Origin of the sequence: Cupriavidus basilensis (assembly GCF_029335485.1) — a bacterium.
GTDB lineage: Bacteria > Pseudomonadota > Gammaproteobacteria > Burkholderiales > Burkholderiaceae > Cupriavidus > Cupriavidus basilensis_E.
On record NZ_JARJLM010000482.1, the window covers coordinates 1 to 41557 of the forward strand.

Annotated in this window: 36 protein-coding genes and 1 tRNA gene; 21 read left to right on the plus strand and 16 right to left on the minus strand. The window is 67.2% G+C overall.

The features are described 5' to 3' along the window. The first annotated feature begins 30 nt into the window (after nt 1-30). The 8 genes from P3W85_RS29465 to P3W85_RS29500 all read left to right on the plus strand — a co-directional run bounded on the left by P3W85_RS29465 (nt 31) and on the right by P3W85_RS29500 (nt 7445). Complete coding sequence (locus tag P3W85_RS29465) at nt 31-876, plus strand: 3',5'-nucleoside bisphosphate phosphatase (RefSeq protein WP_276267358.1); 846 nt, start codon at nt 31-33, stop codon at nt 874-876. Nucleotides 877-1017: 141 nt separating this feature from the next. Beyond that, nucleotides 1018-1641, plus strand: coding sequence for an L-threonylcarbamoyladenylate synthase (locus P3W85_RS29470; RefSeq protein WP_017231135.1), 624 nt, complete (start codon nt 1018-1020; stop codon nt 1639-1641). Nucleotides 1642-1717: 76 nt separating this feature from the next. Further along, nucleotides 1718-2383 carry a site-2 protease family protein gene (locus P3W85_RS29475; RefSeq protein WP_017231136.1) on the plus strand — a complete coding sequence of 222 codons (666 nt, stop codon included), beginning with the start codon at nt 1718-1720 and terminating at the stop codon, nt 2381-2383. A 99-nt stretch (nt 2384-2482) separates the two neighbouring features. Next, nucleotides 2483-3685: a tryptophan--tRNA ligase gene (locus tag P3W85_RS29480; RefSeq protein ID WP_017231137.1), complete on the plus strand. Its 1203-nt coding sequence runs from the start codon at nt 2483-2485 to the stop codon at nt 3683-3685. Next, nucleotides 3682-4281 carry a class I SAM-dependent methyltransferase gene (locus P3W85_RS29485; protein ID WP_276267359.1) on the plus strand — a complete coding sequence of 200 codons (600 nt, stop codon included), beginning with the start codon at nt 3682-3684 and terminating at the stop codon, nt 4279-4281. Before P3W85_RS29480 ends, P3W85_RS29485 begins: the two co-directional genes overlap by 4 nt. Before the next feature lie 150 nt (nt 4282-4431). After that, on the plus strand, nt 4432-5316 hold the full coding sequence (gene dapA, locus P3W85_RS29490; RefSeq protein WP_017225376.1) for a 4-hydroxy-tetrahydrodipicolinate synthase: 885 nt from the start codon (nt 4432-4434) through the stop codon (nt 5314-5316). A gap of 46 nt (nt 5317-5362) precedes the next feature. Then, nucleotides 5363-6577: an outer membrane protein assembly factor BamC gene (gene bamC, locus P3W85_RS29495; RefSeq protein ID WP_035808148.1), complete on the plus strand. Its 1215-nt coding sequence runs from the start codon at nt 5363-5365 to the stop codon at nt 6575-6577. Nucleotides 6578-6656: 79 nt separating this feature from the next. Then, entirely contained in the window at nt 6657-7445 is a 789-nt protein-coding gene (locus tag P3W85_RS29500; RefSeq protein WP_017225374.1) for an MBL fold metallo-hydrolase, read from the plus strand. 149 nt (nt 7446-7594) lie between these two features. Here the strand turns inward: P3W85_RS29500 and P3W85_RS45630 are convergent, their stop codons facing one another. Both P3W85_RS45630 and P3W85_RS29510 read right to left on the minus strand, forming a co-directional pair. After that, the gene (locus tag P3W85_RS45630; RefSeq protein WP_035808146.1) at nt 7595-7831 is read right to left on the minus strand and encodes a hypothetical protein; all 237 of its coding nucleotides are present in this window, start codon (nt 7829-7831) and stop codon (nt 7595-7597) included. Between the two features lie 198 nt (nt 7832-8029). Then, nucleotides 8030-9238 (minus strand): cupin domain-containing protein, encoded by a 1209-nt coding sequence (locus P3W85_RS29510; RefSeq protein ID WP_276267360.1) that lies wholly within the window; start codon nt 9236-9238, stop codon nt 8030-8032. A gap of 11 nt (nt 9239-9249) precedes the next feature. Here P3W85_RS29510 and P3W85_RS29515 point away from each other — a divergent pair, with 11 nt between their 5' ends. Further along, nucleotides 9250-9783 (plus strand): FKBP-type peptidyl-prolyl cis-trans isomerase, encoded by a 534-nt coding sequence (locus tag P3W85_RS29515; RefSeq protein ID WP_017225371.1) that lies wholly within the window; start codon nt 9250-9252, stop codon nt 9781-9783. A gap of 112 nt (nt 9784-9895) precedes the next feature. On the opposite strand, the gene P3W85_RS29520 is transcribed toward P3W85_RS29515, so the two are convergent. The 6 genes from P3W85_RS29520 to P3W85_RS29545 form a co-directional block, all read right to left on the minus strand. Next, a complete protein-coding gene (locus P3W85_RS29520) occupies nt 9896-10960 on the minus strand; it encodes a hypothetical protein (RefSeq protein ID WP_276267361.1) in 1065 nt (354 codons plus the stop codon). 35 nt (nt 10961-10995) lie between these two features. Next, nucleotides 10996-13683, minus strand: coding sequence for a DNA mismatch repair protein MutS (mutS, locus tag P3W85_RS29525; RefSeq protein WP_430869644.1), 2688 nt, complete (start codon nt 13681-13683; stop codon nt 10996-10998). A 328-nt stretch (nt 13684-14011) separates the two neighbouring features. Beyond that, nucleotides 14012-15028 carry a potassium-transporting ATPase subunit C gene (locus P3W85_RS29530; RefSeq protein WP_276267362.1) on the minus strand — a complete coding sequence of 339 codons (1017 nt, stop codon included), beginning with the start codon at nt 15026-15028 and terminating at the stop codon, nt 14012-14014. A 31-nt stretch (nt 15029-15059) separates the two neighbouring features. Beyond that, nucleotides 15060-17204: a potassium-transporting ATPase subunit KdpB gene (gene kdpB, locus P3W85_RS29535; protein WP_430869645.1), complete on the minus strand. Its 2145-nt coding sequence runs from the start codon at nt 17202-17204 to the stop codon at nt 15060-15062. 47 nt (nt 17205-17251) lie between these two features. After that, nucleotides 17252-19069: a potassium-transporting ATPase subunit KdpA gene (kdpA, locus tag P3W85_RS29540; protein WP_276267363.1), complete on the minus strand. Its 1818-nt coding sequence runs from the start codon at nt 19067-19069 to the stop codon at nt 17252-17254. Nucleotides 19070-19101: 32 nt separating this feature from the next. Next, a complete protein-coding gene (locus P3W85_RS29545; protein WP_017227730.1) occupies nt 19102-19197 on the minus strand; it encodes a potassium-transporting ATPase subunit F in 96 nt (31 codons plus the stop codon). A 470-nt stretch (nt 19198-19667) separates the two neighbouring features. Here P3W85_RS29545 and P3W85_RS29550 point away from each other — a divergent pair, with 470 nt between their 5' ends. Beyond that, nucleotides 19668-20093 carry a universal stress protein gene (locus P3W85_RS29550; protein ID WP_017227728.1) on the plus strand — a complete coding sequence of 142 codons (426 nt, stop codon included), beginning with the start codon at nt 19668-19670 and terminating at the stop codon, nt 20091-20093. Between the two features lie 18 nt (nt 20094-20111). Here P3W85_RS29550 and P3W85_RS29555 read toward each other — a convergent pair whose 3' ends face one another. Both P3W85_RS29555 and P3W85_RS29560 read right to left on the minus strand, forming a co-directional pair. Continuing rightward, entirely contained in the window at nt 20112-22079 is a 1968-nt protein-coding gene (locus P3W85_RS29555; protein WP_017227727.1) for an APC family permease, read from the minus strand. A gap of 224 nt (nt 22080-22303) precedes the next feature. Continuing rightward, complete coding sequence (locus P3W85_RS29560) at nt 22304-23779, minus strand: PLP-dependent aminotransferase family protein (RefSeq protein WP_276267364.1); 1476 nt, start codon at nt 23777-23779, stop codon at nt 22304-22306. A 39-nt stretch (nt 23780-23818) separates the two neighbouring features. On the opposite strand from P3W85_RS29560, the gene P3W85_RS29565 reads away from it, so the two are divergent. Continuing rightward, nucleotides 23819-24613: a pyridoxamine 5'-phosphate oxidase family protein gene (locus tag P3W85_RS29565; protein ID WP_430869646.1), complete on the plus strand. Its 795-nt coding sequence runs from the start codon at nt 23819-23821 to the stop codon at nt 24611-24613. Then, on the plus strand, nt 24600-25514 hold the full coding sequence (locus P3W85_RS29570; protein WP_276267366.1) for a DMT family transporter: 915 nt from the start codon (nt 24600-24602) through the stop codon (nt 25512-25514). The genes P3W85_RS29565 and P3W85_RS29570 overlap by 14 nt, the downstream gene beginning before the upstream one ends. Nucleotides 25515-25553: 39 nt before the next feature. Here P3W85_RS29570 and P3W85_RS29575 read toward each other — a convergent pair whose 3' ends face one another. Beyond that, the gene (locus P3W85_RS29575) at nt 25554-26390 is read right to left on the minus strand and encodes an inositol monophosphatase family protein (RefSeq protein ID WP_276267367.1); all 837 of its coding nucleotides are present in this window, start codon (nt 26388-26390) and stop codon (nt 25554-25556) included. Nucleotides 26391-26527: 137 nt separating this feature from the next. Between P3W85_RS29575 and P3W85_RS29580 the strand changes: the two genes are divergently transcribed. The 3 genes from P3W85_RS29580 (at nt 26528) to cysE (ending at nt 29591) form a co-directional block, all read left to right on the plus strand. Beyond that, the gene (locus tag P3W85_RS29580; RefSeq protein ID WP_276267368.1) at nt 26528-27514 is read left to right on the plus strand and encodes an RNA methyltransferase; all 987 of its coding nucleotides are present in this window, start codon (nt 26528-26530) and stop codon (nt 27512-27514) included. Between the two features lie 4 nt (nt 27515-27518). Next, nucleotides 27519-28634 (plus strand): PrpF domain-containing protein, encoded by a 1116-nt coding sequence (locus tag P3W85_RS29585; protein ID WP_276267369.1) that lies wholly within the window; start codon nt 27519-27521, stop codon nt 28632-28634. Nucleotides 28635-28847: 213 nt separating this feature from the next. Continuing rightward, nucleotides 28848-29591: a serine O-acetyltransferase gene (gene cysE, locus P3W85_RS29590; RefSeq protein WP_017225835.1), complete on the plus strand. Its 744-nt coding sequence runs from the start codon at nt 28848-28850 to the stop codon at nt 29589-29591. A gap of 138 nt (nt 29592-29729) precedes the next feature. Here the strand turns inward: cysE and P3W85_RS29595 are convergent, their stop codons facing one another. The 4 genes from P3W85_RS29595 to P3W85_RS29610 form a co-directional block, all read right to left on the minus strand. Further along, entirely contained in the window at nt 29730-30527 is a 798-nt protein-coding gene (locus P3W85_RS29595; RefSeq protein ID WP_276267370.1) for a UDP-2,3-diacylglucosamine diphosphatase, read from the minus strand. Nucleotides 30528-30614: 87 nt separating this feature from the next. Beyond that, entirely contained in the window at nt 30615-31115 is a 501-nt protein-coding gene (locus P3W85_RS29600) for a peptidylprolyl isomerase (RefSeq protein WP_017225603.1), read from the minus strand. A gap of 21 nt (nt 31116-31136) precedes the next feature. After that, the gene (locus P3W85_RS29605; protein ID WP_017225604.1) at nt 31137-31721 is read right to left on the minus strand and encodes a peptidylprolyl isomerase; all 585 of its coding nucleotides are present in this window, start codon (nt 31719-31721) and stop codon (nt 31137-31139) included. 79 nt (nt 31722-31800) lie between these two features. Next, nucleotides 31801-32496, minus strand: a complete 696-nt coding sequence (locus P3W85_RS29610) for a tetratricopeptide repeat protein (protein WP_276267371.1) — start codon at nt 32494-32496, stop codon at nt 31801-31803. A 434-nt stretch (nt 32497-32930) separates the two neighbouring features. Between P3W85_RS29610 and cysS the strand changes: the two genes are divergently transcribed. The 6 genes from cysS to P3W85_RS29640 all read left to right on the plus strand — a co-directional run bounded on the left by cysS (nt 32931) and on the right by P3W85_RS29640 (nt 39380). Next, nucleotides 32931-34319 carry a cysteine--tRNA ligase gene (gene cysS, locus P3W85_RS29615; protein ID WP_276267372.1) on the plus strand — a complete coding sequence of 463 codons (1389 nt, stop codon included), beginning with the start codon at nt 32931-32933 and terminating at the stop codon, nt 34317-34319. Next, nucleotides 34304-35209: a DNA-3-methyladenine glycosylase family protein gene (locus tag P3W85_RS29620; protein WP_276267373.1), complete on the plus strand. Its 906-nt coding sequence runs from the start codon at nt 34304-34306 to the stop codon at nt 35207-35209. Before cysS ends, P3W85_RS29620 begins: the two co-directional genes overlap by 16 nt. A 125-nt stretch (nt 35210-35334) precedes the next feature. Then, nucleotides 35335-36306 carry an acetyl-CoA carboxylase carboxyltransferase subunit alpha gene (locus tag P3W85_RS29625; protein ID WP_017226263.1) on the plus strand — a complete coding sequence of 324 codons (972 nt, stop codon included), beginning with the start codon at nt 35335-35337 and terminating at the stop codon, nt 36304-36306. Further along, nucleotides 36272-37720 carry a tRNA lysidine(34) synthetase TilS gene (gene tilS, locus P3W85_RS29630; protein ID WP_430869647.1) on the plus strand — a complete coding sequence of 483 codons (1449 nt, stop codon included), beginning with the start codon at nt 36272-36274 and terminating at the stop codon, nt 37718-37720. Before P3W85_RS29625 ends, tilS begins: the two co-directional genes overlap by 35 nt. A gap of 165 nt (nt 37721-37885) precedes the next feature. Beyond that, nucleotides 37886-39136 carry an aspartate kinase gene (locus P3W85_RS29635; RefSeq protein WP_035818946.1) on the plus strand — a complete coding sequence of 417 codons (1251 nt, stop codon included), beginning with the start codon at nt 37886-37888 and terminating at the stop codon, nt 39134-39136. Between the two features lie 150 nt (nt 39137-39286). Beyond that, a tRNA-Ser gene (locus tag P3W85_RS29640) sits at nt 39287-39380 on the plus strand. A 1001-nt stretch (nt 39381-40381) separates the two neighbouring features. Here the strand turns inward: P3W85_RS29640 and P3W85_RS29645 are convergent. Further along, nucleotides 40382-41557, minus strand: a 1176-nt coding sequence (locus P3W85_RS29645; protein WP_276267374.1) for a type VI immunity family protein, incomplete at its 5' end; no start/stop codon positions are given.

The window sequence follows — 41557 nt, forward strand, 5'->3', positions numbered from 1 at the left end:
GCGGAAGTGGCGCGAGAGTAGAATAGCCGCATGCAAAACCCACACGCAATCAACGCAGATCTGCATTGTCACTCCACGGTATCCGATGGCATGTTGCCGCCGCGCGACGTGGCGGCGCGCGCGCATGCCGGCGGCGTGGCTTTCTGGGCGCTGACCGACCACGACGAGGTCGGCGGCCAGGCAGAGGCATGCGCCGCCGCCGAGGCGCTCGGCATGCGCTATGTGCCCGGGGTGGAAATATCCGTGACGTGGGCAGGCCAGACCGTGCACATCGTCGGCCTGCAGATCGATCCCGCCTGTCCGGCCCTGGTCCAGGGGCTGGCGGCCACGCGTTCCGGCCGCGCCGCGCGGGCGCAGGATATCGGCGAAGCGCTGGCGGCGGTCGGTATCGAGGGCGCCTATGAGGGCGCGCTGCGCTATGTCGGCAATCCCGACCTGATCTCCCGTACCCATTTCGCGCGCTGGCTGGTGGATCAGGGGCGCTGCAAGACCATCGGCGACGTGTTCGGCGAGTATCTCGGCGAGGGCCGTCCGGGCTACGTCGGTCACCGCTGGGCCAGGCTGTCCGACGCCATAGGCTGGATCCGCGCCGCCGGCGGGATTCCGGTGATGGCCCACCCGGGGCGCTACAACTACACCCAGGTCCAGCACGATGCGCTATTCGACGAGTTCAAGCAGCTCGGCGGGGCCGCGGTCGAGGTGGTGACCGGCAGCCACACGCCGGACCAGTACCGCCGCTACGTCGACGTCGCGCATCATTACGGCCTGCTGGGCTCGCGGGGGTCGGATTTCCACGGGCCGGGCGAGGGGCGCGTCGAGCTGGGCTCGCTGCCGCCGCTGCCGTCCTCCGTTACGCCGGTCTGGCATGACTGGTAAGCCGCGGCGGCCATCGGCCGCCTGGCGCCGCACCGGCCCGAACCCGCCATGCGCTCCCTTCGCATCTCTCCTTCGCAGAGCCAGCCCGGATTGCGCGCGGTGCTTGCGCCCGGGTTGCGCCCATTCGCCCCTAGACTGCCCATGTCCCAATATTTCGAAATCCATCCGCTCAACCCGCAAGCGCGCCTGACCAAGCAGGCCGCCCAGATCATCGGGCAGGGCGGATTGATTGCCCTGCCGACCGATTCCAGCTACGCGCTGGCCTGCCGGCTTGACGACAAGGCCGCGGTGGAGCGGCTGCGCCGGATGCGCGGCATCGACGACAAGCACCATCTGACGCTGATGTGCAGCGATCTGTCCGAGCTCGGCAACTTCGCACGGGTCGACAATCGCCAGTACCGCTGGCTCAAGGGCGCCACGCCAGGCCCCTACGTTTTCATTCTCGAAGCCACCAAGGAAGTGCCGCGCCGGCTCTCGCATCCCGCCCGCAAGACCATCGGGGTGCGCGTGCCCGACCATCCCATCCCGCTGGCGCTGCTGGCCGAGGTGGGCGAGCCGCTGATCTCGGCCACGCTGCAGCTGCCCGGCGACGAAGCCCCGCTCAACGAGCCGGAAGTGATTCGTGCCAGGCTTGAAAAGCTGCTGGATCTGGTCATCTGCGGTGGGCCCGCGCCGGCGCAGCCCACTACCGTGATCGACCTCACCAGCGGCGAGCCGGAACTGGTGCGGCAGGGGCGGGGCGACATCGAGCGCTTCGGCCTTTGATGCCCACCTGCCATCGCCCTGCCGCGCCGGCCCGACGGTATCCGCGGCGTTCCGCGTCCCCGGTACAATAGCGCCCATGGATTCCTCACTGATTCAGACCCTCGCGGTCTATGCCTTGCCGGTCCTGTTCGCCATTACGCTGCACGAGGCCGCGCACGGCTATGTGGCCAAGCTGTTCGGCGACAACACCGCCTATGCGATGGGCCGCGTCAGCCTCAACCCGGCGCGCCATATCGATCCCATTGGTACCATCGCGGTGCCGCTGCTGCTCTATTTCATGACCAGCGGCCAGTTCGTGTTCGGCTACGCCAAGCCGGTTCCGGTCGCCTTCGACCACCTGCGCAACCCGCGCTGGCATGGCATGTGGGTGGCGCTGGCGGGCCCGGGCAGCAATGTGCTGCAGGCCTTCCTGTGGGCCCTGATGGCGATCGGCCTGGTGCTGGCCCAGGTGCAGGAGCCGTTTTTCAGCCAGATGGCGCGCGCCGGCGTGCTGGTCAACCTGGTGATGGCCGCCTTCAACCTGTTCCCCGTGCCGCCGCTCGACGGCGGCCGCGTGCTGACCGCGCTGTTGCCGCGGCGGATCGCGTTTGCGGTCTCGCGTATCGAGCCCTATGGCATCTTCGTGGTGCTGGCGCTGGTAGCCGCCGGCGTGATCACCAAGGTGTGGATGCAGCCGGTGATGGCGGCATTGAGCAGCCTGCTGCAATTGATGCTGCAGCCCATCCTGCTGCTGGTGCGGTAAGCAGCATCCCCGGCCGCCGCGCCTGCAGCGATGCCGCAGACCGAACCACGAATACGAGTGCCAAGTACCACGTATCGCTTCCCATAAATACAGACAGACATGTTCCCCGACCGCGTTCTCTCCGGCATGCGTCCCACCGGCGCCTTGCACCTGGGTCACTATCACGGCGTACTGAAAAACTGGGTCCAGCTGCAAGCCGAGTATCCGTGCTTCTTCTTCGTGGCCGACTGGCATGCGCTGACCACGCACTACGAATCGCCGGAAGTGATCGGCGAGTCGGTGTGGGAGATGCTGATCGACTGGCTCGCCGCCGGCGTCGACCCCGAGCGTGCCACGCTGTTCATCCAGAGCCGCGTGCCTGAGCATGCGGAGCTGTTCCTGCTGCTGTCCATGGGCACGCCGCTGGGCTGGCTGGAGCGGGTCCCGACCTACAAGGACCAGATCGAGAAGCTCAAGGACAAGGATCTTTCCACCTACGGCTTCCTCGGCTATCCGCTGCTGCAGGCAGCCGACATCCTGATCTACCGCGCCGGCCGCGTGCCGGTGGGCGAAGACCAGGTGCCGCATGTGGAGATCACGCGCGAGATCGCGCGCCGCTTCAACTATCTCTACGGTCGCCAGCCGGGTTTCGAGGAACGGGCGCAGGAAGCCGCCAGAAGGCTGGGCGGCAAGCGCGGCAAGTCCTTCCTCGAGTTGCGCAAGGCATACCAGGAGCAGGGTACGGAAGCGGCGCTGGAGGAGGGCCGGGCCCTGGTTGCGCAGTCGCAGGGCCTGTCCGGCGACGATCGCGAGCTGCTGCTGGGCTATCTGGCCGGTTCGCGCAAGACCATCCTGGTGGAGCCGCAGGCGCTGCTGACCGCGGCCTCCCGGATGCCGGGGCTGGACGGCCAGAAGATGTCCAAGTCCTACGGCAATACCATCCGCATGCGCGAGGACAGGGCATCGGTAGAGAAGAAGGTGCGCACCATGCCGACCGACCCTGCCCGCGTGCGCCGCACCGACGCCGGCGAGCCGGCGCGTTGCCCGGTGTGGCAACTGCATCAGGTTTATTCGGACGCGCCCACGCGCGAGTGGGCCGAGAAGGGTTGCCGCAGCGCCGGCATCGGCTGCATCGAATGCAAGCAGCCGGTGATCGAGGGCATCCTGCGCGAGCAGCAGCCCATGCTCGAGCGGGCGCAGAAATACATGGATGATCCCGCGTTGCTGCGCGCCATCGTCGCGCACGGATGCGACAAGGCCGGCGCGGCGGCGCGCGAGACCATGCGCGAAGTGCGTGCCGTGATGGGCCTGGGATACCAATGAGCACGCCGGGCACGATGCGTGCGGCGCCCACGCACGCGCCCCTGGGCGCGCCGTCGCCGTGGGTGACTCGCTGGGCACATCTGGTGCGCCCGGGCGGCCGGGTGCTCGACCTGGCCTGCGGCAGTGGCCGCCATGCCGCCTGGTTCGCGGGCCGCGGCCATGCCGTGCTGGGCGTGGATCGCGATGGCGCGGCGCTGGCTACCTTGCCTGCCGGCGTTGCCACCCGCCTGGCCGACCTGGAGCAGGGCGCCTGGCCATTGGCGGGCGAGCCGCCCTTCGATGCCATCGTGGTGACCAATTATCTGCACCGGCCGCTATGGCCGTACCTGCTCGGCGCGCTGGCGCCGGGCGGCGTACTGCTCTATGAAACCTTCTCCGCCGGCAACGAGACCGTGGGCAAGCCTTCGAACCCGGATTTCCTGCTGCGGCCGGGAGAACTGCTGGAGGCGGTGCGCGGCAGCCTGCGCGTGGTAGCCTACGAAGATGGTGTGCTCGAAGTGCCTAAAGCTGCCTTTGTACAGCGGCTTTGCGCTGTGCGGGAGGCCGATGGAAAAACGGGTGGCCAAGCGCCGCCGCGTTATCCTTTGCCTGGCTGAAGTGCGGCGCGGGCGATTTGCCCGCCAGGTCGGCGGGACCTGGGCTTCACGCATTGAACTGCCTTGGGTTTTCCCCGGTCGAAGGTGCGGTCGGCAGGCCCGAGGTATCCGGTACAATCGCGGTATTCGTTTCTCGAATTCTCAAACGTTATGACACAGATTAACGGCAGCATCGTCGCTATCGTGACGCCGATGCAGGAAGATGGCAGCCTGGATTTCCCCGCGCTGCGCGCCCTGGTCGACTGGCACGTGGCCGAGGGCACCGATGGCATCGTGATCGTCGGCACCACCGGCGAATCGCCCACCGTGACGGTGGATGAGCATTGCGAACTGATCCGCGTCGCCGTGGAACAGGCCGACAAGCGCATTCCGATCATCGCCGGCACCGGTGGCAACTCGACCAAGGAAGCGATCGAGCTGACCGCGTTCGCCAGGCAGGTCGGCGCCGACGCATCGCTGCAGGTCGTGCCTTACTACAACAAGCCGACCCAGGAAGGCATGTACCGCCATTTCCGCACCATCGCGGAAGCCGTGGACCTGCCCGTGGTGCTGTACAACGTGCCCGGCCGTACCGTGGCCGATATGCAGCACGACACCATCCTGCGCCTGGCGCAGGTGCCTGGCATCGTTGGCGTCAAGGAAGCGACCGGCAATATCGACCGCGCCGCGCAGCTGATCAAGGATGCGCCGGAAGGCTTCGCCATCTACAGTGGTGACGATCCCACCGCGATTGCCCTGATGCTGCTGGGCGGTCACGGCAATATCTCGGTCACGGCCAACGTGGCGCCGCGCAAGATGCACGAACTGTGCGTGGCTGCCCTGAAGGGCGACGCTATCACCGCGCGTCGCATCCATATGGAACTGGTTGCGCTGAACAAGGCGATGTTCGTCGAGGCCAACCCGATTCCCGTCAAGTGGGCGCTCCAGCAAATGGGCAAGATGCAGGGCGGTATCCGCCTCCCGCTCACCCCGCTGTCAACGGAATACCACGAAGCGGTGCGCAAGGCGCTGTCGGCGGCCGGCCTGCTCGGCTGATCGTCCCGTGCTTTGCCGTCATCCCATCAACTAGGATTGCGTGTCAATGAAACTCAAGCTTAACCGCCGCGGCGTAACGCAAGTTAGCCGTGCCGCCCTGGTCTTGCCCGTGCTTGTGGCGAGCGCGATGTCCGGTTGCAGCAGCATCAACGACGCTATGGCACCCGACAAGATCGACTACAAGTCCGCTGCCAAGCGCACCTCCACGCTGGACGTGCCGCCGGACCTGACCAAGATCGAGGGCGACCGCCGTTACTCGGTGCCCGACCAGAACGGCACCTCGACGCTGTCGACCTATAACCAGTCGACCAAGACGGTGCAGCAGCAGGCCAATTCGGAGAACGTGCTGCCGGTTACGCAGGGCATCCGCATGGAGCGTGATGGCAATCAGCGCTGGCTGGTGATCAGCAATGGCACGTCGGCTGACAAGCTGTGGCAGTCGATGCGCGAATTCTGGCAGGAAAGCGGTTTCCTGCTGGTGCAGGACTCGCCCGAGACCGGCATCATGGAAACCGACTGGGCCGAGAACCGTGCGAAGATCCCGCAGGATTTCATCCGCAATACCATCGGCAAGGTGTTCGACGGCCTGTACTCGACCTCCGAGCGCGACAAGTTCCGCACGCGCCTGGAGCGTGCCCAGAACGGCAGCTTCGAGGTGTTCATCAGCCACCGCGGCGCGCAGGAGCAGCTGACCGGCGTCGACAAGTCGCAGACGGTCTGGACGCCGCGGCCTTCCGATCCCGAGCTGGAAGCGGAATTCCTCTCGCGCTTCGCGCAGCGCCTGGGCGTGCAGAAGGAGCAGGCCGACCGCATGGTCAAGAGCGGTGGCACCGGCGCCACCACGGCTGCCGCAGCACCGGCTGCCGCCGCCACCGCGGCAACGTCCGGCGGCAACACCACGCTGACCCAGGTCAACGGCACCCAGGCCCTGCAACTGTCGGAACCGTTCGACCGCGCCTGGCGTTCGGTCGGGCTGGCGCTGGATCGTGTCAACTTCACGGTGGAAGACCGCGACCGCGCCCAGGGGCTCTACTATGTGCGCTATGTCGACCCGCGCGACACGGTGGACAACCGCGGCTTCTTCTCCAAGCTGTTCACCAAGACCGGCACGGAAGACAGCAAGAAGGCGAAGAAATACCGCGTGGCGCTCAAGGGCGACGGCACCGGCACGACCGTGACGGTGCAGAACGACGCGGGCCAGCCGGAAGGCACGGATGTCGGCAAGCGCATCCTTTCCCTGCTCGACGAGCAACTGCGCTGACCGGAGTGCGGGCCACGCATGACGACCCGCGGCGCAAGGCCGCGGGGTGGCCTGCCGGGCTTCCGGGGGAGGGCGGCGCATGATGCGCTTCGCCTTCCTCGGCAGCGGCAGCGAGGGCAATTCCCTGTTGATCGAATCGCAGGAGGGCGCCACCACCACGCGGGTGCTGCTCGATTGCGGCTTCGGTATTCGCGAAACCGCACGGCGGCTGGAGCGGCTCGGCATCACGCCGGACCAGCTCGACGGCGTGCTGGTCACCCACGAGCATGGCGATCACGTCGGCTCCGCCTATTCCTTTGCGTCCCGGCACGACCTGCCGGTGCATACCAGCCACGGTACCTGGCTCGCGACTTCGCATTTGCGCGGCGCGGACAGCGCCGATGTGCGCGTATGCTGCTCCGACCATCCCTTTGCGATCGGCAGCCTGCAAATCCTGCCGTACACGGTGCCGCACGATGCGCGCGAGCCGCTGCAGTTCGTGGTGAGCGACGGCGATGCCAGGCTGGGCGTGCTGACCGACGCCGGTATGGAGACGCCCTATGTCACTGCCCGGCTGGCCGGCGTGCATGCGCTGGTGCTGGAGTGCAACCACGATCGCGAAATGCTGCGCAACTCCGCCTATCCGCCTTCGCTCAAGCGGCGTATCGGTGGCGATTTCGGCCACCTGGCCAATGAAGTCGCGGCCGGGATCCTGGCGCGTGTGATGCATGAGGGGCTGCAGCGCGTAGTGGCTGCGCACTTGAGCAAGCAGAACAACACGCGGGAACTGGCCACCGGGGCGCTGGCGACGGTGCTCGGCGTGTCGGCCTGCGATATTCTGGTGGCGGACCAGCAGGAAGGGCTGGGCTGGCAGCCGGTCAGGGCCTGAAGCCACCCGGGTCTGCTCCGGGTGGCGGGGTCTTGCCTGGTGCGGGTGCAAGGCTTGGGGCAATGCCTCGGATCGTATGGATCGTCCGGGCCATACAGACGAAAAAAAGCCGACCCGAAGGTCGGCTTTTTTTCATCGGTCGAGACCGATTACTGCTTAGCAGCCGGAGCCGATGCGTCAGCAGCAGCAACCGGAGCCGAAGCGTCAGCAGCCGGAGCCGAAGCCTCAGCAGCGGGAGCAGCAGCAGCCGGAGCCGATGCTTCTGCCGGAGCAGCAGCAGCCGGAGCCGAAGCTTCCGGTGCCGGAGCAGCGGCTTCTTCCTTCTTGCCGCAAGCGGCGAGAGCAACGGCGGCGAGCAGCGATGCGATCAGGAGAGACTTCTTCATTGTTCGTCCTTTAACTTTAATAACAGAAAACAGGCGATGAATAATTACCGGTAATTATCGCTCTTGAACTGCAAAATAGAGGCTCTCCCGGGTGCCGACAAATGCAGTGGTACACAGTACTAGCCAGCCGACGATTATATCCGCGTTTCCCCGCCTTGTGTAGCGCTGTCTTTTACTGTTTTTGCTTGTTACGGATTATTACAGGGAGGATGGCGCAAATTGCAGCCATCCTTCGAGTGCCCAGTGATGAAAAGTTTCCATCAGATCCGGCAAATCCGCGCAGGCAGCCACCTCCTGGGCGCCCAGGCAGCGTTGATCGGCAAGCCGCCGCAACCAGCGGGCCAGGGCGGCTGGCGGCTCGTAGGCTTCCCCATTGATAAAGAAATGTGTGCGGTCATACAACGCTATCGAGCCCGGCGCCAGCACAATGCCTTGAGAAAGTGCGAGTTTTGTGTATGCCTTCAGCGGAATTTCGGATATTTCTGCAAACTCGACACTCGGCTTCGGCTCGGAAAGATGGGCGCCCAGAAATTCCGAGATCATGCTACCCGACCAACGCAGGGCACTCAGTCGCTCACCCACGGCCTTGACCATCCTGGCTGGCAATTGCGCCGGATGTGCGGTAGCCGCCTCTCCCTGGTCGGCGTAACGGCCGCCCAGATCCTCATTGTCTTCCACCGTTTCCGACAGCCAGGCGAGGAAATGGCCGGCCAGTTCACGATAGGCGGGCGCGCGGAAGCCGATCGAGTACGTCATGCATTCGCCTTCGGCGACGCCGTCGTGGGCGTACTGGGGTGGCAGGTAAAGCATATCGCCGGGCTCCAGCACCCATTCCTCTTCCGCCGTGAAGTCGGCCAGGATCTTCAGCGGCAGGTCCGGGATCAGGTCGAGCTTGGCCTGGGACGAGATGCGCCAGCGGCGCCGGCCCGATACTTGCAGGAGGAATACGTCGTAGGAATCGAAGTGCGGGCCCACGCCGCCCCCATCGGTGGCGTAGCTGACCATCAGGTCGTCGAGACGGGCGTCCGGAACGAAACGGAATTGCCCCATCAAGGCCGCGGCTGCACTATCGTGGAGATTGACGCCCTGTACCAGCAAGGTCCATTGGCGGGCTTTGCGCGAGGGCAGGTTGTCGGCGGCGAAAGGGCCTTGCTCGAGCTTCCAGCGGTTGCGAAAGTGAGACACCAGGCGCGACTCGACGTCATCGCGATCGGCCAGCTCGAAAAGCGACTCGCGCGATACCGGCGGCACGATACCCGGTACAGCTTGTCGAATCAGCAGGGGCTTGCGGTGCCAGATATCGCGCATGAAAGCGGCCGGCGTCATGCCACCCAGGAGGGTGAGCGGCACGTCAGGATCGACGGGGCCGGGGGGCAAGGCCTGCGCGTATAATGCGGAATCGTTCATGGAGTCAAGAATTGAAAATCGCTAAGAACACGGTGGTATCCGTGGTGTACAAGCTGTCGGATGCGCAAGGCAATCTGATCGAGGAGTCGGATGAGCCGATGGTCTACTTGCACGGCGGGTATGATGGCACGTTCCCCAAGATCGAGGAAGCACTGGAAGGCCACGAAGCCGGCTTCGAGACCCAGTTGCAGCTCGAACCCGAGGAAGCCTTCGGCGATTACGACGCCGACATGGTCAAGGTCGAGCCGCGCAACCGTTTCCCCGAGCCGCTGGAAATCGGCATGCAGTTCGAGGGCGTGCCCGAAGACGGCGACGACGAGGATTCGATCATCTACACCGTGACCGACGTGGCCGAAGACAAGGTCGTGCTGGACGGCAACCATCCCCTGGCCGGCATGGCGCTGCGTTTCTGGCTGCAGGTTGCCGAGGTGCGCGAAGCCACGGCCGACGAAGTACAGCACGGCCACGCGCACGGCGCCTCGGGCATCGAAGTGGTCGACGAGGACGAGGACGACGAAGGCGACAGCAGCCGCACGTTGCACTGAGTGCGCGACGCGCGTCAGCCCTCGCGGCCCTTCGCGGCAATCGTTACGCACAAGCCGGCATTGCCGGCTTTTTTATTGGGCGTGCACTACCGGAGCGGGAGTCGCTGGCACGTCATTCCGCCTCTGGGCCGTCCTTCAGCGTCACTTCGAACAGCGAGGGCGATCCCGGGGTGATCGCCAGCTCGGTGTACTGGCCCGGCGCGCCGCCCGGCAGGACGACGCGGGTGAAATTGCGCAGCGTCTTGCCGCTGGCATCCTTGAGCGGCGTGTCGATGCCGAAGCCGCCCGCGCCCGTATGGACCAGCAATACCTGCCCGCGGAAGCGCCCGGCCAGGTCGCGCAACTGCCGCTTGAATTCCAGGTAACCGTCGCGCGGCCGGCGGCGCAGGAAGCCGTCCAGCAGGGAAGGCTTGCCGCGCTGTTCCCAGCCGTTGCCGAACTGCGGATCGGCATGCTCCAGCACCACGATACCCGGCAGGTTTTGCTGCTGCGCCAGCGAGAAGGCGCGTGTCAGCCACTGGCGGTTGGCTTCGCGGCGATCCTCGAACTCGCCATTCCGGCCGCCTTCGGAGCGATAGTGATTGTTGTCGCCCGGCAGGTTCAATCCCACCATCATCACATTGCCCGCGGTCCAGCGTATGTTTTCGCGGAAGCTGCGGAAGGTGGCCTGGTCGGACTGGCGCATCAGCGGCAGCACCCGCTGGCCGAGCGTGGTGTCGGCCGGGAAGAACAGCTCGCGCAGGCGGTTCAGCCGTTCCATCGCGTCGAAGTGGCCGTTGACCGGCCGGTGGCATTCCGCCCAGTCGGTTTCGCCGGGCAGGTAGAACAGCGGCAGCGGCGACTGGTCGAGCAGGCGCTGGCGCGCGGTAAGCAGGGTGTCGCCGCAAGACTCGGTATCGCCCTTGATGCCGCCGAGGTGGACCGCGAAATCGAGCCGGCGCGCCGCCAGGTAGTCCAGCAGGCGGGTGGTGCCGGCTTCGGCGGCCGGCCACTGGGGCTGGTCGGCGAGCAGCGCCACCCGGACGGTCTCGGCAGCCGGCGCACGGACGCGCGCTGCCAGCGCCGTGCCCGACCATGCCGGCAATGCCAGCAGGATGGCCAGCACGGCGGAGCAGGCGAATCCCTTCAACCTGCACACGGACGCGCGCGAGCGAGCGCTGGCGCTTCGTCCGCCCATGCAGCGGTTTCCCTGGCGCATCGGCCCGATCGGCCTCATGCGGTGGTTACGGCATTCCTGGCGAGCGCGTGCAGCCGGTAGAGCGCGTCGAGCGCGTCGCGCGGCGTCAGGCTGTCCGGGTCCAGTTCGGCGACGGCGTCGAGCAGCGCGGCCTGTTGCGGCGAGATGGCGCCGGCGCAATGGCTGGTGGCCGGCTCCGCGTAGTCGTCCTCGTCCAGGGGCGGGGGCGGCGCTGCGAACAGGTCGAGCTGGGGCGTGGGCGTGGCGTCCGCCGACTGCTGCTCCAGCCAGGCCAGGTGCTTGCGCGCCGCGCGGATCACAGGCTGCGGCACGCCGGCCAGTTGCGCCACCTGCAGGCCGTAGCTCTGGCTGGCGGGGCCATCCTGGACCGCGTGCAGGAACACGATGCCATCGCCATGCTCGACCGCCGACAGGTGGACGTTGGCTGCCTGCGTGAATTCCTGCGGCAGTTGCGTCAGCTCGAAGTAGTGGGTGGCGAACAGCGTATGGCTGCGGTTGTGCGCCAGCAGATGGCGGGCGATCGCCCATGCCAGCGCGAGGCCGTCGAAGGTCGAGGTGCCGCGCCCGATCTCGTCCATCAGCACCAGGCTGGCCGGGGTGGCGTTATGCAGGATGGCGGCGGCTTCGGTCATCTCCACCATGAAAGTGGAGCGCCCGCCCGCCAGGTCGTCGGCGGCGCCGATACGGGTGAAGATGCGGTCGATCGGGCCGATCACCGCGCGGCGCGCCGGCACGTAGGCGCCCACGCAGGCCAGCAGCACGATCAGCGCGGTCTGGCGCATGAAAGTCGACTTGCCGCCCATGTTCGGACCGGTGATCAGCAGCAGCTTGCGCGCCTCCGTCAGCTGGCATTCGTTGGCGATGAACGGCACGGATTCCGCGGCGAGCTGGCCTTCCACCACCGGATGGCGCCCCTGCACGATGTCGATCACGTTCTCGTCGACGCGCTCGGGCTGGGTCCAGTCCAGGGTCTGCGCGCGCTCGGCCAGCGCCGCCAGCACGTCGAGCCGGGCCAGCGCGCCCGCCACGCGCTGCAACTCGCCGATATGGGGCAGCAACTGCTGCAGCAGGCCATCGTAGAGCAGCTTCTCGCGCGCCAGCGCGCGGTCCTGCGCGGACAGCGCCTTGTCTTCGAAGGCCTTGAGCTCGGGCGTGATGTAGCGCTCGGCGTTCTTCAGCGTCTGGCGGCGGCGATAGTCGTCGGGTACCTTGTCGGCCTGGCCGTTGGTGACTTCGATATAGAAGCCGTGCACCCGGTTGTATTCCACGCGCAGGTTGGCGATGCCGGTGCGGGTGCGTTCGCGGGCTTCCAGCTCCACCAGGAACTGGCCGCAGTTCTCGGAGATATCACGCAGCTCGTCGAGCGTGGCGTCATAGCCGCGGGCGATCACGCCGCCGTCGCGGATCACGCTGGCCGGCTCCGGCGCCACCGCGCTGACCAGCAGCGCATGGCACTCCCAGGGCACGGCCAGTTCCGTCACGGTCTGGTTCAGCAACGGCGCGGCATCGTCCGGGCGCAGGCAGGCCTGCACGTCGGGCAGGGCGGTCAGCGTATCGCGCAGCGAGGAGAGATCGCGCGGGCGCGCATTCATCAGGGCCAGGCGGGCGGTGATGCGTTCCACGTCGGCCAGGCGGCGCAGCGCCGCGCGCAGGCCATCGGTGCCCTGGCCGAGCAGGGCGCCGATGGCCTGCTGGCGCGCCTGCGGCATGGCGCGGTCGCGCAGCGGATGGTGCAGCCAGTGGCGCAGCAGGCGGCTGCCCATGGTGGTGGCACAGGTATCCAGCAGCGAGAACAGCGTCGGCGACTCGCCGCCGCGCAGGGTCTCGGTCAGTTCCAGGTTGCGCCGGGTGGCGGTGTCCAGTCCGACGAATTCCGATTCACGCTCGACCGTCACGCCCTGCACATGGCGCAGCGACTGTCCCTGGGTGGAGGCGGCGTAGTTGAGCAGCGCGCCGGCGGCGCCCAGCGCCGCGCCCAGTCCGGCGCAGCCGAACGGGTCGAGGCTGGCCACGCCGAGCTGCTCGCGCAGGCGGCGCGTGCCGGCGTCCTGGTCGAAATGCCATTCGGGCAGGCGGGTACGCGCGCAGGCCAGGGCCGGCAGTTCGATGCCGTCGGCGAACAGCAGCTCCGCCGGGCGGATCCGCTCCAGCTCGCGGCCAAGCTGCGCCACCTCGCATTCCATCAGGCGCAGCTCGCCGCTGGCCAGGTTGAGCCAGGCCAGGCCCATCTTGCTGACGCCGCGGCGCGTGGTGTGCTGGTGCACGGCCATCAGGTAGGTATCGGCCTTGTCCGGCAGCAGCGCCGCGTCGGTCAGCGTGCCTGGCGTGACGATGCGCACCACCTTGCGTTCCACCGGCCCCTTGCTGGTGGCCGGGTCGCCGATCTGCTCGCAGATCGCCACCGATTCGCCCAGCTTGACCAGCCGCGCGAGGTATTGGTCCACCGAATGGAAGGGGATGCCGGCCATGCGGATCGGCACGCCGTTGGACGAGCCGCGCGAGGTCAGCGTGATGTCGAGCAGGCGCGAGGCCTTTTCGGCATCGTCGTGGAAAAGCTCGTAGAAATCGCCCATCCGGTAGAACAGCAAGGTGTCCGGATGGTCGGCCTTCAGGCCAAGGTACTGCGCCATCATGGGCGTGTGCTTTTCCGCGTTACCGGCCTTCGGCTCGGTCTTGGCGGACTGTCGGGGTTCTACGGACATGCAATCCTCTCGGGCGGCTCCTGGCGAAACCGCCTGTTTTCGGGTACTCCGGCGTCCTGCGGGGCCTGGCGCGGCAGGCGCCATGGATGTGGCGGGCGCGGATCAAACCGGCATTTTACTGCGAGCTTGGCGCCGGAGGGACGGAAAGGGCTTGCGGGACCGTGGACTGTGCGCTACGGCCGTGCCGGACACGGGGCCGTGAGCCCGGGCAAGGCCGCCGGCGCGCCATGCAAAACGAGAGGGCGGCAGCGCATTTTCGCGTGCGCCTCCCCATTGATGGCGGCCCCGGTATCCGCGGGCCGCCCCGACGTGCATGCGGCGCTAGTGGCTAGGCCGGCGCGCCGTAGCGCTTGCGTAGTTCGAGGTTGATGGCCAGGACATTGACCATGGGCTCTCCGGCCAGGCCGCCAAGTGGCGCCGTTGCCCGCTGCCGCAGCAGGTCTGCGATCTCCTGCCGCACCTGGCCGGCGTCGCGCCTGGTGTCGCGCGCCCAGGCGGCCGCGACGCGGTCGAGCTGGAACAAGGCGTTGGCCAGCGTGATGTCGGGGTCAAGGCCGGAGCCGGAGGCGGTGACCATGTCGGCCGGTACCGGCGCGAGGTCGGCCTGCGGATGTTCCTGGCGCCACATGTCGAAGAAGACCGACTGGATGTCGGCACCTTCCCGCACGGCCTCGACCGTGCTCATGGCCTTGCCATCGGCGCCGGTATGGGAGACATCGGCCGGGAACATGCCGGGCCGCGTCACGGAGAAGGCGACGAAGAAGGGCACGGCCAGGTCGGCCGCCTTGGGTTGCGGCGTGCCCGGGTTGTCCTTGATCCACGCGGCCACCTGTTGCGGGCTGCCTTTGGCCCAGGCGTCGACATACGCGGCATGCGCCGGGCTGGCATTGACCCAGGCCTGTGCCAGGCCACTGTGTGCCTGCGCCCATTGCGCCACCAGGTGGGGCTGCCCCTGGTAGCGGTCGGCCTGGAACCAGCGCTCCACGTCCGGCCCGGCCGCCTGTCCTTGCCGCGGTCCGCCGCCATAGCGCGCGACCGGTGCGATGGCCCGCGCCACGCGGTCGCGCAGCGCGTAGTTGCTGGGCGCCAGCGACGACGAGCCCGAGGCCGAGGCGTCGTATGACACCGCCGAGGGGCGTGGCTGGAAGTATTCGTCCTTGCTGAACGGCTGCGCGATCAGCAGCGAGCCGACCGGCTTGCCATCGGGGCCGGCGACCATGCTGCCGTTGGCCTGGAAGGGGAAGACGGTCTGGCCCACGAGCCATAGCACGGCGGGGTAGATGCCGCAGACCACCACCACCACGCTGACCAGCAGCCACAGGCTTTTGCCGATATGACGAAACATGGCTATCTCCTCGTTCGCGCAGCGGGCCGCCTCAGGCCGCCAGCCGCAGCCCCACCAGCAGCAGGTCGATCAGCTTGATGCCGATGAACGGCACCACCACGCCGCCCAGCCCCCATACCAGCAGATTGCGGCGCAGCAGGGCGTCCGCGCCGAGCGGCCGGTAGGTGACGCCCTTGAGCGCGATCGGGATCAGCATCGGGATGATGAGCGCGTTGAAGATCACCGCCGACAGGATGGCCGAGGTGGGCGAATGCAGTTGCATCACGTCCATCGCCTTGAGCCACGGCAGCGTGCCGGCGAACAGCGCCGGCACGATGGCGAAGTACTTGGCCACGTCGTTGGCGATCGAGAAGGTGGTCAGCGCGCCGCGCGTCATCAGCAACTGCTTGCCGATTTCCACCACCTCGATCAGCTTGGTCGGGTCGCTGTCGAGGTCGACCATATTGCCGGCCTCCTTGGCTGCCTGTGTGCCGGAATTCATGGCCAGGCCGACGTCCGCCTGCGCCAGGGCCGGCGCGTCGTTGGTACCGTCGCCCATCATCGCGACCAGCTTGCCTTCGGCCTGTTCGCGCCGCAGATAGACGAGCTTGGCTTCGGGGGTGGCCTCGGCGATATATTCATCCACCCCGGCCTGGTCGGCGATGGTGGCGGCGGTCAGTGCGTTGTCGCCGGTGACCATCACGGTATGCAGCCCCATCTTGCGCAGATGCAGGATGCGCGCGCGGATGCCTTCCTTGAGCACGTCCTCCAGCACCACCACGCCGACGATGGCGTTGCCGGTGGCCACCGCCAGCGGCGTGGCGCCCTTGCCGCCCACCAGCTTGAGCATGGCTGCCAGCTCCGGCGGCACCGTGCCGCCGAGCCGGCCGACGTGGGCGATGATGGCATCCGGCGCCCCCTTGCGCAGGATCCGCCCGTCCGGCAGGTCGAGGCCGCTCATGCGGGTCTGCGCCGTGAACGGCACGACGATGGCACCACCGGGAGGCGCCATGGCCTTGTCCCCCATGGCGGCGGTGACGATGCTCTTGCCCTCGGGCGTCTGGTCGCCCGCCGACGCCAGCGCGGCCAGTTGCTGCAGGTCTGCCTCGGTATAGGTAAGCATCGGCAGGAACTGGGTGGCGCGCCGGTTGCCCACCGTGATGGTGCCGGTCTTGTCCAGCACCACGGTGTCGATATCGCCAGCCACCTCGACCGCCTTGCCGCTCTTGGCGATGATGTTGGCGCGCAGCGCCCGGTCCATGCCGGCGATGCCGATGGCGGCCAGCAGGGCGCCGATGGTGGTCGGGATCAGGCACACCAGCAGCGCTACCAGGGTCGGGATATCGGTGCCCAGGCTCTTGATTGGCGTGGCCAGCCCGAGGTAGGACGTCATGTACTGCTCGGCGTTCAGCGCCATCGGCCACAGCGGCACCACCACGATCAGGAAGATCAGCGTGAAGGCGGACAGCACCAGGGCCAGGGCGATCTCGTTGGGCGTGCGTTGCCGCACCGCGCCTTCCACCAGGCTGATCATGTGATCGATGAAGGTGTCGCCGGCGCGTGCGGTGATGCGGATGATGATCTGGTCCGAGATCACCATGGTGCCGCCGGTCACACCGGAGCGATCGCCGCCAAATTCCCGGATCACCGGCGCGGATTCGCCGGTGATCGCGGATTCGTCCACCGCCGCTGCCCCTTGCACCACTTCGCCATCGCTGGGGATGATCTCCCAGGCTTTGACGATGACCAGGTCGCCCGGCACCAGCTTGTTCGAGGAAACCGTCTCGACGCTGTCGCCATGGAGGCGACAGGCAAGCGTGTCCTGCCGCGTGCGCCGCATCGACTCCGCCTGCGCCTTGCCGCGCTCCTCAGCGATGGCGGTGGCGAAGTTGGCGAACAGCACCGTGGCCCACAGCCAGGCGTCAAGCGCGAGGAAGTAAGTCAGAGGCGTCTGGCTCACGGCCCTGCCCAGCGCCAGCTGCACCGTGTAGAACAGGGTCAGCAACGCGCCGAGTTCCACCACGAACATCACCGGGTTTTTCCATTGCACGTCGGGCCTCAGCGCCAGCACGGCCTGCCACATGGCGGTACGCACCAGCGGCCAGGGGAAGAGCGCGTGCGGCATCAGGCTGCGCGGGGGCTTCAGCCCGGTGGGCAAACCGCCAACCGCATCGTGGGGTGTCTTGAGGCTGACCATGACAGGGTTCCTTCGATAGCTGCATCACCGGACTTCACGTGCCCTGGCTATCCGCCGAAGGGGATCGGTCCGAGGTACTCGGCCAGCGGCCCCAGCGCGGCCACCGGCAGGAACAGCAGCGCGCCGACGATGACGATCGTGCCCAGCAGCAGCAGGCCGAAGGTCAGGGTGTTGTCGCGCATGGTGCCAAGGGTTGCCGGCGCGCTCTTCTTGCGGCCGAGGAAAACCGCCATGGCGATCGGCGCGATGATGGGCAGGTAGCGGCTGAACAGCATCACCAGCCCGGTCGATACATCCCACTGCACCGCGGACGGCGGCGGGGTGGGGTTGGCGTTGGGCCCGTAGCTGACGGCCAGGCCGTCAAAGGCCGAACCGTTATTGGCCGAGGCCGACGAGAACTGGTAGGTGATCTCGGTGAAGCCATGCGGGCCGGCGTTGGCCTCCGCCTTGGTGCCCCAGTCGGTCGCCGAGAAAATGCCGGTGGGGCCGAGGATCAGGATCGGGTGGATCAGCAGCGCGATCATGGCCAGTTTCATCTCGCGCGCGCCGACCTTGCGCCCGAGGTACTCCGGTGTGCGGCCCACCATCTGCCCGGCCAGGAAGACGCCCACGATCAGGAACAGCAGCAGGTTGATCATGCCCACGCCCTTGCCGCCGAACACGCAGTTGATCCACATGCCGATCAGCGGCGACAGCCCCGCCAGCGGATGCAGGCTGTCGTGCTCCGCGTTGACGGCGCCGCAGGTCACGTCGGTGGTGATGGCCGCGAAGGTGGCGCCGGCGGAGGTGCCGAAGCGCAGTTCCTTGCCTTCCAGGTTGCCCAGGTGCTGGTCCACCGGCAACGCCGGCTGCGCGGGTATCGTCAATACGGCAGGCATGCCCGCCACCGCGCCGCCCGGCATCGGGTAGTTGCGCGCAACCGGATGGGCCGTCAGCGCGGGATTGGGCTGCAGCGTGTCCCAGTAGATGGCCCAGCCGATCAGGCCGACCATCATGGTCAGCATTACGCAGTAGATCACCACCGCATGGCGCAGCCGCCTGAGCATGCGCCCGTACATCAGCACCAGCGCGAAGGGAAACACCATCATGGCAACCGTGGTCAGCACATTGCTCGCCGCCGTGGGGTTCTCGAACGGATGGGCGGCGTTCATGCCGTAGAAGCCACCGCCATTGGTGCCGAGCATCTTGATCGGTATCACTGCCGCGATCGGGCCGACGATGATGGTCTGCGCCTTGGGCTGGCCGTTGTCGGCCATGCCCATTGCGCCGGCTTCCAGCGTGGCCACCGCATGCGCGCTCTGGTAGGTCATGGGGGTGCCCTGCTGGATGAAGATCACCCCGCACACCAGCGCGGCCGGCACGAACATATAGATCACCACCCGCCACATGTCGACGAAGAAGTTGCCGATGGCGGCCTCGCCGCGCAGCGCGCGGATGATGGCGGTCAGCGCGCACAGTCCCACCGCCGCCGACAGGAACATATTCGGCAGGATGAAGAAGATCTGGCTGAAGTTGGAGAGATGCTGGTCGCCCGAGTAATGCTGCAGGTTGGTATTGGTGATGAAGGAGATGACCGTGTTGAAGATCGTCGATGGCGCCAGCATGCCGCGCCCCAGGGGGTTGAGCGGCGCGACCGGCTGCAGGGCGAGCACGGCGTAGCCATAGACGAAGAGCAGGCCGTTGAATACCAGCAGGGCGACCGTGTATTGCTTCCAGTCCTGCGGCCCGCTGTCCAGGCGCGCTTCGAGCCAGCGCAGTCCCGGCAGCGGCCGGTACTTGCCGTCCATGATCCATGCCATGTACCGGCTCAAAGGGATGGAGACGGCGATGGCCAGGGCCAGGATGAGTAGAGGCAGGATCCACATAGGGGCACCCCGGAAAAGTCAGATTCAGGCCGCTAGAACCACTCCGGCCGGATCAGGGCCAGCACCAGGTACACGAAGACAAACAGGGACAAGCCCGCGGCAAGCCAGGTCACGATGGTCACTCCCATGCAATCAAGCGGCTCAAATGCGCTCGCAGCCAAGCAGGAACAATCCGCACAGGCCCATGCCGGCGAGGCCCAGCACGAACAGCAGCGGCAACCAGAGGAATAGATTCACGTCGGTGCTCCCCGCATCACCCCGGGCGCCGTGCCTGGCTGTTCGATGGCCGGCACGGTTGCGGCCCTGCGACTGTCTTAGCTATAGAGGAGCCGGCGGCATCATTGGATAAAGATGCGCGGGAAGGGTGTCAAATCCGTATAAACGCCCGGCGGCGGGGCGCTACGCGAAGCGCCTTGCCCGAGGGCGGACGAGGTGGCGGCGGCCAAGGATTCCGACGCTATCCCTACGGGTTCGCGATGCGCCGGCCGATCTCTTTACACAATCTTTGCACGGCCGGTTCTATACAGATTCCAGGGGGCCGAAAGCGATAGAAACAGCAAGCAAGGGCTCAGGTTCGAGCGTGGAGAAGGAGATTGAAATGCTCAGAGTTCTGGTACCCGTCAACGGCTCCGCGCACGCGCTCGATGCGGTGCGCCACGCCGCCTTCATGTTCCGGGACCACTGTGTCTCGGAGGTGCTATTGCTCAACGTCCAGCCACCGCTGGAATTCGGCCGCGCGTCGGCCTATCACTCGCTGGCGGCGTTGCGCAAGCTGGAGGAGTCGAGCGGCGAGGCGGCGCTGCGCCCCGCGCGCCGCATCCTGGACGATGCCGGCGCCAGGTACGTGGCGCAGATCAAGGTCGGCGACATTGCGGAAACGATCGCACAGACGGCCGCGGCCAACCAGTGCGATGCCATCGTGATGGGCACCGCCGCACGCACCGCGGTCGGGGAACTGCTGGCCGGCCGGCTGGCGCACAGGCTGATCCGCTTGTCGCATGTGCCGGTCACCCTGGTCAGGTAGATCGGGCAGGTTGCGCGATCACGGCACATTCATCGGCAGCAGCACCATCTGCTTGCCTTGCAGGTGCAGCCGCGCCTGCAGCTCGCCGGGCGTCTGGTTATGCAGCCATGAGGTAAGGAAGTTCACGTGCTGGAAGATCAGCTTGCTGGCGAAGCAGACGCTGTTCGGGTACTCGGCCGTTACCGTGTCGACCAGCTTCATGAACTCGCGCACCGGGTTGGTGCCGAACGCCGCGCGGGATTCGGCCGCCAGGCCGTGGCGCTGGCAGTTGGCCACGTAGTATTGCAGCGACTCGCCGATCGCGTGCTGCAGGCGGTGCAGTGTTTCCTGGCCCTCGTAGCTCTGGGCATCGACTTCGCCCACCGCCAGGAAAACCACGTTCTTGAAGTGCCCGGGAAACAGCCGCTCGACCCACAGCAGGGCATGCATGCTGACGCCGCGGTGCTTGCCCACCAGCACGATGGCGGTGGGCAGGTTGCGGTCGAGCGGCCGCACGCGGCCGGTATCGACCAGCGGCGGGCTGCCGGCGAAGAGCGCATCGGCCCGCGCCAGCTCGGCACGCGTGGCGGTGTAGTGCCGCTTGACCAGGACACACAGCCCGATCACCAGGCCGGTCACCAGCACCGTCAGCCAGCCGCCGGCGGTGAATTTCTCCACCAGCGTGATGACCAGCACCGTGGAGGTGACCGACAGGCCGAGCAGGGACAGCCCAAAGCGCACGATCCAGCGGCGCTCGCCGCGATGGCGCCACCAGTAGATGCACAAGCCCAGCAGCGACATGCTGAAGGTCAGGAACACATTGATGCTGTAGAGCACCACCAGCACCGCCACCTGGCCGCGCGTCCACAGCAGGATCAGCAGGCTGGCCACGCCCATCACGATGACGCCGTTCTGCCGCACCAGCCTGGCCGAAAGATCGCGGAAATGACGCGGCACCCAGTAGTCCGCCGCCATATTGGACAGCACCGCCGGGCCGTCGAGAAAGCCGGTCTGCGCGCCCACCAGCAGCAATCCGGCCTCGGAGGCCAGCACCACGGCGAGCAGGGCATGGCGGGACAGTTCGGAGCCCAGGCCGAGATGGCCGATGATACGGTTGAAGACCACCGCGTTCAGGGTTTGCCCTTCCACCGGCGTGGCGTTCCACAGCATGTACAGCAGGATGATGCCGCCGGCGGTGAAGGCCAGCGAACTCGCCATATAGAACATCGTCCACTTGCCGTTCGGCACGCGCGGCTCGGCCAGCATGTTCACGTTGTTCGAGACCGCTTCCAGGCCGGTGTAGGTGCCGCCGCCCAGCGAGAAGGCGCGCATCAGCAGCGCCGCCACCGCGACCGGTCCCATGGCCTGCGACAGGCTGGAAGCCTCCCCGACCGCGCCCGGCACCACTGAGGCAAGATGATCGCCGTGCACGAAGATCCCGTACAGGATCAGCCCCAGGTGCAAGACCACGAAGGCGAGGAAGATCGGCATCAGGACCAGGATGGATTCCTTCATCCCGCGGAAATTGAGCGCCGTCATCATGATCACGACCACCAGTTCCGTCGCCAGTTTGAAGGCTTGCGCTTCCACGGGCAGCAGGCTGAAGAACGCGTCTATGCCGCTGGCCAGCGACGTTGCCACGGTCAGCACATAGTCGACCAGCAACGCCGCGCCCGACACCAGCCCGGGACGCGGCCCGAGCAAGGCCGTGGCCACCCGGTAGCCGCCGCCGCCGGTGGGAAAGAGCTCAATGACCTGGTTATAGCCGACCGCGATGATAAAGACCGTGCTCGCGGTGGCAACGGCAAGGAACAGCGCCAGCGGCGTGTGAGCGCCAAGTGCCAGGAACGCCTCCTCTGGCCCGTAGCATGAGGACGATAACCCGTCGGCCCCGAGGCCGACCCACGCCAGCACCGGCATCACGGCAATCGCATGGCGGGTGCCCGGCGCCAGCGGATCGAGGGGCTTGCCGGCGAGGAGCTTCCACCACTTCGATAGTGCCGCCATCTTCGCCACCCAGGAAACTATTGCGGCGCAGCATCCAAAGCGCAGCGCCCGGCCCCGTGGCCAGCGGCGTTGCGGCGCGCGCCGGCGCAGGGGGATTGGAAGTCCCATGGGAATAATGTAGATGGCAGGCTGGCCGACCGCCAAGGACGGCGTAGATGCCGTGGTGCGCTGCCGGAGCCGGGCGAGGCTGCGCGTGCGCGGCGTGCCACCGCCGCCAGCCCTGCCTATGCTGCCGGTCCTTGCTGCAGCGAGGCGATGACGCTGGCCAGCCGCGCGATCAGCCCGTCGATGGCGCTGGCCGGTACGCCGGCGTAGCCGAAGACGAAGCCGTTGTACTGCTCCAGCGGGGTGCCGGGCAGGCGGTAGGTGCTCAGCGGCCGCACGATCAATCCCTGTTCGCGCGCCGCGCGGCTGACCAGGGTATCGGCAAGCGGCAACGCCAGCCGGGCGGACAGGTGCATGCCGCCGGCGCTGCCCGATACCGTCACGCTGCCGCGCAGGTGGCGTTCCAGCGCCGCTTGCAGGGCGTCGCGGCGCTGGCTGTAGCGCTGGCGCATGCGGCGCAGGTGCCGGGCGAACTGGCCGCTGTCGATGAAGTCGGCCAGTGCGACCTGCTCGGCCACATGGCCGCGCCTGGATAGCTCGCCCAGGGTGCCGGCGACGGCGGTGGCCAGGCAGCGCGGCACCACCATGAAGCCCAGGCGCAGGGCCGGGAACATCGTCTTGCTGAAGGTGCCGAGGTAGATCACGGGCGCGTCTTCGCTGAGCCCTTGCACGGCAGACAGCGGCACGCCGTCGCGGCGGAATTCGCTGTCGTAGTCATCCTCGATGATCCAGGCGCCGGCGGCGCGCGCGTCTTCGATGAGCTTGAGGCGCCGTTCCAGGCTGAGGATGGAGCCCAGCGGATACTGATGGGAAGGGGTGATGTAGATCAGCCGGGGCGGGGCGTCGCGCCATTGCCCGGGGCGCGGCGCCAGGCCGTCGGCGTCCACCGGCACCGGCTCCAGCTTCAGCCCGGCCGACTGGAAGGCGGCGCGCGCGCCGCCGTAGCCGGGGTTTTCCACCCACGCGGTGTCGCCGGCGTCGGCCAGCATGCGCGCGCACAGGTCCAGGCTGGTCTGGGTGCCGTCGGTAATGAAGACCTGGTCCATCTCGCAGCGGACCCCGCGCGACACCTTCAGGTATTCGGCGATGGCATGGCGCAGCGCGGGCTGGCCTTCGATCCTGCCGTAGCCGAGGTGGCGAGGTCCCATCTGGCGCCAGGCGCGTTCCACGCAGCGCCGCCATGCCGCCAGCGGGAAGCCCTCCAGGTCGGGCACACCGGGCACGAAGGGCAGCAGGTCGTGCATGCCATCGCGGTCGCGCTGCAGCCCGCCCACGCGGCGCGACAGCTCGGCGACGCGCCCGGGCTCGCCCGCGCTATGGCCGGCACGTGCCAGGCCCACCCGCGCCACCGTGGTGCCATGCCGGGTAGGCGCGACGAAGCCCTCCGCGGTCAGGCGTTCGTAGGCGTAGATCACGGAGTTGCGGGCCATGCCGAGTTCGGCCGCCAGCGTGCGGGTGGCAGTCAGCTGGCTGCCCTGGGCAATCCTGCCATCGAGGATGGCGCTGCGCAGGCATTCGTACAGCAAGCGCTGCCGGGTGAGCTTGCGCCCGTCGAGCTGCCGCGTGTAGGTCGAGACCAGCAGGCCATAGTCCATTTGGTGGTTCCAGGTTTTGCGTTATTCATGGGTCTAGTCATGGTGCCACGAAAACCCTATCGTAGCTGCATCGCCGGACGCGCAGCGCTGCCACGCTGCGCTGGCGGAACCCGCCGCACAACCGCAACCATGGAGCCCAGGATGAACCACAAGCCGATGCCGCCGAGCGACCGTACCCGTTTGCGCCGCGTTGCCGAGCGCGGCCACTACGATCGCGCCACGCTGCACGCGATCATCGACGCCGCCTATCTTTGCCATCTCGCCTTCACCGACGACAACGGCACCCATTGCATTCCCACCGCGTGCTGGCGCGAGGGCGAGCATCTCTATATCCATGGCTCCAACGGCAGCCGCATGCTGAAGCTGGCCGCCACCGGCAGCCAGGTCTGCGTGTGCGTGACGCACCTGGACGGCCTGGTGATGGCGCGCTCGGCCTTCCATCATTCGATGAACTACCGCTCGGCGGTGATCTACGGCAGCTTCGAAGTCGTCGTCGGCGCGGCCAAGGCGGCAGCGCTGGATGCGTTCCTGGAGCACATCGCCCCGGGACGCTCCGCGCAGGCGCGCCCGGGCGACGCCAATGAACTGGCTGCCACCACGGTGCTGCGCATCGGGCTGGAGGAGGCCTCGGCCAAGATCCGCAGCGGCGGTCCCAAGGACGACGAGGATGATCTTGCACTGCCGGTGTGGGCTGGCGTGCTGCCGCTGGCCTTGTGCGCGCGGCCGCCGGTGCCGGACGGGGAGCAGGCGGGCGAGCCGGCCTATGTGAGCCACTGGAGGGAGGGTGCTCCCGCGCCGGCGGTGCGGGCCGGCTCCGGCCATGGCCAGCGCTGACCTGTCCCGCCGCGAGGCCGCGCTCCTGCTGGGCGTGGTGGTGGTGGCCTGGGGCATCAACTGGCCGGTCGGCAAGGCCTTGCTGCACTACCTCAGTCCATTGTGGGCCACCACGCTGCGCTCGGCGGTCGGTACCGCCGCGCTGCTCGCGATCTGCGTGGCGCGCGGGCGCCTGATCCTGCCGCGCCGCGGCGACATGCCAGTGGTGCTGTGCGTCGGCCTGCTGCATATGACGGCCTTTTCGCTGCTGGTCAGCGTGGGACTGCAAACCGTGCCGGCGGCGCGCTCGGTGGTGCTGGCCTACACCACGCCGCTGTGGGTGGTGCCGGGCGCTTTCCTGCTGCTGCGCGAACCGCTCACGCGCGCCCGCGCGGCAGGCGTGATGCTAGGCCTTGCCGGGCTGGCGCTGATCTTCAATCCGCTGGCATTCGACTGGCACGACCGCGCCGCCTTGCTGGGCAACGGCCTGGTGCTGGCGGCGGCGCTGTGCTGGGCCGCCAGCATCCTTTACGTGCGCGCCCATCGATGGGTGTCGCCGCCGTTCGAGCTGACGTTCTGGCAGGCCTTGCTGGCGACTTGCGTGCTGGGCGTGCTGGCGCTGCGCCAGGAGGGGCCGCCGCAGTTGCGGCCGGAACCGGCATTCTGGCTCCTGCTGCTGTATGGCGGCGTGTTCGGCATCGCGCTGGCTTACTGGGCGCTGACCACGGTCAACCGTGCGCTGCCTGCCATGGCGACGTCGCTGGGGCTGCTCGGCGTGCCGGTGTTCGGCAGCCTGTGTTCGGCGCTGGCGCTGGGCGAGCCGCTGGGGCCGCCGTTGCTGGGCGCGATGGTGCTGATTGTCGGGGGCGTGGCGCTCGGCACCTGGAAGGGCCCGGGAGCGCAGCCGGCCGGGCGGCGCTGAGCCGGAGCGCGGCGGGGGGGGCCGCGCTGCCGGCTGCCTTTAGATGGCGGGCCTAGAGAGGACAGGCTTGGCGTTGTCCAGCGAGAACGGCGACAGCAGGCGCACCATCTGCGCGAACGCCTTGGGGTTGCCGGCCAGCACTTCGCCCTGTTCCAGCTGGCGGGCTTCGCCGGCATAGTTGCCGACCAGGCCGCCGGCCTCGGTCACCAGCAGCATGCCTGCCGCCATATCCCACGGCTTCAGCCCTTGCTCGAAGAAGCCGTCGGTGCGGCCGCAGGCCACATAGGCCAGGTCGAGCGCGGCCGAGCCCGGGCGGCGCAGGCCGGCGCAGCTTTGCGTCATCAGGGCGAACAGTTCCATGTACTGGTCCAGGCCGGCCATGTCGCGGTAGGGGAAGCCGGTGCCGATCAGGCAGTCGGCCAGCTTGTCGCGGCGCGACACGCGGATGCGGCGGTTGTTCAGGAACGCACCGGCGCCCTTGCTGGCAGTGAAGAGTTCGTCACGCGTGGGATCGTAGACCACCGCCTGCGCCGGCACGCCCTTGTGCAACTGGGCGATCGAGACGGCATACTGGGGAAAGCCGTGGATGAAGTTGGTGGTGCCGTCGAGCGGGTCGATCACCCAGACGTATTCGCTGGCGGCTTCTTCGCCCTCGGCCCAGGACTGGCCGGACTCTTCCGCTAGAATGGCGTGTTCCGGGTAGGCCGTGCGGATGATTTCGATGATCGCGGCCTCGGCGGCGCGGTCGACTTCGGTGACGAAATCGTTGTGCTGCTTGCGGGAGACATGGACCCGGTCGACGTCCATCGACGCGCGGTTGATGACGGAACCTGCCTTGCGGGCCGCCTTGACGGCGATATTTAGCATCGGATGCATGAATCTCTCCAGGCCGGCCAGGGGTGCGCGGCCTGGCGCAAAAGGCCGGCGCGCTGCCCCCCGGGGCGGCTGACAACACAACGGATTGTAGAAGAACGGGCGCGTCGCGATCGTGCAAAACGGGCGGCGCACCGAAGATGAAGCCTGAATTGTATATGAACCCGCAGAACCAGACGAGCACGGCTGCCGGCGGCGCCGTTGCCGGCACCACAGATCCCCGCTCCGGAACCGAGCCTATTCCACCAGGCAGAACGCAATCCGGGCTGCCGGCATCCGGTGCAGCGTTGGATGCATTTTCCGGGTCACCCGTTGCATTTGCCGCCGTGCGCTTCGTGCTGGTGGAAACCAGCCATCCGGGCAATGTCGGCGCAGTCGCGCGGGCCATGAAGACCATGGGCTTCGGCACCGTGCCGGGCAGCCTGGTGCTGGTGTCGCCACGCGAACCGGCGGTGCGTACGCATCCCGACGCGGTTGCCATGGCCAGCGGCGCGGACGATGTGCTGGCGGGCGCGGTGATCGTCGAGGATATCGAGAGCGCACTCGCCGGCACCGCCTACGCCGTGGCGCTGACCGCGCGGCAGCGCGAGTTCGGGCCGCCGCGCCTGTTGCCGCGCGACGCGGTCGCGCAGGCCGCCGGCCGCATCGCCGCCCGCCATGCCGCCGATCCCGCTGCCTGCGGCGCCCATATTGCCTTCGTCTTCGGCAACGAGCGCTTCGGCCTGCCCAACGACGCGGTGGATCGCTGCTCGGCGGTTACCCATATTCCGGCCAACCCGGCCTATACCTCGCTGAATCTTGCCCAGGCGGTGCAACTGGTGGCCTACGAGATGCGTCTCGCGCTGCTGGAGGTGAGGGCCACGCCGCTCGCCGAGATCGGCTATGCTGATGAACCGGCCACCGCCGAGCAGGTCGAGGCCATGTTCGGCCACCTGCAGGCGGGGCTGGAGGCGATTGGCTTCCTCGATCCTGCCAGCCCCAAGAAGCTGATGCCGCGCCTGCGCAGGCTGCTGGCGCGCAGCGGACTGGAGCGCGAGGAAGTCAATATCCTGCGCGGCATCGCCAAGCACATGCTGGCGGCCGCGCAAGGATCCGGCGCCCGCGCGCCAACCAAACAGGAGAAGTGAGCAGGTGGAGATTCCGGCCTACTACATGCGCGGCGGCACCAGCAAGGGGGTGTTCTTCCTGGCTGACGACCTGCCGTCCGACCCGGCCGAGCGCGATGCCGTACTGCTGCGCGTGACCGGTTCGCCCGATCCGTGCGGCAGGCACGCCGACGGCATGGGCGGCGCCGGCGCCGGCATGGTGGTGCTGGTGCGCGCCTCGCAACGGCCGGACTGCGACGTGGACTACCTGCTGGGCACGGTGGCGACCGGCGAACCGCGCATCGACTGGTCCGGCAACTGCGCCGACCTGTCGGCTGCGGTGGGTCCGTTCGCGATCTGGCGCGGCTTTGTACCGGCGCGCGACAGCGTCACCACGGTCCGTATCCGGCAGCAGGATAGCGGCCAGGTATTGCTTGCGCATGTGCCCTGCCGCAACGGCCATCCGCTGGAGGACGGCGATTTCGGCGAGGAGGGCGTGCCGTTCCCGGCGGCCGAGATCGTGCTCGATTACCTGGCGCCGGCCATCGCGCCGCCACCCTTGTGTCCCACCGGCAAGGTGGTGGACAGGCTCGACGTGCCTGGCGTCGGCGCCATCGAGGCAACGCTGGTCGCGGCGGGCCATCCCACGGTGTTCGTGCTGGCCGCCGCCGCAGGCCTGGTCGGCACCGAGTTGCCCGAGCGCATCAACGGCGATGCCTTGCTGCTGGCCCGGCTCGAAGCGATTCGCGCGCAAGGGGCGGTGGCCATGGGCCTGGCGCCCGACGCGCACGATCCTCCGTCCGTGCCCGCGATCGCCTTGGTGGCGCCGCGGGCCGGCTATCGCTGCAGCGCCGGCGCCTGGATCGAGGCCGAGCGCATCGACGTGCTGGCCCGCATTCTTTCCACGGGGCGCGCTTGCCACGGCCTCAGCGTGACAGCCGGCATCGCGCTGGCGGTGGCGGCCAGCCTGCCGGGCTCGGTGGTGCAGCGGGCCGCGGCGCATAGCGGCGGCCGGACCCGTATCGGCCATGCATCGGGCACCCTCTCGGTGGGCGCCGTCACGGCCCTGCGCGATGGTGCGTGGGTGATGGAGCGCGCCGTGATCAGCCGCAGCGCGCGCCGCCTGATGAGCGGCCTGGCCCACGTGCCCGAGCGATGTTGATGGGTGGCGCCGGAATCGTCTGTGCCACCGTGGCTCGCGCCCCGGTACCGGCTGCGGCGATGGCGCCTTTTCCGTCAATGTCCATGGCGGCGTCAGGGCAACAAATCTCTTACACTCCCTGATCCCGTTTCTACCGGCCAATGACCATGCCGGCGATCGCGCAAGTCCTGCCAGGGCACGCGGCGCACGGCGTGGCAACACGACACGACCAAGATGTTCTCTCGTCTGAAGGAAGATATCGACGCCATCATGCGGCGCGACCCCGCCGCGCGCAGCCGTCTGGAGGTGCTGACCTGCTATCCCGGCCTGCATGCCGTGGTGTTCCATCGCCTCGCGCACACTTGCTGGAATGGCGGGTTCCACTGGCTGGGCAGATGGATTTCCCACTGGTCCCGTTTTTTCACCGGCATCGAGATCCATCCGGGCGCCAAGGTCGGGCGGCGCGTGTTCATCGACCACGGCATGGGCGTGGTGGTGGGCGAGACCGCGGAAATCGGCGACGACTGCACCATCTACCAGGGCGTGACCCTGGGCGGCACCTCGCTGTACAAGGGGCAGAAGCGCCACCCCACGCTGGGCACCAACGTGGTGGTGAGCGCCGGCGCCAAGGTGCTGGGCGGCTATACCATCGGCGACGGCGCGCGCATCGGCTCCAATGCCGTGGTGCTCAAGCCGGTGCCGGCGGGCGCCACCGCGGTGGGCGTGCCGGCGCGCATCATCCTGCCGGATGCGCCGAGCGCGCAGCAGGGTGCCAAGCAGGAGTTCTCCGCCTACGGCATCACCCCGAATGCGGACGATCCGGTATCGCTGGCGCTTAAGAGCCTGATCGACAACGCGGCGCAACAGCACGAGCGCATCGAGACCGTGCTGGCCGCGCTGGACCGGCTCGGCGAGCACCTCGAGAACACGCCGAACGACCGCTTCGACGCGAGCGAGCTGCGCAAGCTGATGAAGTAGGAAAGGCGGGGCTGCCGCGAACGGCCGGCGGTGAGGCTAGGCCGCCCGTGCGTCTTTGGCAGTGCTGGTGGCGTCGATGATGGTGGTGATTGGCTTGTCGCCGGCGCGTCCGGCGCCAGTCAGCCTGGTCCCGCCTGGTCAGTCCACCCGCACTTGCGGCAATACGCTGAATCCGCTCGCATCCAGCTGCAATACGGCGGCGCGCGGCCGCTTGCCGTCGAGATCCCAGTCGGTCAGTACCCAGCGCACGCCTTCCGGGCTTTCGTGCCGGGCGGGGCGGTGAGTGTGGCCATGCACCAGCACCGGCGCACGGCTGGCGCGCAGCAGCGAGGCCACGGCCTGCGGGGTGGTGTCGCCATAGTCTGGCGGCGCGTCGCGGCGTGCCTGGCTGGCACGGCCGGCCTCGCTGTCGGCACGCAGGCGGCGCGCCACGCGCAGCCGCAGCGCCAGCGGCAGCGACAGGAACACGCGCTGTACCCAGCGCTTGCGGGTCCAGCGGCGAAAGCGCATGTAGCGCTCGTCGTCGGTGCACAGCATGTCGCCGTGGCTTAGCACGACGCGCTGGCCGGCGCATTCGATCACGCTGGGGTCGGGCAGCAGGGTGGCGCCGGCGGCGCGCGCGAAGCGCTGCCCCAGCAGGAAGTCGCGGTTGCCGTGCATCAGGTACACCTGCACGCCGCGTCCCGCGAGCTTGCGCAGCGTGGCCGCGACCTGCGCGGCGAAAGGGCTGTCGGTTTCCTCGTCGCCTACCCAGAATTCAAAAAAATCGCCCAGGATGAACAGGGCGCGCGCATCGTGCGCGGCGCGTTCGAGCGCCTGCTCGAAGGAGGCCAGCGTGCGCGGCATCTCCGGCGTGAGATGCAGGTCGGAAATGAACCACGCCGGCGCCGGCACCGCGAGGGCGCCGGCAGCCGGCGTGGATGGGGTCGCAGTCATGCGTATGGAAAGAGAATCTGGCCTGACTTCATGCCGCGACCCCGCGAAGGCCCGGAGGAACGTGTCCCGGCGAGGATTGCCAGTGGCTTATTCGGCCACCACGGCCTTCTCGATGATCACGTCCTCGAGCGGCACGTCCTGGTGGAAGCCTGCGCTGCCGGTGCGCACGCCCTTGATCTTCTCGACCACGTCGGTGCCGTCGGTCACCTTGCCGAACACGGCGTAGCCGAAGCCTTGCGGGGTCGGCGAGGTGAAGTTGAGGAAGTCGTTGTCGACGGTGTTGATGAAGAACTGCGCGGTGGCCGAGTGCGGTGCGTTGGTACGCGCCATGGCAACCGTGTAGCGATCGTTCTTGAGGCCGTTGCCGGCTTCGTTCTCGATCGGGGCATCGGTGCCTTTCTGCTTCATGCCGGGTTCGAAACCGCCGCCCTGGATCATGAAGTTCTTGATCACGCGATGAAAGATGGTGTTGTCGTAGTGGCCCTTGCGCACATACGACAGGAAGTTTTCCACCGACTTGGGCGCTTTTTCGGCGTCGAGTTCAATGGTGATGACACCCTGGTTGGTGTGGAGTTCTACCTTGGACATTTGCTTTCCTTTGTTCGGTGGTTATTTGACGACGGTGGCCGACTCGATCACGATCGGCGTAGCGGGCACATTGTGCATCGGGCCATACGAGGTGGTAGGCGCGCTCTTGATCTTTTCGACAGTATCCATGCCTTCTACCACCTTGCCGAAAACGGCGTAACCGTTGCCGTCCGGCTGCGGATAGTCGAGGCTGGAATTATCCGCCACATTGATGAAGAACTGGGCGGTGGCGGAGTTGGGATCGCTGGTGCGTGCCATGGCGACCGTGCCGGCCTTGTTCTTCAGCCCGTTCTGGGATTCCAGCGGGATCGGCGAGCGCGTGGGCTTTTGCTTCATGTCGCGGTCGAAGCCGCCGCCTTGCACCATGAAGCCGTTAATGACGCGATGGAAGATGGTGCCGCCATAGAAGCCGCTCTTGACGTACTCCATGAAGTTCGCCACGGTCTTGGGCGCCGCGTCGGGATAGACCTCCAGCGTGAACTTGCCGGCACTGGTGACGAATTGCACCCGTTCGGCTTTCGCCTGCTGTGCCTGCGCGGCCAGCGGCGAGAGCGCCAGGGTGCCGGCAATCATGCCGGCAAGGACGAGGCGACGCGAAAAGATCATGCTTGACTCCATGGATCGGGGTAACTATTTGGAAACAGCGGGGCGGGGCGGATGACCGGCCCCGCCAGCCAGGCAAGGTTTACCGCGCGGGCGCGGCAGCCGGAGCGCTGGCTGCCGCGGCAGGCTTGCGGGCGGCGCCGGCCGGCTGGCTTGCCACGGCCGGTTGCAACTGCCTGAGGCCGGCGGCGGCACCGGCTTCCTTGGGGTTATGGCGCAGTGCGTCGCGGTAGGCATTCTCAGCCAGGCGGCGATAGACGTCGCCCAGGTTGGCATAGCCGACGGCGAAATCGGGTTTGACATCGATCGCGATCAACAATTCCGCCTCGGCGCGCTTGAGGTCGCCGCGCTTGGCATACAGCAGGGCCAGGTTGTTGTGCGGTTCGGGCAGTTCCGGGAAATCCTGGGCCATGGAAGCCAGCGCCGCGATGGCTTCGTCCTCGCGCCCGGCCTGGGCCAGGGCCCAGGCACGCTCGAAACGCGCCTGCGCATTGCGCGGATTGGTGGCCAGCACGCGGTCGAAGCGGTCGATTGCCTCGTCATAGCGCTTCTGCGACGCCGCTTTCTCGGCGTCGGCCATGCCCGGGTCCGCCGAGCGCACACCGCCGGCCGCGGCGGCCGGGGCGGCGAGCGACTGCGGTCCGTTCTGCGCGCGGGCGGGTGCCGCCACGGCCAGCACGCCTGCCAGGATGGCCGCCAGGGCGAGTGAGGCCGCCGCAATGCGTCGGTGCGCGGGCTGGGGTGAAGCGGTTGCTATGGTGGGCAGGAACAGGCTCATGTATGGGCGGTCCGTTATACTCCGCGGCATTCTAGCAAAGCGCGGCCATGCCGGCCCGGGTATCGGCGCCATCTGCCGCCAATGCCGCCTTTGCGGGCCTGCCGCGGTTCGCCGCAAGGCGGGCGAGGGGCCACCGCGGCCGGGCGCTTCCGGTAAGATATGGGGCGCGCCTGTTTGCGCAGGCGCAAGTAGCCGGTCCCGCGAATGGCGCGACAATGGCGCATCTGGTGTCTCGCAAGGGTTGTCCCGCCGTACCGTTGTCCCTGCCATCCCCGTTTTCCCGCCGCGTGGCGGGAGAGCCAGCCCGTAGCCGGTCACGGGCGCTCCGGAGCAGGGCGGCGCGGCGCGGGCAGCCGGGCGGGCACCAGTTTGGTGCCAGTGACGTACCCGCTGCCATGCCACCGGCAGGATTTCTCATCCATTCACCTTGTTTCATGCATCCTCTGAATATCTACAACACGCTCGCGCGTGAAAAACAGCCTTTCGTGCCAATCGAACCCGGCCGTGTGCGCATGTATGTGTGCGGCATGACGGTGTACGACTATTGTCACGTCGGCCATGCGCGCGTGATGGTGGTATTCGACATGGTGCAGCGCTGGCTGCGCACCGCCGGCTACCAGGTGACCTACGTACAGAACATCACCGATATCGATGACAAGATCATTCGCCGCGCCGCGGAGAATGGCGAGACCATCGGTGCGCTGACCGACCGCTTCATCCGCTATATGCACGAAGATGCCGATGCGCTCGGCATCCAGCGCCCGGATCACGAGCCGCGCGCCACCGCCTACGTGCCGCAGATGCTCGACATCATCGGCAAGCTGGAGGCCCGTGGCCTGGCCTACCAGGCCAGCGACGGCGACGTGAACTACGCGGTGCGCAAGTTCCCGAACTACGGCCGGCTGTCGGGCAAGTCGCTCGAAGACCTGCGCGCCGGGGAACGCGTCGCCGCCAATGAAGCCAAGCACGATCCGCTCGATTTCGTGCTGTGGAAATCCGCCAAGGAGAGCGAGCCTGCCGAAAGCAAGTGGGACTCCAAGTGGGGCACGGGCCGGCCTGGCTGGCATATCGAGTGCTCCGCGATGAGCTGCGCGCTGCTGGGCGAGCACTTCGATATCCACGGCGGCGGCGCCGATCTGCAGTTCCCCCACCACGAGAACGAGATCGCGCAGTCCGAAGGCGCTAGCGGCAAGACCTTCGTCAATATGTGGATGCACAACGGCTTCGTGCGCGTCAACGACGAAAAGATGTCGAAATCGCTCGGCAATTTCTTCACCATCCGCGATGTGCTCAAGGAGTACGACGCCGAGGTGGTGCGCTTCTTCATCCTGCGCGCGCACTACCGCAGCCCGCTGAACTACAGCGATGCCCACCTCGACGACGCCCGCCATTCGCTCACCCGCCTTTACACCGCGCTCAAGGACGCGCAGCCCGACGGCCGGCCGCTCGACTGGGAAGAGGCGCATGCGCGCCGCTTCGTGGAGGCCATGGGCGATGACTTCAACACACCGGTGGCCATGGCCGTGCTGTTCGACCTGGCCGGCGAAGTCAATCGCACCGGATCGCCGGAGGTGGCGCGACAGCTCAAGGCGCTCGGCGCTACGCTCGGCCTGCTCGAGCGCGATGCGCATGCGTTCCTGCAGGGGGGCAAGATGGCCGGCGGCCTGCAGCCGGCGCAGATCGAAGCCCTGATCGCGGCGCGCAAGCAAGCCAAGGCCGAGCGTGATTTCGCGCAAGCCGACCGCATCCGCGCCGAACTGCTGGAGGGTGGCGTCATCCTTGAAGACAAGCCGGGCGGTGTCACCGAGTGGAGGCGCGCTTGAACGCTGCCGTGCGCAAGACGGCGCCGCCCGCGGCGCCGTCCAAGACTGCTGCGGCCACCAAGGCCGCGCGAGTGGCCAAGCCGCCCGCGCCGCTCAAGGCCGGCGCGGCGGCGAAGGTCGCCAAGCCGCCGAAGGGCGCGCTCAAGGCGTCCGGCCCGGTGGTCCGGGCAGACGGCAAGGCCGTGCTCAAGCCCGCGGCGCGCGCCTCCAAGGCGCCGGTGCTGCCGGAAGTCGAGGCGTTGCCGCTGCCGGTCGAGACCGTGGTGGATGCGGTGCGGCCGGCCTACTGGGACGAAGCCTGCGCCGACCTGATGAAGCGCGACCGCATCCTGCGCAAGATGATCCCCACCTACGGCCCGGCGCACCTGATCTCGCGTGGCGATCCCTTCATCACGCTGGCACGGTCCGTGGTGGGCCAGCAGATCTCGGTCAAGGCCGCGCAGACTGTCTGGGAACGCCTGGCGGCGATGTGCCCCAGGCTGACGCCCGCGCAGATGCTCAAGGCCGGCCACGAGAACCTGGCCACCTGCGGCCTGTCGCGCCGCAAGGCCGAGTACATCGTCGACCTGGCCGAGCATTTCAAGGCGGGGCGGGTGCACGTCGACAGCTGGACCGAGATGGACGACGAAGCCGTCATCGCGGAACTGACGCAGATCCGCGGCATTGGCCGCTGGACCGCCGAAATGTTCCTGATGTTCAACCTGATGCGGCCCAATGTGTTGCCGCTGGACGACGTCGGCCTGATCAACGCCATTTCGGCGAATTACTTCAGCGGCGAGCCCGTCACCCGCAGCGAGGCGCGCGAGGTGGCGGCCAACTGGGAGCCGTGGCGCACTGTTGCCACATGGTATATGTGGCGCAGTCTTGACCCGCTGCCGGTGACCTATTAGGCTGGTGAATAGCAGAATTTGCAGAGAAGTTGCATGGAAGTGCGCGAGGCTGCATCCGCAGACTTGCGGTTTAGTGGGTGAATTCCGGTAGAATGCGCCCCTTCACAGACAGGTACGCGAGTCTCATGAAAACCACCTTCCTGGATTTTGAGCAGCCAATTGCCGAACTCGAGGCAAAGATCGAAGAACTGCGTTTTGTGCAGGACGATTCGGCTGTCGATATATCCGAAGAGATTTCGCGGTTGGCCGGCAAGAGCCAGCAGCTTACCAAGGACATCTACGCCAACCTGGCCCCATGGCAGGTGGCCCAGATCGCCCGGCATCCGCAACGTCCGTACACCCTGGACTATGTGCGGGAGATCTTCACCGATTTCCATGAACTGCACGGCGACCGCGCCTTTGCCGACGATCTCTCCATCGTTGGCGGCCTGGCCCGCTTCAACGGGCAGGCATGCATGGTGATCGGTCACCAGAAGGGCCGCGATACGAAAGAGCGCGCCATGCGCAATTTCGGCATGCCCAAGCCCGAAGGCTACCGCAAGGCCAAGCGCCTGATGGAACTGGCCGACAAGTTCGGCCTGCCCATCTTCACCTTCGTCGATACTCCGGGCGCATTTCCCGGTATCGACGCGGAAGAGCGCGGCCAGTCCGAGGCCATCGGCCACAACCTCTATGTGATGGCCGGCCTGAAGGTGCCCCTGATCGCCACCATCATCGGCGAGGGCGGCTCCGGCGGCGCGCTGGCGATTGCCGTGGGTGACGTGGTGCAGATGCTGCAGTTCGCCACCTACGCGGTGATTTCGCCGGAAGGCTGCGCTTCGATCCTGTGGAAGACCGCCGAGAAGGCGCCGGAAGCCGCCGAAGCACTCGGCCTGACCGCGCACCGCCTCAAGGCGCTCAGCCTGATCGACAAGATCGTCAGCGAGCCGCTGGGCGGCGCGCACCGCGACGTCAAGGGCATGGCCGCCATGCTCAAGCGTTCGCTGGCGGATTCGCTGCGCCAGTTCCAGGGCATGAGTGTGAAGGAACTGCAGGCGCGCCGTTATGAGCGCCTGCTCGCCTATGGCAAGTTCAAGGAAACCGGCGCACCGGGCTGACCCGTCCGCCGGCTTGACCGACAAGGTCGCACAGGCCCTGCAGGCCGGTGCGGCCTTTGTTGTTTCTGGCGACGGCGCGCGGGCAGGCACGGTGGCGGTGGCGCTCTCCGGCGGACGCGATTCCGTCGCGCTGCTGCATGCGTTGCGGGCGGCGGTGGCGGCGGGGTCGCTGCCGCTGCGCGTGGCCGCGCTGCACGTGCATCACGGCCTGCAGGCACAGGCCGACCAGTGGGACGACTTTTGCGCGTCGCTATGCCGCGACTGGGAGCTGCCGTTCTTCAGCCGCCGCGTCACAGTGAGCCAGCAGCATGGCGAAGGGCTGGAGGCGGCCGCGCGCCGGGCCCGCTACGCTGCGCTGGAGGCCATGTGCGACGAGGCTGGCGCGGCGCTGCTGCTGTTTGCGCATCACCTGGACGACCAGGTCGAGACCGTGCTGCTGCGCCTGTTCCGCGGCAGCGGGCTGGCCGGGCTGGGCGGCATGCCGCGGCTGCGCCGGATGGGCGCGCGGCAGCAGATCGTGCTGCTGCGTCCCTGGCTGGAGGTCGCGCGCGACGACATCGAGGCTTATTGCGCAGCCAATGCGCTCACCTGGATCGACGATCCCTCCAACGACGATCCGCGTTTCGCCCGCAACGCGCTGCGCGGGCAGATGCCGGCGCTGGTCGCAGCGTTTCCCGCGCTGCGCGCCAATGTGGCGCAGGCCGCCGCGCATCTGGCACAGGCCGGCGAACTGCTCGACGCGCTCACCACGCAGACGATGGCGGCCCTGGTGCGCCCGGCGCGCGATGCCGGCACGCTTGCCGAGCTTGACCTGCCCGGGTTGCGCGCGCTGTCGCCGGCCCAGGCCGACGCGGTGCTGCGGCTCTGGCTGCGCGAACTCGGTGTGCAGGCCCCGTCCACCGCGCGGCTTGCCGCCATGCGCGCGCAATTGATCGAGCACGCGGGCGGCGAGCCTGCCATCCATCATCAGACGCTGGTGCTGCGGCGCTTCCAGGGGCGCGTGCTGGCCTGCCGCGCCGAGCCGGCCATCGCCTCGGGGGACCTGGCGCTGCAATGGGCGGGCGAGGCCTGCCTGCCGGCGCCTGCATGGCATGGGGAGCTGCGCTTTACCCGCGACGATACCTTCGGCCTGCCGGAGGCCGTGCTGCGGCAGCCGCTGCGGCTGGCGGGGCGGCAGGGCGGGGAGCGCATCGTGCTGCGCCCGGGCGGGCCGGCGCGCGCGCTCAAGCAGGCCTACCAGGAGGCCGGCGTGCCGATGGCGCGGCGCGCGCGGCTGCCTTTGCTGTGGGCGGGCGGCCAGCTCGTGTTCGCGGCCGGGCTGGGCATGCACCGGCGCTGGCCGGATGCGCCCGCGGCGCCGCGCTGGCGCGTTGAATGGCTTGCGTGGTCCGGCAACGGCGGGCACATCGGATAAGCCGGATTAAGCCGCGCCAAGCGCTCGCCGTTGGTCCCGCTTATAGGCGGGCGAGTAGCGCGCGCCACTTCCCCCTGACTTCACTTGTCACGCCTGTGCCTTGCCTCCGGGCGCCTCTTCGTGTATTTTCAAAGGCTTTGTACAATCGCTGGCGTCGACAAGAAGATGGCTCTCATCGTTCACAAATACGGCGGCACTTCGATGGGTTCTCCGGAACGCATCAAGAATGTCGCCAAGCGCGTTGCCAAATGGCACCGCGCCGGTCACCGCGTAGTCGTGGTGCCTTCGGCCATGTCGGGCGAGACCAATCGCCTGCTTGGCCTTGCCAAGGAAATTTCGGCGCAGCCGAGCCCGCGAGAGCTGGATATGCTGGCCGCGACCGGCGAGCAGGCCAGCTCGGCCTTGCTGGCCATCGCGCTGCAGGGCGAGGGCGTCGGCGCGATCAGCTACACCGGCTGGCAAGTGCCGGTGAAGACCGACTCGTCCCACACCAAGGCCCGCATCGAATCGATCGACGACGAGCGTATCCTGGCCGATCTCGATGCCGGGCGCGTGGTCGTCATCACCGGCTTCCAGGGCATCGACGGCAAGGGCGACATCACCACGCTCGGCCGCGGCGGCTCGGATACCTCGGCCGTGGCGATCGCCGCCGCCATTGAAGCCGACGAATGCCTGATCTATACCGATGTGGACGGGGTCTACACCACCGATCCGCGCGTGGTCGAGGACGCTCGCCGCCTGGACCAGATCACCTTCGAGGAAATGCTGGAAATGGCCAGCCTGGGCTCCAAGGTGCTGCAGATCCGTTCGGTGGAGTTTGCCGGCAAGTACCGCGTGAAGACCCGCGTGCTGTCGTCGCTGACCGACCCCCTGATGCCGCTCGAGCAGGAAATGCACTCGGGCACGCTGATCACTTTTGAGGAAGAGTCTGAAATGGAAGCAGCCGTCATCTCCGGCATCGCCTTTGCCCGTGACGAGGCGAAGATCACCGTCCTGGGCGTGCCCGACAAGCCCGGCATCGCATACCAGATCCTGGGCCCGGTAGCCGACGCCAATATCGACGTCGACATGATCATCCAGAACCAGTCCGTCGACGGCAAGACCGATTTCACCTTCACCGTGCCGCGCGGCGAATACCAGCGCGCACTGGCCATCCTCAACGATGGCGTGAAGGCCCACATCGGCGCCGCCAGCGTATCGGGCGACCCCAAGGTGTCGAAGGTCTCGGTGGTCGGCGTGGGCATGCGCTCGCATGTCGGCATCGCCAGCAAGATGTTCCGCACGCTGTCGGAAGAAGGCATCAACATCCAGATGATCTCCACCTCGGAAATCAAGATCTCGGTGCTGATCGACGAGAAGTACATGGAGCTCGCCGTGCGCGCGCTGCATAAGGTGTTCGAGCTGGATCAGGCGTGATCCATGCGGGACGGGCCGCGCGCGGCTTGTCCAACTATCGGTCCATGCAAATATTTTTAATTAGTCGTCAAATCACCGTTGACCAATTGAAATCCGACCGATAGAATACGCGCTTCGTTGTGTGGCCTCCCTCACACAACGGCAGGTTTGGGAGACGTGGCCGAGAGGTCGAAGGCACTCCCCTGCTAAGGGAGCATCCGGGCCAAAACCTGGATCGAGGGTTCGAATCCCTCCGTCTCCGCCAGTTAATGGCGGCAGAACCCCGGAAGATCGCGGTCTTCCGGGGTTTTGTTTTTTGTGGCCGGTTCAAGAACTAGCAAGTCGACTATCAAAACGGTTGGCGCTTCGACAGGTCTCGCAAGGGTCGAAATTCAGGTTCCAGCAAGTTCCAAGGGGAAGGTACCCCATGTACGGGAAGGGGCTCGGTTTTGGGCTCCGAGGTGTCAAGTGACAATTCGGAGGGGGGCGTCTCATTTCAGATTTCCTCCTGACGCCACCCCGGGAATCGGATGCCACACGAACCCATCTGGCGATTTGCCAGGGTTCGATGGCGTCTGATCATGTCCCACCAAGCGCCTTCCTCCTGCCACCGTGCCCGCAGGCCTCGACATCGCCGGGCGACACCCGGCCGGCGTCCATTGTCAACGTCCGTTAGCCCTGCTGCGCGACAAGCGCCTCACACCGATGGAGCGCAGCTTGTATCTGGTGTTCCTCGCGGCCGTCTGCGAAGGGAGCATGCGCGCGCGTGAGGGCGTGGCTGGTGCAGCATCGTCGTCCCGGCCGTCCTGCCTGCAGCGCATCACGCCAGATCAGCAACGTGACCTGCGCTCGGCATTGCATCGGCTATCACTTTCCCCTCAAGGTTAGAACCAAGCGACGCGCATCCGGCTCACTAGGCGATCGGTTATGCGGTGGACATACCTGCATCATCTGTCCGAATAAAGTGTCTCGCCCCGTAACGGAAAACAGACGATGCGATCGCGATAGTGGTCATAGTGTTCGCGTACGGTTGCCGGAGCCACGGACTCGTTCCGAATATCGAGCATGTAGCGCGCGAACAGGGATAGATTCGGGACGTGCTGTAACGCGGCAATACCCAGAGACACCGCTGACAGAGTGACGAGTCCGACGACGATCCAAAACAGGGCGGGTTTCCCGTATCCGTTCATGGGGATGTCGCTTCGCTCACGCCGCGCGGTGTGACCGGTTCACGTAGATCGATGTCCCATTGCCGCGTCATGTGTGTCATCGCGTCTTAGCGAAAAACCAGGTGACATCCCGTCCGTGTACCTGGGGCATGGGCGTGCCATGCAGGAAGCTGCTCGGACCGGTAGGAATGTCCTCGCAGTGCCACACGCCGGGATAGGGGCAAGGCTGTCCGCTGATCACGCGCATGCCGGGCGGAGGTTGCTCGGTCCACAGCCAGGTCACGGGCACGCCGTCGACCAGCGGCAGCGATTCACCGTCGGCAACGCGACAGCGCACCAGGGGCTGGCCGGATTGCAGCCAGAGGCCGGCGCGTGGGGCGGGCTGGAGGCTCTGGGCTTCTCGGGGCGCTTCGGCAGGCGGTGTGATCTGCTCGCGTTGATCGATGTCCCATTGCCATAGCGTCATGCCGTGCGTGTGGCCGCTTTCGATGACAGGCAGGTGTTCGCCTTGCTCGAAGTGTTGGCGCATGCCGTGCTTGGCAGACGTGACCCACCAGCCGGCGCGCGGACAAGCCTCGCCGCCGGTGGCATGCGTTGGCGGTGGCTCTTGACGAGGCGCGTCGGGCGCGAGGCCGCGCATCTCGGGTGACGGCCAATCGCTGTCGTCGTCAAAGCGAGCGAGCCAGCGCTCGGTGTCGCGTCGATTGAAGCGCACGTTCGGATCGCCGTCCCACTCTCCGAAGCCGAGCAAGCTGAGCTTCGGGTGCCGCAGCGGTCGCAGCAGACGGTTGAGCATGACAGGCAACTCGGGCACACCGTTCTCCACCGGATGCAACTCCGGCTGCGGGCCAAGCTCGATCCACTGACCGCAGTCGAGCTCATCGATGCGGATGCGCGGATCGGTCAGGGCCGCACGCACGGCATCGCGGTCGATCGAGAGCTTCTCGCGCCAGATGTCCGACAGGAAGAAACCCCAGGTCGGCGGACGTAGGCCCGACGGTAGTTGGGGCGCTAGACTCATACTGAAAGGGTAGTCGGTATCGAGGCCGTAGAAATGCGGAGCAAGTGCCCGGTCCCAGACGGTGACTTCGGAGCGCGTGCCGAACTCCAGCGGATTGGCCATGGCGAAGCCGCTGTAGACTTGCTCGGGGCGCAGGCGCGTGATCGCGTCGTGTACGAAGCGACGCCAGACGTCGCGGTTGTCGAGCCACCACTGCCAGCGGTAGTAGAGGAGGATGCTTGAGTAGCCGGGCTCCCCAAAACCTAGATCCGA

Excerpts from the sequence above, each read along its gene's own strand:
- P3W85_RS29500 (WP_017225374.1), top strand. The coding sequence starts at position 6,657 with ATGATGCGCTTCGCCTTCCTCGGCAGCGGCAGCGAGGGCAATTCCCTG.
- P3W85_RS29510 (WP_276267360.1), bottom strand. The coding sequence starts at position 9,238 with ATGAACGATTCCGCATTATACGCGCAGGCCTTGCCCCCCGGCCCCGTC.
- P3W85_RS29480 (WP_017231137.1), top strand. The coding sequence starts at position 2,483 with ATGTTCCCCGACCGCGTTCTCTCCGGCATGCGTCCCACCGGCGCCTTG.
- dapA (WP_017225376.1), top strand. The coding sequence starts at position 4,432 with ATGACACAGATTAACGGCAGCATCGTCGCTATCGTGACGCCGATGCAG.
- P3W85_RS29475 (WP_017231136.1), top strand. The coding sequence starts at position 1,718 with ATGGATTCCTCACTGATTCAGACCCTCGCGGTCTATGCCTTGCCGGTC.
- P3W85_RS29570 (WP_276267366.1), top strand. The coding sequence starts at position 24,600 with ATGGCCAGCGCTGACCTGTCCCGCCGCGAGGCCGCGCTCCTGCTGGGC.
- P3W85_RS29635 (WP_035818946.1), top strand. The coding sequence starts at position 37,886 with ATGGCTCTCATCGTTCACAAATACGGCGGCACTTCGATGGGTTCTCCG.
- P3W85_RS29545 (WP_017227730.1), bottom strand. The coding sequence starts at position 19,197 with ATGGGAGTGACCATCGTGACCTGGCTTGCCGCGGGCTTGTCCCTGTTT.
- P3W85_RS29580 (WP_276267368.1), top strand. The coding sequence starts at position 26,528 with ATGAAGCCTGAATTGTATATGAACCCGCAGAACCAGACGAGCACGGCT.
- mutS (WP_430869644.1), bottom strand. The coding sequence starts at position 13,683 with ATGTCCGTAGAACCCCGACAGTCCGCCAAGACCGAGCCGAAGGCCGGT.
- tilS (WP_430869647.1), top strand. The coding sequence starts at position 36,272 with ATGGCAAGTTCAAGGAAACCGGCGCACCGGGCTGACCCGTCCGCCGGC.
- P3W85_RS29605 (WP_017225604.1), bottom strand. The coding sequence starts at position 31,721 with ATGATCTTTTCGCGTCGCCTCGTCCTTGCCGGCATGATTGCCGGCACC.
- cysS (WP_276267372.1), top strand. The coding sequence starts at position 32,931 with ATGCATCCTCTGAATATCTACAACACGCTCGCGCGTGAAAAACAGCCT.
- P3W85_RS29575 (WP_276267367.1), bottom strand. The coding sequence starts at position 26,390 with ATGCATCCGATGCTAAATATCGCCGTCAAGGCGGCCCGCAAGGCAGGT.
- P3W85_RS29485 (WP_276267359.1), top strand. The coding sequence starts at position 3,682 with ATGAGCACGCCGGGCACGATGCGTGCGGCGCCCACGCACGCGCCCCTG.
- P3W85_RS29530 (WP_276267362.1), bottom strand. The coding sequence starts at position 15,028 with ATGTTTCGTCATATCGGCAAAAGCCTGTGGCTGCTGGTCAGCGTGGTG.
- P3W85_RS29550 (WP_017227728.1), top strand. The coding sequence starts at position 19,668 with ATGCTCAGAGTTCTGGTACCCGTCAACGGCTCCGCGCACGCGCTCGAT.
- kdpA (WP_276267363.1), bottom strand. The coding sequence starts at position 19,069 with ATGTGGATCCTGCCTCTACTCATCCTGGCCCTGGCCATCGCCGTCTCC.
- P3W85_RS29625 (WP_017226263.1), top strand. The coding sequence starts at position 35,335 with ATGAAAACCACCTTCCTGGATTTTGAGCAGCCAATTGCCGAACTCGAG.
- kdpB (WP_430869645.1), bottom strand. The coding sequence starts at position 17,204 with ATGGTCAGCCTCAAGACACCCCACGATGCGGTTGGCGGTTTGCCCACC.
- P3W85_RS29565 (WP_430869646.1), top strand. The coding sequence starts at position 23,819 with ATGGTGCCACGAAAACCCTATCGTAGCTGCATCGCCGGACGCGCAGCG.
- P3W85_RS29610 (WP_276267371.1), bottom strand. The coding sequence starts at position 32,496 with ATGAGCCTGTTCCTGCCCACCATAGCAACCGCTTCACCCCAGCCCGCG.
- P3W85_RS29595 (WP_276267370.1), bottom strand. The coding sequence starts at position 30,527 with ATGACTGCGACCCCATCCACGCCGGCTGCCGGCGCCCTCGCGGTGCCG.
- P3W85_RS29560 (WP_276267364.1), bottom strand. The coding sequence starts at position 23,779 with ATGGACTATGGCCTGCTGGTCTCGACCTACACGCGGCAGCTCGACGGG.
- P3W85_RS29555 (WP_017227727.1), bottom strand. The coding sequence starts at position 22,079 with ATGGCGGCACTATCGAAGTGGTGGAAGCTCCTCGCCGGCAAGCCCCTC.
- P3W85_RS29465 (WP_276267358.1), top strand. The coding sequence starts at position 31 with ATGCAAAACCCACACGCAATCAACGCAGATCTGCATTGTCACTCCACG.
- P3W85_RS29470 (WP_017231135.1), top strand. The coding sequence starts at position 1,018 with ATGTCCCAATATTTCGAAATCCATCCGCTCAACCCGCAAGCGCGCCTG.
- cysE (WP_017225835.1), top strand. The coding sequence starts at position 28,848 with ATGTTCTCTCGTCTGAAGGAAGATATCGACGCCATCATGCGGCGCGAC.
- P3W85_RS45630 (WP_035808146.1), bottom strand. The coding sequence starts at position 7,831 with ATGAAGAAGTCTCTCCTGATCGCATCGCTGCTCGCCGCCGTTGCTCTC.
- bamC (WP_035808148.1), top strand. The coding sequence starts at position 5,363 with ATGAAACTCAAGCTTAACCGCCGCGGCGTAACGCAAGTTAGCCGTGCC.
- P3W85_RS29600 (WP_017225603.1), bottom strand. The coding sequence starts at position 31,115 with ATGTCCAAGGTAGAACTCCACACCAACCAGGGTGTCATCACCATTGAA.
- P3W85_RS29520 (WP_276267361.1), bottom strand. The coding sequence starts at position 10,960 with ATGGGCGGACGAAGCGCCAGCGCTCGCTCGCGCGCGTCCGTGTGCAGG.